General features: G+C 43.9%; 68 protein-coding genes and 1 tRNA gene (2 of these 69 cut by a window edge). 10 read left to right on the plus strand and 59 right to left on the minus strand.

Annotated features, from left to right (window positions below):
- The 44 genes from MHN81_RS10700 to MHN81_RS10915 form a co-directional block, all read right to left on the minus strand.
- Positions 1-1728: the start of a hypothetical protein gene (locus tag MHN81_RS10700; RefSeq protein ID WP_239425707.1), read on the minus strand. The gene continues 1800 nt to the left of window position 1, outside the view; only the first 1728 of its 3528 coding nucleotides appear in the window; its start codon is at positions 1726-1728; its stop codon lies off the left edge, out of view.
- A gap of 277 nt (positions 1729-2005) precedes the next feature.
- Positions 2006-2263, minus strand: coding sequence for a phage tail assembly protein (locus tag MHN81_RS10705; protein ID WP_023397065.1), 258 nt, complete (start codon positions 2261-2263; stop codon positions 2006-2008).
- Positions 2264-2266: 3 nt separating this feature from the next.
- Positions 2267-2782 carry a phage major tail tube protein gene (locus MHN81_RS10710; protein WP_023397066.1) on the minus strand — a complete coding sequence of 172 codons (516 nt, stop codon included), beginning with the start codon at positions 2780-2782 and terminating at the stop codon, positions 2267-2269.
- Positions 2782-3945, minus strand: coding sequence for a phage tail sheath subtilisin-like domain-containing protein (locus MHN81_RS10715; RefSeq protein WP_023397067.1), 1164 nt, complete (start codon positions 3943-3945; stop codon positions 2782-2784). The genes MHN81_RS10710 and MHN81_RS10715 overlap by 1 nt, the downstream gene beginning before the upstream one ends.
- 165 nt (positions 3946-4110) lie before the next feature.
- Positions 4111-4446, minus strand: a complete 336-nt coding sequence (locus MHN81_RS10720; RefSeq protein ID WP_023397068.1) for a GPW/gp25 family protein — start codon at positions 4444-4446, stop codon at positions 4111-4113.
- 3 nt (positions 4447-4449) lie between these two features.
- Complete coding sequence (locus tag MHN81_RS10725) at positions 4450-4749, minus strand: PAAR domain-containing protein (RefSeq protein WP_023397069.1); 300 nt, start codon at positions 4747-4749, stop codon at positions 4450-4452.
- Positions 4750-4752: 3 nt separating this feature from the next.
- Positions 4753-5565, minus strand: coding sequence for a phage baseplate assembly protein V (locus MHN81_RS10730; protein WP_023397070.1), 813 nt, complete (start codon positions 5563-5565; stop codon positions 4753-4755).
- 8 nt (positions 5566-5573) lie between these two features.
- Entirely contained in the window at positions 5574-6146 is a 573-nt protein-coding gene (locus MHN81_RS10735; RefSeq protein ID WP_239425708.1) for a hypothetical protein, read from the minus strand.
- An 88-nt stretch (positions 6147-6234) separates the two neighbouring features.
- Positions 6235-6516: a hypothetical protein gene (locus tag MHN81_RS10740; RefSeq protein WP_023397072.1), complete on the minus strand. Its 282-nt coding sequence runs from the start codon at positions 6514-6516 to the stop codon at positions 6235-6237.
- 23 nt (positions 6517-6539) lie between these two features.
- Positions 6540-7325 carry a hypothetical protein gene (locus MHN81_RS10745; RefSeq protein WP_239425709.1) on the minus strand — a complete coding sequence of 262 codons (786 nt, stop codon included), beginning with the start codon at positions 7323-7325 and terminating at the stop codon, positions 6540-6542.
- A 16-nt stretch (positions 7326-7341) separates the two neighbouring features.
- On the minus strand, positions 7342-7545 hold the full coding sequence (locus tag MHN81_RS10750) for a hypothetical protein (protein WP_023397074.1): 204 nt from the start codon (positions 7543-7545) through the stop codon (positions 7342-7344).
- Positions 7546-8382 (minus strand): hypothetical protein, encoded by an 837-nt coding sequence (locus MHN81_RS10755; protein WP_023397075.1) that lies wholly within the window; start codon positions 8380-8382, stop codon positions 7546-7548.
- A gap of 17 nt (positions 8383-8399) precedes the next feature.
- Positions 8400-8966 (minus strand): phage tail protein, encoded by a 567-nt coding sequence (locus MHN81_RS10760; protein ID WP_239425710.1) that lies wholly within the window; start codon positions 8964-8966, stop codon positions 8400-8402.
- Positions 8966-10180 carry a phage tail protein I gene (locus MHN81_RS10765; protein WP_239425711.1) on the minus strand — a complete coding sequence of 405 codons (1215 nt, stop codon included), beginning with the start codon at positions 10178-10180 and terminating at the stop codon, positions 8966-8968. Before MHN81_RS10765 ends, MHN81_RS10760 begins: the two co-directional genes overlap by 1 nt.
- Positions 10173-11072 carry a baseplate J/gp47 family protein gene (locus MHN81_RS10770; protein ID WP_239425712.1) on the minus strand — a complete coding sequence of 300 codons (900 nt, stop codon included), beginning with the start codon at positions 11070-11072 and terminating at the stop codon, positions 10173-10175. Before MHN81_RS10770 ends, MHN81_RS10765 begins: the two co-directional genes overlap by 8 nt.
- Positions 11073-11941: 869 nt before the next feature.
- Positions 11942-12379, minus strand: a complete 438-nt coding sequence (locus MHN81_RS10775) for a hypothetical protein (protein WP_239425713.1) — start codon at positions 12377-12379, stop codon at positions 11942-11944.
- Between the two features lie 9 nt (positions 12380-12388).
- Complete coding sequence (locus MHN81_RS10780) at positions 12389-13870, minus strand: hypothetical protein (protein WP_239425714.1); 1482 nt, start codon at positions 13868-13870, stop codon at positions 12389-12391.
- Positions 13871-13879: 9 nt separating this feature from the next.
- Entirely contained in the window at positions 13880-14098 is a 219-nt protein-coding gene (locus tag MHN81_RS10785) for a hypothetical protein (protein WP_023397081.1), read from the minus strand.
- Positions 14099-14106: 8 nt separating this feature from the next.
- Positions 14107-15297 (minus strand): hypothetical protein, encoded by a 1191-nt coding sequence (locus MHN81_RS10790; protein ID WP_239425715.1) that lies wholly within the window; start codon positions 15295-15297, stop codon positions 14107-14109.
- Positions 15297-17261, minus strand: a complete 1965-nt coding sequence (locus tag MHN81_RS10795; protein ID WP_023397083.1) for a DUF4815 domain-containing protein — start codon at positions 17259-17261, stop codon at positions 15297-15299. The genes MHN81_RS10790 and MHN81_RS10795 overlap by 1 nt, the downstream gene beginning before the upstream one ends.
- An 8-nt stretch (positions 17262-17269) precedes the next feature.
- Positions 17270-17749 (minus strand): hypothetical protein, encoded by a 480-nt coding sequence (locus tag MHN81_RS10800; RefSeq protein WP_023397084.1) that lies wholly within the window; start codon positions 17747-17749, stop codon positions 17270-17272.
- A gap of 162 nt (positions 17750-17911) precedes the next feature.
- Positions 17912-18766: a phage tail protein gene (locus MHN81_RS10805; RefSeq protein ID WP_239425716.1), complete on the minus strand. Its 855-nt coding sequence runs from the start codon at positions 18764-18766 to the stop codon at positions 17912-17914.
- Positions 18751-19590, minus strand: a complete 840-nt coding sequence (locus MHN81_RS10810; protein ID WP_023397086.1) for a baseplate J/gp47 family protein — start codon at positions 19588-19590, stop codon at positions 18751-18753. Before MHN81_RS10810 ends, MHN81_RS10805 begins: the two co-directional genes overlap by 16 nt.
- Before the next feature lie 27 nt (positions 19591-19617).
- Complete coding sequence (locus MHN81_RS10815) at positions 19618-19974, minus strand: hypothetical protein (RefSeq protein ID WP_023397087.1); 357 nt, start codon at positions 19972-19974, stop codon at positions 19618-19620.
- A 7-nt stretch (positions 19975-19981) separates the two neighbouring features.
- The gene (locus MHN81_RS10820; RefSeq protein WP_023397088.1) at positions 19982-20770 is read right to left on the minus strand and encodes a hypothetical protein; all 789 of its coding nucleotides are present in this window, start codon (positions 20768-20770) and stop codon (positions 19982-19984) included.
- A 55-nt stretch (positions 20771-20825) separates the two neighbouring features.
- Entirely contained in the window at positions 20826-21746 is a 921-nt protein-coding gene (locus MHN81_RS10825) for a hypothetical protein (RefSeq protein WP_239425717.1), read from the minus strand.
- Between the two features lie 4 nt (positions 21747-21750).
- A complete protein-coding gene (locus tag MHN81_RS10830) occupies positions 21751-22305 on the minus strand; it encodes a phage tail protein (protein WP_023397090.1) in 555 nt (184 codons plus the stop codon).
- Positions 22306-22319: 14 nt separating this feature from the next.
- On the minus strand, positions 22320-23210 hold the full coding sequence (locus MHN81_RS10835) for a phage tail protein I (protein ID WP_239425718.1): 891 nt from the start codon (positions 23208-23210) through the stop codon (positions 22320-22322).
- The gene (locus MHN81_RS10840) at positions 23203-24234 is read right to left on the minus strand and encodes a baseplate J/gp47 family protein (protein ID WP_239425719.1); all 1032 of its coding nucleotides are present in this window, start codon (positions 24232-24234) and stop codon (positions 23203-23205) included. The genes MHN81_RS10835 and MHN81_RS10840 overlap by 8 nt, the downstream gene beginning before the upstream one ends.
- Before the next feature lie 73 nt (positions 24235-24307).
- A complete protein-coding gene (locus MHN81_RS10845; protein WP_239425720.1) occupies positions 24308-24610 on the minus strand; it encodes a hypothetical protein in 303 nt (100 codons plus the stop codon).
- Between the two features lie 2 nt (positions 24611-24612).
- A complete protein-coding gene (locus tag MHN81_RS10850) occupies positions 24613-25509 on the minus strand; it encodes a hypothetical protein (protein ID WP_239425721.1) in 897 nt (298 codons plus the stop codon).
- Positions 25510-25590: 81 nt separating this feature from the next.
- Positions 25591-25974, minus strand: a complete 384-nt coding sequence (locus MHN81_RS10855) for a hypothetical protein (RefSeq protein ID WP_023397095.1) — start codon at positions 25972-25974, stop codon at positions 25591-25593.
- Positions 25975-25986: 12 nt separating this feature from the next.
- The gene (locus MHN81_RS10860) at positions 25987-26601 is read right to left on the minus strand and encodes a hypothetical protein (protein WP_023397096.1); all 615 of its coding nucleotides are present in this window, start codon (positions 26599-26601) and stop codon (positions 25987-25989) included.
- 115 nt (positions 26602-26716) lie between these two features.
- Complete coding sequence (locus MHN81_RS10865) at positions 26717-27178, minus strand: hypothetical protein (protein ID WP_239425722.1); 462 nt, start codon at positions 27176-27178, stop codon at positions 26717-26719.
- 17 nt (positions 27179-27195) lie between these two features.
- Positions 27196-27978, minus strand: a complete 783-nt coding sequence (locus tag MHN81_RS10870; protein WP_023397098.1) for a hypothetical protein — start codon at positions 27976-27978, stop codon at positions 27196-27198.
- A gap of 63 nt (positions 27979-28041) precedes the next feature.
- On the minus strand, positions 28042-28311 hold the full coding sequence (locus MHN81_RS10875; RefSeq protein ID WP_023397099.1) for a hypothetical protein: 270 nt from the start codon (positions 28309-28311) through the stop codon (positions 28042-28044).
- A gap of 9 nt (positions 28312-28320) precedes the next feature.
- Positions 28321-28875 carry a phage tail protein gene (locus tag MHN81_RS10880; RefSeq protein ID WP_023397100.1) on the minus strand — a complete coding sequence of 185 codons (555 nt, stop codon included), beginning with the start codon at positions 28873-28875 and terminating at the stop codon, positions 28321-28323.
- 25 nt (positions 28876-28900) lie between these two features.
- Positions 28901-29911: a phage tail protein I gene (locus MHN81_RS10885; RefSeq protein ID WP_239425723.1), complete on the minus strand. Its 1011-nt coding sequence runs from the start codon at positions 29909-29911 to the stop codon at positions 28901-28903.
- A gap of 2 nt (positions 29912-29913) precedes the next feature.
- A complete protein-coding gene (locus MHN81_RS10890) occupies positions 29914-30750 on the minus strand; it encodes a baseplate J/gp47 family protein (protein WP_239425724.1) in 837 nt (278 codons plus the stop codon).
- 118 nt (positions 30751-30868) lie between these two features.
- Positions 30869-31117 (minus strand): hypothetical protein, encoded by a 249-nt coding sequence (locus MHN81_RS10895; RefSeq protein WP_023397103.1) that lies wholly within the window; start codon positions 31115-31117, stop codon positions 30869-30871.
- Positions 31114-31512: a 3TM-type holin gene (locus MHN81_RS10900; RefSeq protein WP_023397104.1), complete on the minus strand. Its 399-nt coding sequence runs from the start codon at positions 31510-31512 to the stop codon at positions 31114-31116. The genes MHN81_RS10895 and MHN81_RS10900 overlap by 4 nt, the downstream gene beginning before the upstream one ends.
- Positions 31509-31928 carry a glycoside hydrolase family protein gene (locus tag MHN81_RS10905; RefSeq protein WP_023397105.1) on the minus strand — a complete coding sequence of 140 codons (420 nt, stop codon included), beginning with the start codon at positions 31926-31928 and terminating at the stop codon, positions 31509-31511. Before MHN81_RS10905 ends, MHN81_RS10900 begins: the two co-directional genes overlap by 4 nt.
- A 15-nt stretch (positions 31929-31943) precedes the next feature.
- On the minus strand, positions 31944-32303 hold the full coding sequence (locus MHN81_RS10910) for a hypothetical protein (RefSeq protein ID WP_211009787.1): 360 nt from the start codon (positions 32301-32303) through the stop codon (positions 31944-31946).
- Positions 32278-32553 (minus strand): helix-turn-helix transcriptional regulator, encoded by a 276-nt coding sequence (locus tag MHN81_RS10915; RefSeq protein WP_023397107.1) that lies wholly within the window; start codon positions 32551-32553, stop codon positions 32278-32280. The genes MHN81_RS10910 and MHN81_RS10915 overlap by 26 nt, the downstream gene beginning before the upstream one ends.
- Before the next feature lie 585 nt (positions 32554-33138).
- Here MHN81_RS10915 and ettA point away from each other — a divergent pair.
- From ettA to MHN81_RS10940, 5 genes are all read left to right on the plus strand, one after another.
- Positions 33139-34803: an energy-dependent translational throttle protein EttA gene (gene ettA / locus MHN81_RS10920; protein WP_023397108.1), complete on the plus strand. Its 1665-nt coding sequence runs from the start codon at positions 33139-33141 to the stop codon at positions 34801-34803.
- 111 nt (positions 34804-34914) lie between these two features.
- A complete protein-coding gene (locus tag MHN81_RS10925) occupies positions 34915-35277 on the plus strand; it encodes a PilZ domain-containing protein (RefSeq protein WP_023397109.1) in 363 nt (120 codons plus the stop codon).
- Positions 35278-35300: 23 nt separating this feature from the next.
- On the plus strand, positions 35301-35705 hold the full coding sequence (locus MHN81_RS10930) for a DUF350 domain-containing protein (protein WP_239425725.1): 405 nt from the start codon (positions 35301-35303) through the stop codon (positions 35703-35705).
- Positions 35706-35714: 9 nt separating this feature from the next.
- Positions 35715-36308: a DUF1190 domain-containing protein gene (locus tag MHN81_RS10935; protein WP_239425726.1), complete on the plus strand. Its 594-nt coding sequence runs from the start codon at positions 35715-35717 to the stop codon at positions 36306-36308.
- 37 nt (positions 36309-36345) lie between these two features.
- Positions 36346-37515 (plus strand): glutathionylspermidine synthase family protein, encoded by a 1170-nt coding sequence (locus tag MHN81_RS10940; protein ID WP_239425747.1) that lies wholly within the window; start codon positions 36346-36348, stop codon positions 37513-37515.
- Between the two features lie 50 nt (positions 37516-37565).
- On the opposite strand, the gene MHN81_RS10945 is transcribed toward MHN81_RS10940, so the two are convergent.
- On the minus strand, positions 37566-38399 hold the full coding sequence (locus MHN81_RS10945) for a protein-glutamate O-methyltransferase CheR (RefSeq protein WP_023397113.1): 834 nt from the start codon (positions 38397-38399) through the stop codon (positions 37566-37568).
- Between the two features lie 16 nt (positions 38400-38415).
- Positions 38416-39348: a chemotaxis protein CheV gene (locus MHN81_RS10950; protein WP_023397114.1), complete on the minus strand. Its 933-nt coding sequence runs from the start codon at positions 39346-39348 to the stop codon at positions 38416-38418.
- Between the two features lie 140 nt (positions 39349-39488).
- Here MHN81_RS10950 and flgA point away from each other — a divergent pair, with 140 nt between their 5' ends.
- From flgA to flgN, 3 genes are all read left to right on the plus strand, one after another.
- A complete protein-coding gene (gene flgA / locus MHN81_RS10955) occupies positions 39489-40196 on the plus strand; it encodes a flagellar basal body P-ring formation chaperone FlgA (RefSeq protein ID WP_023397115.1) in 708 nt (235 codons plus the stop codon).
- A 72-nt stretch (positions 40197-40268) separates the two neighbouring features.
- Positions 40269-40592, plus strand: a complete 324-nt coding sequence (flgM, locus tag MHN81_RS10960) for a flagellar biosynthesis anti-sigma factor FlgM (RefSeq protein ID WP_023397116.1) — start codon at positions 40269-40271, stop codon at positions 40590-40592.
- A complete protein-coding gene (gene flgN / locus MHN81_RS10965; RefSeq protein ID WP_023397117.1) occupies positions 40585-41013 on the plus strand; it encodes a flagellar export chaperone FlgN in 429 nt (142 codons plus the stop codon). The genes flgM and flgN overlap by 8 nt, the downstream gene beginning before the upstream one ends.
- A 58-nt stretch (positions 41014-41071) precedes the next feature.
- On the opposite strand, the gene MHN81_RS10970 is transcribed toward flgN, so the two are convergent.
- Entirely contained in the window at positions 41072-41542 is a 471-nt protein-coding gene (locus MHN81_RS10970; RefSeq protein WP_023397118.1) for an LPP20 family lipoprotein, read from the minus strand.
- Between the two features lie 131 nt (positions 41543-41673).
- Between MHN81_RS10970 and MHN81_RS10975 the strand changes: the two genes are divergently transcribed.
- Positions 41674-42864, plus strand: coding sequence for a flagellar assembly protein T N-terminal domain-containing protein (locus MHN81_RS10975; RefSeq protein WP_023397119.1), 1191 nt, complete (start codon positions 41674-41676; stop codon positions 42862-42864).
- 41 nt (positions 42865-42905) lie between these two features.
- On the opposite strand, the gene MHN81_RS10980 is transcribed toward MHN81_RS10975, so the two are convergent.
- The 10 genes from MHN81_RS10980 to MHN81_RS11025 all read right to left on the minus strand — a co-directional run bounded on the left by MHN81_RS10980 (position 42906) and on the right by MHN81_RS11025 (position 51912).
- Positions 42906-42980, minus strand: a tRNA-Arg gene (locus MHN81_RS10980).
- A 190-nt stretch (positions 42981-43170) separates the two neighbouring features.
- Entirely contained in the window at positions 43171-43812 is a 642-nt protein-coding gene (locus tag MHN81_RS10985; protein WP_036974836.1) for a FlgO family outer membrane protein, read from the minus strand.
- 5 nt (positions 43813-43817) lie between these two features.
- A complete protein-coding gene (locus MHN81_RS10990) occupies positions 43818-44474 on the minus strand; it encodes a FlgO family outer membrane protein (RefSeq protein WP_239425727.1) in 657 nt (218 codons plus the stop codon).
- Between the two features lie 11 nt (positions 44475-44485).
- Positions 44486-45076, minus strand: a complete 591-nt coding sequence (locus MHN81_RS10995) for a FlgO family outer membrane protein (protein WP_023397122.1) — start codon at positions 45074-45076, stop codon at positions 44486-44488.
- 122 nt (positions 45077-45198) lie between these two features.
- Positions 45199-48087 carry a hypothetical protein gene (locus MHN81_RS11000; protein ID WP_155250697.1) on the minus strand — a complete coding sequence of 963 codons (2889 nt, stop codon included), beginning with the start codon at positions 48085-48087 and terminating at the stop codon, positions 45199-45201.
- Positions 48088-48119: 32 nt separating this feature from the next.
- Positions 48120-48926 carry a molecular chaperone gene (locus tag MHN81_RS11005; RefSeq protein ID WP_023397124.1) on the minus strand — a complete coding sequence of 269 codons (807 nt, stop codon included), beginning with the start codon at positions 48924-48926 and terminating at the stop codon, positions 48120-48122.
- Between the two features lie 4 nt (positions 48927-48930).
- Entirely contained in the window at positions 48931-49356 is a 426-nt protein-coding gene (locus tag MHN81_RS11010; RefSeq protein WP_239425728.1) for a DUF4402 domain-containing protein, read from the minus strand.
- Between the two features lie 84 nt (positions 49357-49440).
- Positions 49441-50037, minus strand: coding sequence for a DUF4402 domain-containing protein (locus MHN81_RS11015; protein WP_023397126.1), 597 nt, complete (start codon positions 50035-50037; stop codon positions 49441-49443).
- Between the two features lie 143 nt (positions 50038-50180).
- Complete coding sequence (locus tag MHN81_RS11020) at positions 50181-50825, minus strand: hypothetical protein (RefSeq protein WP_023397127.1); 645 nt, start codon at positions 50823-50825, stop codon at positions 50181-50183.
- 235 nt (positions 50826-51060) lie between these two features.
- Complete coding sequence (locus tag MHN81_RS11025) at positions 51061-51912, minus strand: thymidylate synthase (RefSeq protein ID WP_023397128.1); 852 nt, start codon at positions 51910-51912, stop codon at positions 51061-51063.
- Between the two features lie 200 nt (positions 51913-52112).
- Here MHN81_RS11025 and MHN81_RS11030 point away from each other — a divergent pair, with 200 nt between their 5' ends.
- Positions 52113-52307, plus strand: coding sequence for a hypothetical protein (locus MHN81_RS11030; RefSeq protein ID WP_023397129.1), 195 nt, complete (start codon positions 52113-52115; stop codon positions 52305-52307).
- A 59-nt stretch (positions 52308-52366) separates the two neighbouring features.
- Here the strand turns inward: MHN81_RS11030 and MHN81_RS11035 are convergent, their stop codons facing one another.
- Both MHN81_RS11035 and MHN81_RS11040 read right to left on the minus strand, forming a co-directional pair.
- The gene (locus MHN81_RS11035) at positions 52367-55519 is read right to left on the minus strand and encodes an efflux RND transporter permease subunit (RefSeq protein WP_239425729.1); all 3153 of its coding nucleotides are present in this window, start codon (positions 55517-55519) and stop codon (positions 52367-52369) included.
- A 12-nt stretch (positions 55520-55531) separates the two neighbouring features.
- On the minus strand, positions 55532-56361 hold the final stretch of the coding sequence (locus tag MHN81_RS11040) for an efflux RND transporter periplasmic adaptor subunit (protein ID WP_239425730.1). Its footprint extends 898 nt past the window's final position; only the last 830 of its 1728 coding nucleotides appear in the window; the start codon falls outside the window, past its right edge; its stop codon occupies positions 55532-55534.

The raw sequence follows: 56361 nt of genomic DNA on the forward strand, positions 1-56361 counted from the left end.
GCCTTTTAAATCCAGCTGTTGCAGTGCCGGTAGCGCGGCCGTAAGTGTTTCCGAGGCTTCACCTAATCCTGCTGCTTTTAAAAGCCCAGGCGCCGCCGACATCAAGCTTGATACATCACCACCAGCAATCCCCTTTAAATCTAGCTGTTGCAGCGCTGGCAGAGCAGCCCCAAGTGTTTCAGAGGCCTCATTTAAGCCAACCGACGCAAGCAAATCAGGCGCCGCCGACATCAAGCTTGATACATCACCGCTGGCAATACCTTTTAAGTCAAGCTGCTGTAGCGCTGGCAATGCAGCCCCAAGTGTTTCAGAGGCCTCATTTAATCCAACCGACGCCAATAAATCAGGCGCCGCCGACATTAAACTCGAAATGTCTCCACCTGCAATGCCTTTTAGATCTAGCTGCTGTAATGCAGGCATGGCTGCACTTAAAGTATTGGAAACCTGTTCAAACCCTGCTGATTTAAGTAGTTCAGGCGCGATACTAACAACCTGACTTAAATCACCGTCAATCACACTTGCAAGATCTAGCTGTGACAACGCGGGAATATGCTGAGCCAATGATTGTTGAACAGCAGATAAATCTATTGCTTTGAGAAGTTCAGGCGCCGCACTTTGCAAACTACTTAAATCACCTTGCATTACTGCCGCAATGTCCACTTGTTCTAGGGCAGGTAATGCTTGCTCTATAGCTTGTGCAGCACTGGACATGTCTAGCGCTTTGAATACTTCTGGCGTTGCATCAACTATGCTCGAGAGATCGCCATTGAGAAGCTCTTTAACATTAAGCGCTTCAACGACCGGCAGTGCGCCTTCCAGTGTTTTTGCAGCCTCAGACAAATCAAAAGCATTTAACAACTCAGGCGCTGCGCTGGCTAAGCTTGTAATATCTCCCTCAAAAACATCTTTGAAGTTAACCGATGATATTGCAGGCAGTGATTGCTTAACCACGTCACTGGCTTTATCAAAACCAAATGTTTCAAGTACCTGTGGCGCACTTTGGATCAACGCCTGAAGATCTTCGTTGAAAGTATCACTACGAGTACCTTGTGCAATTCCCTGCGTAGCACTGATGATATCGCCGCTCATTTGTGCAATACCAAGCGCATCAACCATGACAGGCGCCGCTTGACGCAATGTATCGAGTTGTAACTCTAACGTGTTTTGAGCATCAGTACTTTTAACTTGCGCACTCGCCGTTGCTAAAGACTCGCTCAACGCATTGATGGGTAAACCATCGTAAAGCTGTGGCAGTGCCACCTGTAACTGCGCCAACTCATTGCTTGCAGCCGTTTGTAATTGCTGAAAATCTAGCGCCGACACTTGCTGTGCAAGCGATTTAATTGCACCGCTTAAGCCAGTCCCATCACCAATTTTTGCATCAACTTGTGCTTTTAAAGTTTCAGCTTGTTGCTCACTTTGAGCCGCTTGGAGCATTTGAGCACTGTGTGCTACCGCTCGATTAGATTTGGACTGCACAGTAGAAAACTGAGTTAAATGGCTTGAAATAATTTTGCTGGAATTGCCCAGCAATTCATTGACATTCACATTTGCTAACTGCCCTATCACAGCTTGTAATGAGCTGGTATCGAGCGGCTTTTTAGCTTTCACCAAGTTAGCAAGCATACTGCCTAATTGAACATTCGGATCAACCTGATCCTGCTTAGGTAGGCGGTACTTTACTTTGTTCTTTGAACGGCCTTTGGCAGACAATTCTTGATGTTTCATAATAATACCTAGGAAGAGAGATAAGCGGGAATGTATTGATTGCACATTGCAACGAACGGCAACGCGCCAAGGTTGATAGCTCAAGACCCTAAAACTGCGCTTAAGTCCTTGAGCTATCAAACTTGCGCTGGTGAAAAAAAGGCGGGTTACCCCGCCTCTGTTGCTTCTTTATAATCAACCGCTGCTTCAAACCACTCAATAAGTTCGTCTTCGGTCAGCGCGTTGAGTTCTTGCAAGCCCCACCCTGTGTACTTAGCCAGGGCAATCACCATTGCTTTTAGACGCTTGGGCGGGATACGAGAAAAGCCTGGAGTGCCTCACGCAACTTAACAAAGTCGCTCCAGTCTAACTCTTCGATAATATCGGGAGACACTTCACACAAATGTGAGAAGTAACGGATTTCGCTCTCAGATTCGCTAATATCCGCTTTATCAACCATTAACCGATCGCGCACTTTAGGTCGTCTCATTTTTAGTTCTGCATACTCATGCCCATCGACCGTAATAGGGAAAGTCAGTTTAATGATTTCAGTCATAGATTAAGCTCCGATTGTCTTGCGTAGGTTCGCCATGTGGTCAACACCCGCGATTTCGCGGATATCGTTGTACAGGTCGATGTTATAGATAACTTCGTTGTTCACTTCTAGCTTGTACTTTTGAACAGCGTATTGCAGTGTCATTTTCGCTTCTTCGCCATCTTTCCAGCTGCCCATGTCTACTTCTTTAAAGAAGCCATGTAATGTGACAACAACAGGCTCAGGTGCAGCACCTTGCTTCTGGATTGCGCCACGTGCAGTTAAGTTGATTGTTCTGCCAGTACCGCCCCAATCACCTAGCAGCTTAAGTACATCTGCGTTGTACTCAAGTAAGGTGATTGAACCTTCAAGCTTTTCAAGTTGACCAACATCTAGCTCAATTGGAGCTTGGAAACCAGAAGTTACTTCGCGAGTTTTCACTGTTACTTTCGGTAGTGAGATCTCATCTGCAATGCCAAGGTAACCCTTACCATCTACAAACAGCTTTGATTTTTTTAGGATTTTAGGAGACATTGCCATTATACGATTTCCTCTAAGTAGTTGTTAGTTAGAATGCTCTTGAACGTGATGTGCTCAGCAGGCGTCGGTGGTGTGAAGTCGAAGCTGAAGTACACTTTACCTGCTTGGATATTTTCAGGTGTGTTAAGGTCTTCATCAGCCCAGATTTGGCCACCTAAAATAGCACCTTGTGCTTTTAAGCTATCAAGGTAAGCCTGTACGCTTTCAGTCACGTCTTTGATGTAAGTTGATGTGATGTTGCGGTCAACTGCCCACATATGCGCACGAAGTAGAGAATCGTTGATCATATCCGCAGTACGAACTACCGAAAGGAATGCCCACTTAGGGTCTGTCGCACAAGTACGGTTACCCCATAGCTTGAAGCCATTTTGACGGATGATTGTAGACACTTCTTTTTCATTCAGTAAGTTTGCACGCGCATTCTTATCACCTAGCTGGAAGTCAACTGGACGAGCGGTACCAACAATGCCATTCATAGCAGTGTTACTTGGGCTCCACCAGAAACCACGGTCATTGTCTGACTTAGCAATCATACCCGCGACACGTGCACTAGCAGGCTCATTTACAACTGCACCTTCTTTGAATACTTTCACCTGTGGGTCAACCACATATACACGACGAGATGAACAATCACCACGATATGCAATCGCGTCTGCATCATTTGTGTTTGGACCGTCAGCAATGATCACAGCGCGAAGACGCTCTGCAATACCAACAAGCTCAGCAACAACTGGGTTAGCTGCGCCAGACGGGCGTTGGTGAGTGAATCCTGGAGCTACAAGGATACGAGGTGTTACGCCTAATACTGACTCAGCGCCTAAGAATGCATACGCACCTTCATAGCTACCGTCAGCAGCAACACCACCTTGAATGTTGGTCATCACAGCACTCTCATCAGCACCGTCGACACGCACAACAACCACAACTGCGCCCGCTTGGTCAAATACACCATCAATCGCAGCAGGAAGAGTACCTTGCTCACCTAACAACGCAGCTTCCGCACGTTTACCAGCAATTAAAACCGGTGTGTTAAGAGGAAACTTTTCAGCATCTGCTTGTGGAGCAGTACCAATCAGACCGATTACTGAGCTTTTTACTGTTTTAATTGGGCGCGTACCAGACTGCGCCTCGATGACTTCTACACCGTGTAGAAATTGCGACATAGATATCTCCTTTAAAGGTATGTCAATTAGCTAATAAAAAAGCCATGCAAACTGACTTGAAGGTTCAAGCAGATTGACATGGCTTAAGTTGATTAGTTATCTGTACGAATAAGTACAGAAGGAAGTTAATAATGAGAAGTTGACTGATATATCAACCAAGATAAATTAGAGTAAGATCCCTTCAATAGTGACCGGCTCGTTGTTAATGAGGTAAAGACCTTCAATAGTAATATCGACTTTACCTTCCCCCGCAGGGTGAACGGCCACTCCTTCAAGGCGAAAGCGCGGCTCCCACCTATCTAACGCGTTGGCAATTGACATCGTAATGTCGCCAACAAGATTATGAGAAAATGGCCTATCGACGAGTTCAAATAACCCGCAGCCATAATCACGGCGCATAACGCGGCTACCAAGTGGCGTTGTGACAATATCGCGAATACTCTGTTTTAAGTGTTCAACGCCACCTAATGGCTTTCCCGTTTTTGCGTTCATTCCTATCATGGTTTATCCCCCTATGGTAAAACTGCCAACACCAACGGCGATTTTGCCACCACAGTTGGTAGGATCACCAAGTCTGGCAACCGGTTTTCCTGCTATTGTAAAAGTGGATGCGCCCGCAGCAACGACCATTCCAGAATGTTTAACTTTAGGGTCAGCGATAAGTACGTGGTCGCTAATACTGTCACCGACTCTTAAAGCGGCAATTCCACCAACTGTAAACGAAGTTTGAGACGCAGAAATAGTGCCCGGGGCAAATCCCACGTGGACATCTGTGATCGCACCATCTACTGAAATAGCTGGCATCGGTTACTCCTGTGCACTAATATTTGCGCCGTTAAGTTTTAAAGTTGCTGATGCGAGTACTTCAACATTACTGCCCGTTGAAGTGACAGATACCGAATCACCTGTCAGACTTAAAGCGCCCGATGCAGTGATATCAATATTTGCGCCACCGCTTACGGAAACATTGTCCCCAACAGTAACATCCGCCGTTCCAGTCACATCGACCTGAGCAGCACCACCAATTTCTACCGTCGCGTTATTACCAATTACGACATTTGCGTCGTTGCCAACTGTGACATTGGTATCGTTATGACATTCCACATTAATATCCCCACCACAATAAATGTTTATCTTGGCGAGAGGATCTGCCTGCGGAATAAAAATATCGTATGCATGGTTTTCTCGGTCGTACTGAACAATCGCACCATCTTGATAGTGCGTGCGTTGAACATGTTCACGGGCTTGTGGCGCAATGGCCGGCAAAGCTTGAACGAGAGCGCCACCCGCACTGGTCGCATCGACAACATGGTTCATTTTGTAGTGAGGCTGTTCATGAGCATTCGCGTATAAACTACCAAGCACTATACCTTGTGCCATATCGCCACTTGGAGCCAATACCAATACTTGCTCACCCACTTCAGGGGCTTGCCAAGTCATATCTTGCGCAGCTTGATGAGTGAGCCAGGGCAATTTGGCCGTGAGCCACTCTCCAATACGCACCTTGACCCGAGCCAATTCATAATCAACCTCTTCAACCGTACCGATTGAAATTAACTTGGCAAAGCGATGCTGCATGTCAGATGCAGCCAACTCAGACTGCTGTTGATTAGCTAACATAAATGCTCCTAAGTGGTCGTAGGTACTTTGTTTATCAGTTTGTACTCACCGCCTTTAGGGCCCAGGTACACTTCCGTGATCTCAGGACCAGCAGGCTCATCAGGGAATTCAACTTGATAATAAAAGTCCCAAAAAAGCTGCGCTTTTGCCAAAGTTGAATTAACTTGGTAACTAAAGCTCATATCACTTTTTTGCGCGATAAAATGTTGCCAATGGATGGGCATTTCGTCCGCCATCACAAGTGCCTCACTGTGGGTTATCAGCTGGTCAAGTCGTTGCAACAGCGTCGCGTTGTCGGCGTCTTCCAACTCTATGTCTAGCTGCAACTGCAGCACTCTTCTGTCGAGTGAATTTGGACTGAGGTTTTTGTTATACGACGGTCCATAAGTGACACCTTTGTCGGCGCCTTTTGCCTGCAGTTCACTGGCTTGACGTTCGCCGAGCAGCTTGACTGTCAGTTGGGCTTGCTGCGTCAGATCTGGGTAGGGCTGTGTGGCTTTTAATAGCCCCACTTGTGCCACCCCTTGAAGTCCAGATGATAAGCGTTCAAGCACCTTATTGATTAAGGTACATCTTTGCATGAGGTTTATTACTCTTTGAAGTTAATACTGGTGATGGATGTGACTCGAAGGAAAAGGCGAGTCGAGATGGACGAAATGCCCAAATACGTTAAGCTGGAAATGGAAAGCGCGCTTTAATATTTGCCACACACGCAAACCAAGCTTGCTTACTTTCTTCCGTTTGATCATATTGCCACTCCATATACAGAGGATCTGACTCAGCGGTATACGCAATACGTCGAGCTTCTAACGCCTCGTCACGGGAGTAGATAAAAGTTAACTCACCAATTGGAATATCAATTTCATTTTGCTCAAGAAAATGGGCAATTTGCGCAGCACTCAAAACCTCTCCTATGGAAGCTATGAGCGCATCATTATGTTTTATTTGCATCGTGTTTCATCCCCAAAGCCATATTATTGTTGAGTACTAAGTTGCGCTGTGGCAACGGACACATCAGAAGGCTTGGCAAACTCTGGGTAAACGCCCCAACCTGCTTTGTCAAAATCAACAAAGCCGCTAACTGTGCCAAATAAACAAATTAACGCCTCGCCCTCTTCGAGCGTCGACGCGGATAGCCCAAGCTTAGTGTGCGGCCCGTAAAAAGACTTGGCCGGGCTGTCTGCTTTTTGATGATAACCAAGCAATTGCCATCCATTACTATAGTCTTTCACCGCTTGCATTGATCCCTCAACACTGCCTGACAGCAATTTGAAATAACAGCCTGTAGACAGCGCGCCTTGCTGGGAACCTGTCCAATAGTTGTTATCTATGCGCGCCGGATGAGCGGCAGTATTTCGTTTCCACTTTAAACGTAAGATATGAAATGGTGTGTTGACATAACCGTTGTACACATTGGAGCGAAAGTCTTGTGCAACGCCTCTACCAGTATGATCTGTGTCGTTGGCAGCTGCTGCATAGATAGTTGCTTCTTTGATCACCTCAAATCGCTCAAGTCCAATGGTCGTAAAGCCTTTAATCGCCGTGCCATTGTCATTGGGTTCCATCTTTTGATTTTTACTCAATAAGACATGGGACAGTTCAGCACGCGCCCCCACCATATAGTTATCAAACTTGTTTTCAGCATTCGTTAGCGCATCATTTATTGCACCAATTTGATTATTGACTGTGTCACATAATGCATTGGCTCTAGCAGCTACGTTAGTAAGACGCTCAGTGATTGATAGGTTATCATTTGACATACTTATTGCCCTCAACCTATTTTAGCAATGGCGATTGAATTTGACTTCTGGCAAATTCGCGCTGTTTTTTGATTTCTTCAGGCATGGCAATACCAGTCTCAGACTCTCTGATCACATACCAATCTGTATCTTTCAAAAAAGCTCTTAAGTCGACGTCAATATCAAATTGACTACGCACTCCACCAAGCTCATCTTCTTGATTAATAATTTGCTCTAACATTTATTGCTCCCTCTCAAAAACTGGTCTTTCGAAATAACCCCAACGTCCCTCTGGCACTTTCCCTAACACGACACCAGGCAGTGCTATTAAGCAACTGGCGCCTTTACTTAGATAAAAGTGAGGACCAAAGTTGTAATATGCTCCACCAGATAAAACTGAGCCCGTATACATTCTCTCGTGCCATGTATTGTCGTTTGGCAACCTTGTACTGTCATCGCTCTGAGGGTATCCCATATGAACCTCTCCCTGCTCGACTTTTACCCAAGCCCCAAATGTAAATATGCCACTTTGTGGCAAAGCGCCTTGATAGATCGAATATGCGTTATTGATATGTGTTGGATAATCTGCAACATCCTTCGCTGTCAATCTGATAATTGCAAAATCTGGCTGGTTGTGCTTCGGGATAGTGTGATGAACTTCCGACCACATTTTTTGGATTTCCGGGTTCTTTTGGTCTGGCTCTACACCATGCTGAGTGTATGCAACAATTTCACAGTCATATTGTCCTGCTCTGTTACCAAACCCATTTGGTGTGCCTTTAGTTCCGGGCGTTAACACGCCATTGATTTTTAACTCTTGGTTTTTCGTCACTCTAAAAAAAGGGATCTCTGAACGAAAACCATTGTCTACAAGTGTATCAATTTTTGCTTTTGACTCAGCTACTGCTGCGTTTGTGAGCGCCGTCAACTCTGCCGTTTTAGCTGCCATTTTTTGCTTTTCAGCAGTCAAAGTGGAATTGATTACTGATAACTGCTCATCAACAGTATTACAAAGTTCGTTCGCTCTTGTCGCGACATTCGCTAAACTTTCAGTGATGGTAGTATGTTCGTTTGACATATATTTTCCTAATTAATCTATTGAAGCTTTTCCAGTGCAGCCAAGCGTAACTCTTGTTTTAACTGTCGATGCATGGTATCCAATTGCACCAAGGTTAAATCCGCTAATTCGTTATCAATCAACATGTTGAGATTATCGATACCAGGCTTTATCTCAACGCTGTCCGACGGCAATTGCGCAAGGCTCAGCGTCACGCTCTGGAGAATCTTTACATCCGGTGTGCGATAGCCAAGTGTTCGATTTGGTTCGGAGTACACACCTAAAAGGATCAGGTTGTTATCACTACCAGCAGGTTCATCAATTTGAATATAAACGCCTACTTCGCGAATCGCATACTCAGGCGCTGATGTCGTTTTGTCGAACAACGCGACAACGGTGACCTGGTGGTTTTCACCCACCTCATAGTTGTCTTCACGTATCTGTTGTAACTCTCGAAGGTTTTGCAAACTCGTTTGGGTTTGCGAAGGTGTATAGCTTGCATCGCCAAAAGCCATGTGACTTATTTGTGCTTTTTTTCCATTGGCTTTAGCAGCCAACAAAGCATCTAACCCCACCTGGGTAAACTGCAGCGTTAATGCCGACATTAAGCGGCTCCTTGTAAGTTAAAATGTTGATAAATAATCTGCCAAGTTGCACTCACTGCAAACTCATTCCCAGTGCCACGACTTGGCAGAACTCCCTGACCTTTTGGGGCGTTATGTATTGATAGATAGCTTGCAGACAGTCCACAAGCACCGTAACTATCGGCAAGTTTTGCAGGTTTTAAGCCACTACCAGCCATCGTAAAATGCTGTGTTTTCCTACTCATCGTTGCACCGGATAACCGCGTAATACCCTTATTTGATGGTGGTTTAATACCCACGCCAGCTATTGAAAAATGCGATGATTGATGTGCTTTCGCCGTCCCTACACAGCCTAAATTCATTTCGATTTTAGATGGCTTTACTCCCAGCCCCACAGGCGCATCAAAGCGCTGGACAATAGCGGGCGCTTTAACACCAGCAGCGCCAATTCGCTCTTCAAATGCCAAACCTAACTGCACATCGACATGTATCGACCCGCGTTTTACAGACTCGATTATACGGCGTACCCGCTTTAACATTTGAGGGGTCAGCATTCCTTGCTGCTGCTCGTCCAAATTACTGTTGATCAGCGCCCATACTTGCACTGTGCCGCGAGGTAACTCTTCTGAGTTATCTCCTTGCCACCATTCTTTGATTTCTGTTTTAATATTTAAGCTATCAAGTGCTTTTTGCAGTGCATAAGGTGTACCTTTAACCTGATGTACTGAAAATGCGTCCTCGATAACCTGGCGTTTTACCGCCTCACTCCAAGCTTCATCCCATTCATCCACGGAAACAGACCAAGCTAACCACGGCAGTAAAGCCTCTGGACATAAAAACGGGTTCCACAAACTGGCCATTAGCAAGCGACTATCATTTAGCACGCAGGCAGATTTCACTTGCGCACGCTTTACAGAGTCTGATGCTTCTTCGCGCCACTGGGCTATGTCTAGTTGAATTGCAAACTCTCGAAGCTGAGCTTGATTGCAAAATTCAGGATGGTCCAATAAAACCAAGAGTTGCAATGTTGTGCATTGCATTAATCGCTCTCGATCTGCCAACACATCACTTGGTTGTTGTTGACACAACTTGGCCAGCCAGACTAACTGTGCATCGCTTCTCGTAGAGAGTTGTAATAACGATAAAAGTAAATTGCGCACCACTTGACCAGACGAATACTGGGCACCAAGTGCATGTAATAGTTCACTCGCATTACGTGGCAGCAACTTATTCATAGAGGTTTTCCATATTGACAGTGATCGACTCACAAAATGGTGCCTCAGTCGCTAAGGTCACAATATCCTCAACCGGGCTAAGTAACCTGACATCCTCCACTCCTGATTGGTGCAGTGCAGCGTATATCCCGGCGCGCGTGACTTTTTTTCCTAAGTATTGCCGGGAGTGACAATACGCTTCTACGGCCTGTTTGGCGGTTGCCAGCAAGGTTTGCCCCGATGGCCCATGCAAAATAGATAGCTCAGCATTAACCGTAAAAGACTTTATTTTTGCGCTGTGCACAGTCACACGATCTCCCAAAGGACGCACTTTGGATGCGGCCTCATTCACAGAAGATTGCGCGCTTCCTTGCGCCGCAAAATAATGTTCAACCTTGCTAATTAAGTCACTCTCAGGCAAACCATTGTTTGCGTGACTTAAAATCGTCAGTTCAATGTCACAAGGCGCAGGGCTTTGCACTGCCACATCCTTGATAAGCGCATCACAAGACATGGTGTGATAGATATAAGACTCACGGCTTCCCGCAGTATTAAGTCCATCAAATGCCAATTGAATACGCTGTCTAAATGCTGTGTCTGATTCATCGGGGGAAGATTTTCGTGCAAGGTTATACCTCGCCGCGATCGCATCTAAGTCATGACCTTGCGCAGATGCCAACATATTTCCTTTCACGGCATCATTGAGCACCTGCTTTTGCAATAACTGTTGGTACGCAAGCGTTTGCAGTAATATCGCAACGGGCTCACTTTCTAGTGACAACGCAGATTCAAACTGTGGGTTTTGCAGTAAAAACTGCGCTTTGAGTTGTTCATACTCTTGTTCATAATCAAGAGTTTTGATGATATCTGGCACAGGGACTTTTGACAGGTCCAGTTTAGTAAAACCACTCATAAGATTCCTGTATAAAATAAAAAACCCGCACTCAACTAAGCACGGGCTTTGATTCATGGGATAACTGTGTAAGCTCTTTCAAGCTTATGGTTATTCTAATGATTTTAGCGATTTGAAACAGGTCAATTGTGACCGCCTTAAAACAGTCAAACAAATACCCTTAAACAAAAAAACGCCAATCACTTTCTGTCGAAACATAAGTCATGTGGCGTTGATATTGTTGGGTACATTTTGTCTGCTCAAAACTTCAATTTGTGTTTGAAGTTGTTTTCAAGCATAGGTGTATTTTACTGATTTTAAGGAACTAAAACAGGTCATTTATGACCGCCCTAAAACAGTTTTACCTGTCCCTTAAAGCAAAAAACGCCAGTCACTTTTTATCGAGATAAAAGTAATATGGCGTTGATGTTGTTAGGCTTATTCTGTCTGCTTAAAAGCTTCATTCTTTGTTTGAAGCTTTTCTCAAGCATAGGTGTATTTTACTGATTTTAAGGAAATAAAACAGGTCATTTATGACCGCCTTAAAACAGCTTTACGTGTCCCTTAAAACAAAAAACGCCAAATACTTTTTATCGAGGTAAAAGCAATATGGCGTTGATGTTGTTGGGCTTATTATATCAGCTTAAAAGCGTCACTCTTTGTTTGAAGCTTTTCTCAAGCATAGGTGTATTTTACTGATTTTAAGGTTCTAAAACAGGTCATTCCTGCCCTAATCGCAATAATATTAAAAAACCTTAAAACTCAATAAAAGAAAACCCGCTCGACACAGCTAAGCGGGTTTCGGTTGTGGAATAACAAGTCTGTTGCTTTCGCAAGCATTCATGATACTAACCCGTTTATTGGGAATAAAACGGGTCATTTTGTCGAAATTATAATGAAATATTTACATCAAATGTAAACTCTTCCAACTCTTCGTATGTTGAGATCTGCGCAAGAGTTTCCTCTGCTTCATCACTCGCTTGGCGAAGCTGCTCGCGCTGTGCTAGCAATTCAGCCAAATGTGCTTTGCACAAGCCTATCTCAGCTTGATCACCAGCCAACTCAGCACTTAGCACATGCTCCTGGGCTTTTTGTACTCGCCACTGTTCATTGCTTAGCTTATCAAATACCGCTTCTTTTATTGATTTAAGCTTTTCCGATTTTTCATCGCTCAAGCGCGTTTCAGCCAATAGAATTTGTTGTGCTTCATAAGCTTGCTTGTAGTCAGCAATAGACGTGTCATTCCAAGCAACCCCTGTTTGTGGATGAACTAACCAGTAGTTTCCATCAATTTTCATGCCTTTGTCGGCAAAATATTCACAGCTCATGTTTTCTCCTTAAAATGCGCGGCACGTTCTGCCAAGGCCATATTGGTTATAGGTGTAGTGTTCGTTAAGAATACCAGCACCTGAATAAGGGTTAATACAGCTAACTGCACCACCTAAGATACCGCTATCGTAACCGGCATGGTACGGCCTTGCCTGATAGGAATACATACCTAGTATTTCACCGGCCATACTCTCCAAAACAACCTTTACTTCAGCGCCAGAAGAATACGCACCACTAGAACTAGGCGTTCTATAATGACCTGTACTACAGCTAAAGAAATAATTTACAGGCTCCAATCGACGTTCGTGAGTAAAACGATAATGCGCACTATACTTGTGCTCGCCCATTTTTGTCACACCGTTATAACGCCCAAAAAAGCCATAGTAGCTAACACCGTGACTATTCATCACTGACTCATTTTGGTTATAGTTATGGAAACCATAAGTGTGCTGTATGTTGTGATAAATGAACTTAACAACGGTAAAGTCCCCTGCATCTACATAAGCTTGAAGTTCTTCAGCATTTGCAATCGCAGTATTAGTTACCACATTACCATCACGGTATTTTTCTACTAACACTGAAGTCCCTTCATCAACCATCACTAAGCAATGTTTGACATTGTCATACAACACACCCACTTGGTTATAACTGTGATTTGTTGAAGTACTAATGCCATATTGATCAGTTGCGTCTAGATTTTGCTTTGGCTTGGTAATAGAGGTAAAGCCCGATGACTTACAGAATACGCCACCATAGTTTGCCACTGCTGTCGTTTGAGAGTCTTGTGTGCTGTAGACGATTTCGTATTGAATATCAGCTGCGTTATTTTTACTCGCTAGTGGTAAATAAGCACTGGTGCCATAGTAATAAATCTTACTCGCCGGGTTTTGCTCAAACGCATTAGAGTATATAAAGCTGGTATGCGTCGTGGTTTTTTCAGCACCATTGGCATTAAGTCTTAGGTACTCCAATCGACACTGTTCAGTATTTGCGTTATGGGTAAAACCAGTCCTTACCAAATATGTATCGCCACTATTGTCATACACGGCAAATACACCTGTCGCTCTTCTGTGGGTGGCATTAGAACTCGGTGTATCAATCGGTGTCATTGGAAAAATTGGTCGAATTTGCAAAGCGTTATTAGTAGCTTGCAATGATTCGACGCGATTTAAGTTCGGTGCCATGGAGTCTAACAAATCTAGTTTGCTTGACTTAGTATCAAGCGTCGTGCTTGTTTGCGTAAGAGACTCCGTGGCCGTCTGCAAGGCAGCACCTGTAGACTGTGAAACTTGCTGTAGTGTTGATGTTGCATCATTAATATGTGATTCTGCAACGGCCACAACCGCTTGCTCAAGCTTTGCATTGTCGGTCAGTTTAGTAATAGCATTACTCACTAATGCTTGTTCTTCGGCTGTAAGCGGCTGATTGCCTTCCATATCGGCAACTAGCTTATCTACCATGACTTGCACGGCATTTTGAATACTCGCCATAATGTCCTCTTATATAGTTAATAGTGTTTCGCCGAGCAGCTGATTCAGCTTGACTCGTCTTAGTTTCTCGTTCAGCAGCGCATCTTGCTGCTGGTCAAGATTGGTTTGCATATAGAGCAATTGGTCAACATCAGTGATGGCCTGACGTATGCGCTCTACATCTTGCTGTAACAGATTGTCGGGATGAGGGAGAGGTAAGGAATAAGACAAGGTTTTGTCGTCTATCATATTCCCTCCTAAATTGAGAAGGTTCTAAGTGAGCGCACACGAGGTCTATCAATATGCGTACCTGAAAGTATGAGCTTAACCCTTGCTTGAGCGTCGCTGAGGTTAGAAAACTCATAATTACAGAGCAGCCAACCATCGCCTTGCGGTTGAGTGGTTTTGAGTGGAATACTCAGCCACTGCCCTTGCTGTTGAATCAAAACTTCGACCTTGGCTGTACCAGGTAACTGAGCTTCAAAGCTCACTTTCAAACTACCGCCCACTTGGCAAGGAATAGCGCGAGTCACATAGTCAGCTTCATTGCTTACTTTACCGAGTGCTGTTTGAACGCTATCAAACAAAACCGGAGTTTGCGTACTTGTCCCCGTCAATCTTGCACTTACCTGTAAAGGCTCTTTGACCTTATTTGCCAGTCTCAGTGCTTGCCATTCTTGTAGATTAAATTGGCCGATTTGTGCACCTTCAAATTCAAAATGTAACTGCGTTTCACTGCTCGGCCGCTCAATAACCGCCATGGCCAATATGTCACTATGTTCATCAAGCGTAATCTGACCCAAAGGTACACTTTGTTCCGTTTGCGTAAATCGAGCCGCTTTTAGTCGAAAAGTTAAGTCACGGTTTTGATGTGGTGTCCATGTTGATGCATTACTGGATGACAACAACACACCAACTTGATAGGGCTGTGAGGTTACCCAGCCGCTGTCGCTATCGAACTTGCCAAGCTCTGCAATCGCGACCTCATGGTCAGGATCATCGGTTAATACCACAATGGCGTACTCTTGCCCTGCATTTAGTGATACTGGGTCAAACTCAAATAGCGTTGGAGCACCATTGAGCTGGAACATGCTTCGCTCTAAAGACGCTTCGGCGAGCACTGTCTGATTGGGAATACCAACCTCAGTTTCGCGGATCTGAACACGAACGGGTTTATCCGCGCCCACTTTTTTAAACCATAACTCCACACCGGCGATAAAGCGGCTTTGTGGCAATGTAAAAGTCTGCGCTAACGGGTCAAAGCGTACGGTTGTAATGGTTGTGATACGTCGCGCTGTTTCACTGACTATCGTCCCACTACCTGTATAAGTTGCTTCTCCGAATGAACCTTTTTCACCGACGAAGCGCACTGTTTTACTACCAACAGGTATATTCTCTGGAATGTAAAAACGGCCGCTTAAGCGGCCGTTAGGATCTGCGTTAATCATTATATCTCCTCAGGTGTGACCGCTATGCCATCGAAAACTACACGTTGCAGCGCTTCTCCACCACCAAACCCTGATAATGAGAAGGTCACCCAACGTCTACGTAAAAACTCTGCACTGCGAGTTGTGCGGCTAACCACTTGAGTTTGGGTGTTTTGTGTTGTGCGTCTGGCCCACCCTCCACCTCGCGTAAACCGCCTTGTTATGGGGCTTGTCCAGTTGCGCTGTGTCTGAGTCCAGTGGTCTAAACTCGGTGTTAAGGTAATAGTTGCCGGAATGGGCTCAACCGCTTGATAAGGATTGATCTTCATACTGCCCGTTTGTTTTGGTTGCTCTAACACATCCTCTAGTTCAAAAGGCAAAGTGAGCAGGCCTTCATTTGGTACTGGTAACTCAGCGATATCCGCACTCAGTGGCAGAACCAATTCCCCATCCACAATAGCTGCGGTTTGCGCAATACCTGCATCACGCATGTCATCATCAATAAACGGGTCAACAAACACGCCATATTTACTGGCCGGATCCTGACTGTTTGCATCGTTGCGAAGCCTTTCAATAGCGAGCAACTGATACAAATCACCTATTTGATTTTGCATCTGCTCAAGTTGCGACATGGACACAGCCCTAACCGCTAGGTTTTCAATGTCTGGGGCTTGGTTGCTGAGCCAAGATTGGGTAACTTGTGCTAGCGCCAAATGATGGGCAGGCGCTTTAGGTGCGGTTGGAAATTGATGAGAAGCCTGTCCTTTAATGCGCTTAATTTGGCCGAGCCTGTCAAGCACAATAAGGTCGATTCGTGGCCGATACCACTGATAATCTATCGTCACCAAGGTGTTGTCTACTACGTTGCCGCCGTCAGCCAACTGCTTATTAAGGTTAAAGCCATACTCGTCATAATCGAGCGTCAACTGCTTTCGATATCGGTAAGTCACTTCATATTGGCTACCTCCAGCAGGTTCCTGACCACTGAGCTGCCAACTAATATGATTTCTTAGAAAGATGAAATCAGCGCCTTGAATATACGTTGTATCGCCTTGCGTAATGCTCAAAATTTCAAGTACAGACTCGTCAGGAAGCAAATCTTCGCCACCAGAAAGCTGGCCGCGTGTAAGCTGCGTTGCTTTCTCTACTGTTACATTGACTTCTTCTATTTGCCTAACTGGGAAAAAGTCCGTGTCGATGCGCATAACACCTTGATCGTTGGCTTGAAATGTTTTTGGCTCTTCCTTAACTGAGCCTATATCTGGGTCATAGTCAAATTGAGCAGTTCTTGCAGTGGCAAATGCCACCTCATAACCTTCGATATGTGCCTTGCCCTCTTCCAGACTAAACCCTTGCTGTTCAAGTTCAGCACCTCGATAGCTCAGTGACATCCCCTCAACAACATAGCTCCCCCCATTGGCTTCTCGGTCATACCGAGCTAGCGCTTGTGTTACTGCATCGAGCTGTGGCGGAGGCTGTTTAATTATGAGCGTACCTTGCTCAATTTTATGTACCGGATAAAACGCATCATCAGGACCGATAGCATCGCTGAGCAGGCCCCATTGACAGATCTGTTGCAGTCTTGCTGCGCCTGGCTCGTCGTAATTAATTGCGTCAACAGCGGGATCTCGTAAACTCGGATCGTGCTCCTCGGTGACCACATTGTGAGTAAGCCAAACGCCTATATCGACGCTGGCAGCCATATCAATTGGCACAACACTGCTTGGGACTGGGCGAACCTGCCCTGCTATATACACTTCTCCTTCAGTGATCAAAGCAGTTGCAAGCTTTGCGTCAATCACCACTTCGCCGCCTTTAACTAAGTCTCCGTCTTTGAGCAGGACATCAGCGACGCCTTTTAGCTGATGGCTAACTTGTGACTGCAAGTCATTCAGTTCACGGCTTTGCAAACCTTTACCAGCTCTAAACAGCAATCGTTCATAGCCGGAGTCTGCATGAAATTTTTCATAGTAATCTTCAAGCATAAACACCTCTAAAAACTGACAACAAATTCAAAGCTCTCTCTCACACCTTGCTCTCGTATTAACGGAGCACGATGTTCAAGCAGCAATAAAGTACCCGGTGAGGCCACTTGTTCTGGTGTCAAATACACCAATCCATCTGGTAAATCGGCATTTGCCTGCGTGCCAGACATAAGGCCCAACTCACGCACGGTTTCACCTGCACCATCGGTAAAATCAAATGAAAACTCACAGTACACGTGCTGAGTAGGTTGCGTTGAGAGAGAAAAGCGACCACCTTGGATAAGGATGTCACCTTGATCGTCGGGATAGCAATATCCAACCTTTTTGGCTTTTCGATAGCCTATTGGATCTGCTAATTCTGTAGCGTTGATGGGTTCTGCTGGTGGTGTTTGCCATTGCGATGCACCGCGCCCCCAAGCTAAATATATCGGAGTTTGTGCAATAGTTTGGGCGAATAATGTTCGCCCTGCACGAGTAAGAATAGCCAAAATATTTCCTTATTGGCCCTAGTTCAGTTATTCATCGCAGCTAACTCATTCGCCTTATATATCCATATATCAACCGTGCAATACTGTCCTTGCACACATTAAGTGACTAAGAATCAGTTACTGAAAACCGAGTTTAGGGTTAGTTTGAAGTGTTGAATAAAATTAGCGATGTCCTTGGTGCGCAATCACCACCTGAGGGGAACTAATCGCAGACCAAGTGCTCGCTTGCCAATGACCAAACCACTGCGCTTGGCCAAGTGAATACGTACGACTAGTTTTTCGACTATGTGTCGATGCCGCACTAAATTGACATGCTACAGGCTCACTGAGGCGCAAAAAGCCAAGCACCTGAGAAGTACAGCTCTGCCAAAAACTATCGTGTTTTCGATTTAAGCCACTGGCGGCTTCACCACTAAAACTAAATTGTTGAGGGTGAGTTCGCTGTGTACTAATGCGAAGCAACTTGCCATTTTTTAGACGATGTCTAAAACCGGAATGATCACTAAGTAGTGACCCAAATGGCTTGGCTGAGAGCGTCAAATCTCTTATATCGAGTTGATAGGTGATCCGAGTGAGTTCACTTCTCGCGGGCGCACTGAGCTCTGCCAGTTGTGCCATACGCTCGGCATCATTAATATTGGGTAATTGTTCTAGATGGCATTGATAACGGTAAAAATGACGATAAGAGCGAGACTCTTCAACGTCAGCAATTGAAAAGCCAAGCCAACCATAGGCCATTTCAAGGCTTTTTCGTGTACCGCGGATCCGTTGCCAGGCAAGTCCCTGTTGTAAAACTTGGTCAAGGTCATCGAGATAAGGAACCAAGGCTCCCAAGCCGTACTCCCAGATTAACCAAGGTAACAAGGATTGTTTGGGGTGGGATTTAAAGCCACGTAATAGCTGTATTCCCTCTCCCAGCACAGATTCAAGTTGTCCATGTTTGACAATGGCTTCTTGTAAGGTGCTGTGATTGTAGGGGAGCAATACGTCACTATCCGTATCTAGGTGATGAGACATAATTGAATTTGCCCTAATTGAGCGTATTGATTTGATGCGATATCAATCAAGGTATCAGGTGTGTGTATTTCAACATGCTTTACACCATCTACATGAAGCTGTGCACTAAGCCAACTAGGCGTCATTGCAACCCCTAGCGCCATCGTTTCTTGCCAGGCGGCGCGCAATTTATCCTCTAACTGGGTAAAGACCCAATTAGGCACATTGTGCTGAAGATAAATATCGGCTTTAACATCGATAGGCACTTCTTGTGCGAAGTTGACTTCTACCTGATCAGTTAACACTTTGACCTGATCACTTAGTACATAATCTCGCACTTGTTGTAGTAGTACATCGGCTTGTTCATTGTCTTGAAATAAAATCGATACGCGGACACGTCCGGAGGTTGGGCTATCCACTTCGACATCACGGATAGCATTGGGAGCAGCGGTGAGCGCTGCATTGCGGTAATGATCTTTGCTACCAGCGGTGCTGGAGGCCAGAGTTTTTTGCCGAATGCGAAGACGGTAATTACCGTCTTCTTCACCCTCGGCACGCCCTAAACCATAAAAGACACCAAGCTGATCTAAATCGCCGCCTTGTGCGGTCGCCAACAAATTAGCATACGCCGCTTCATTGATGCGCTGGCGCAGCAATAGTTCTCGGTAACTTTCCACTTGCAGACATACTGTCAAGGGATCGCTTTCAAGCTCTAATGCACCTGCGTACTGTGGCGCAATGGATTTAAATCTTTCTTTACGGGCTTGGTAAATGCTTTCATAGTCCAGTGGCTCAATGATATCTGGCGCTGGCAGCGCAGAAAAATCAAAGTACTGGGAGTTCATAGGTGTTCTCTGGGTGAGTTAGTGTTGTTACGCTTTGATAATATCTGCTACGCCTTGCGCGCGCGCTTCGATTTCACCTAATACGTTATTTACACCTTTGTGTTGATAGGGAAAAGTCAGTTGATTAGTCGCTTGTTTATCTAACAATGGGGCAAACATAGTCGCAGACTGCTGAGCCGCTGATTTCACTTCGTCAAGTGTTGCCGCTGCCGCTATCGCCTTTGTCAATTTAGCAAACTCAATGAGCAACACATGCGTGGTGTCAGAAGTTGTGCCAATTAAAGAGTCAGCGTCTGCAACCGCATAGTGAATGCGTGTACGTTGCTCAGCTTTAGCATGTGTTAAGTTAGTATCTATATAATCAAGAGGATTTATATCAGACATATCTCACCTATTCTGGAATTCTTGGGTAATTAACAGCACGGTCAATTGAGAAGTTACAATTGCCCCCAAATTGTAAAATGTTTTGAGGTTGTAAGCCTTCAGGCTCAGTCACGCCATCAGAAACCACATTAACTAATCTGACAAACAAACAGCTATAAGGGTGCAAACCTGAGATACTCATACATGGAATATCTTTTACAATAGAACCGTTCCACCAACCGCCAGTTAAAGAGCGATTTACGTCAACGCCTTGAGATGCAATATTGTCATTAATCTGCTCGCTCGTCGCACTATGATTTGTCAATATAAACTGCATGTAAGTACGACTCCAATCAGTTGTATATTGCACAGGTGACTCTGAATAACCTGGAGAGTAGGAGTATCCAGCGACCGTGTGCAACTTGGTCATGGCTTTCGCTGCTGGATAGGTATGATAGCCGGTCCAAGATCCTCCCTGTGGCACTAAAATCCAATTCGAACGGGTTTCATCATTCGGGTCAGCCGTTAAGCCGCTGCCCTCAATTAGGCTCGTTTTGGAATGTAACTTGCGGTCATAATAGTTAATACGCATATCTGCGTGACTTTGTGCCAAGTCTAAAATTGCTTGACTGATACGGTTATCACCAGCAGTAATTGCAGTGCTGACATCTGCTTGCGCTTTTGCCACTGCGGCATCAATTTCACCCGTTTTGTTTAAAACGGTATTTGTTAAGTCATTATTAGCAGTGATCAGATCACCATTCGTCGTATGTAGCTCTGTTATCAACTGCTCAAGCGTTTTAGCTTGTGTAGACATAAATATTGTCCTCAATATAGTTTTTGAAAAAAGACGGAATTAGAAAAGTAAAGTGTTAGGCTTCAGCACTTGCAGTTACGGGCGGTGCAATATGGTTCAGCCCCGCCGCCTTTGAAATTAGATAACTGCCAGCAGCTAGTTCAACGCCAGGGTTAGACAATTGCTCACAGTGCATATCAACGTTATTAAATACTGCAAGTACGGCACCGCCCACTGGAGGTGTATCCAAGCGGATATGGGGCATAGGTTCATAAACGACTTCGTCAGCAATATTTACAATCCGAGATGCGAAAGTTACATTGCTCATCGACAGCATGCCTACCTTGCTATATTTGGCATAGTTTGCCGCAACAAAATAAGGGAAAAACTGCCCTGTGGTATTGCGATAAAATACCACCACGGGAAAGCTCGCACTGTCACTAGATAATGAATAAGTTGCCTTACCCAAATTTTCGAACAAACGATTACCACTCATCAAGATGGTTTTTTGAAACTCACCAAATAGCTCTAGGGAGATAGATGCATTATCGCCTCGCGTATTAAATGCAATTGCGCCGGTAAAATGCATTTTTAAACCAATGGACTGCCAATCATCTTGTGTATAGGTAGAAAAAATAACCGAACAATCAGGTACCTCTACAGTCGCCGATAGGTGCTCTACATTGTTCGCAGCAAGTTTTATTCGAGCAAAACTGCCCGGTACTAGTTTTGCAACTGCTGCTTTCATCGTCTTTAAAGGTGTTTGCAAGCTAGTCCCATCATTGCTATCACTCCCTATGGATGGATCTGCATTGACATAAAAAGTCTGCTCAAGGGTGCTTTTTATTTCTGTACTCACTTTAGAAAACGCAGTGTCTACTTTACTATCCAATGTAAGTAAAAGCTGATTCACATCATCGGTTAGCTCATTGCACTTTAAACTTAAGCTGGCATTGCTATTGGCCAGTTCCGCAACGCTTTTTGATAAACTTGACATCAAACTACCCCTCTAACTTTAACAGGCGGTCATTGAAATGAATTTGTCTTAAATTTGATTGAATTTGCGCACTGATTGCTTTTGTCTGTGCGATAGTGAGCGCTGCAAATTCGTCGGCATAATACAAACTCAAATCACCCGTCACGTTGAAATCCAGACTTTCAGGCGGTACCGCAGTTAAAAGCAGATCAAAGCCCTGCACAATCTTTGCAATGGGCGTCTGATAAAAAAGCACATTTTCAGGGTGTGACCACACTGCAAATAAAGTGCGTTGACTTTCATCTGCATGATCGTTGAGATAAAAACCGACCTCTTTTACCGCATACTGTTTGTCATCAGTAAATGTTGCCGTAACATGAAACTGGCCATTGCCAACAACTTCGGCACCGGATACTGGCGCCGTATTTTTTTGACTCTTCAATGCAGTCTGATTTCTATCAGGTGTATAGCCTGAGTCCCCCACAGCAATATGACCAATTTGAATTTTGACCCCTTGCTCAAGGGCGCTGACCGCAGCATTTATCCCCTGTTGGGTCACAACAGGTGTATATACATTCATATTTGTACCTTAGATTAAAAGTTAAGCGTGATATTTTGAATTGAAACGGTATGGGCACCGCTTGATACAGAGTTGCTTGATGCGTAAAGAAACTTAGGCGCATCTCTCATTTGAGAGCAGGCCAGATTAGCAGTGTTCGCAGCAGACGATACCATCGAGAATGTGGCAAAATTGACCTTTGGATTATCTTGAAAACTCCCAGCCCCCAGTTGACTCGATACACTGGCTGCGAACATTTGAATATTGGCTAGTTCAAAATCCAAGCTGGGATCGTCACCCAGTGTGATCGTCTGCATATTGCTTGAATGTGCAGAAGCCACTGTGTTTAAAGCCACAGTGGAAAAATTAAATATCGGGTCATCGCGGTGCAAGGCAACGTGCAGTGATGGGCTCTGAGCACCACCAAATACGTGCATGTCGTTTTTCAAGTTAACGCCAATTGTAAAATCAATTTGCGTTCGCATCGGCTTAGTCGCAACCACAGACTGCCACATTTGTCCCTGTAATTTCGGGCTCAGGAAAGTGTTCCCATTGCTATCAAGGTTTTCGCTTGCTATTGCCAATAGCTTTGCACTATGTGGCACACCACCATATTGCCACCACTCTTGTAGCTCCACCTTCGCACTGAGTACTTTCAGCGCATTGTTAACTGCACTTGCTGTGCCTTTATATCTATGTCTTGGCACACTGTCGGCAATGACTTTACGCTTTACGTGCTCGGGCCAACCGCTATCCCACACATCGACACTCAATGCATCAGCAAGCCAGGGCAAAAACGTCGCAGGGCATCTCCACGGATCCCATAAATGATCAATTTTGACGGGGATCTGCAGCACTCGGTCACTGCAATGCTCCAAGGCCAACTCTAACTCTGTTGTATTCCCTTGCAGGGTAAAGTTAGACATACTCATCCCCTAGTTGAATCGAAGCCCGAGTACAGAATGCGGCTTGATGTGCCTGTACAACAATATCCCACTGTGGTGCACTAAGTTCTACGCGCTGAACCCCTTCACGATGAAGTACCGCAAACAGGCCCGAAAGCGATATATCATGACCAAGTTTATGGTGTTCATTGAGCCATGCGTTTAAGCTGTCCCTTGCTTCATCTACTAACGCAGCCCCATCCATACCTGGATAAATATGTATCACTGCATCAAGTTCAAACTCAACAATGTCTGCCGACTTAATATGTACTCTATCTGTCAACGGACGCACATTCTCTTTATTCAGTTGGGATTGCACTTGCTCAATGACCTGTGGCGTAGCATGGCCATTGCCTTGATCTGTAAGCAGGGTTACAACAACGTCACCAGGCACAGGTTCTGGAGGCTGAGCGCCAGATAGTACATCTGGTGTCAACCCAGCATCATCTGTACAGACCAGAAGTCGTGCGCTCGGTGGCAACAGATTTTGTACTTGTGCAGGTAAATCCACGTAGGCAAATTGCGGCGCATCAACATGTACATCTTTAACATGCTGCGACCCTTTAAGTGCATGAAAAGCGTAGGCACCGGCAGGCCCTGCTGTACTGAAACCTTCCAAAGCCAATGCAATACGCTCGCGATAACGCTCATCCTGCTCGTATACAGCTTCACGAGGAGGTACTTGGTCATTGTCAGCTGGTACCAACAACGCTCGCTCCACACCAAAACGATTACCTAAATAGTCAAGTTCACTGCTGGTGGCATGTGCCAGCAGCACCGCACTTGCGCTATCATTGATGCGCTGGCGCAGCAACAACTCGCGATAAGCAAATGACTCTATGAGTTTTACTACGGGATCGCTTACAAGGCTCAGCTCAGCATCGGGAAAGCGAGTTTGAAAATCATCTAAAATCTCAGCCCTAATCTTGTCAAAGCTTAGTGGTTCAATGAGGTTTGGCGCCGGCAAACGGCTGAGATCAATGGCGCTAAAGTTTGTCAATGACATACCTAAGCTCTTCAGTAGATTTAAGAAAAGCACCGGCGTTGATCACAGCAGGTGCTAAGAACTGGAAAACAATTTAAGATTTTGGATAGCTGGCCTTAATTGCAGCCCTTGCATCCAACCATGCTTGCTTAGCATCAATGGTTGCTTGTGCCGCGTCACCTAGCTCAGTAAGGTTAGCCATGTAATCGATAAATAAGTGATCGCATGTTTGCGCATACCCATCTCGGCGAAAAGCCAAAATCTCTTTTTCAGAAAAAATAAGCTGATAATCTCCTTCAGCCACACCTGCACTTTTAGCTATTTTTTGCGCGCTTTCTTGCGTAGTCAGGCCACCAGCTACAATGCGTCCTGTGGAAATTTGCTTTAAAATTGCCATGTTTATGCTCCTGTGCTTGCAGCTCTGTCAGTGTGAGTGTATGGGAAGCCAACACTGTCGGCCCAAACCATATTGTCGCCGTGATTACCAGTACCAACATACGGCAAGCACATTGCAACTTTTATTTTACCCAAGCCACTAAATAAAGGTTGATGGCAACCACCCCAGCCCGATCTGATCGCATGCTTGTATTGCCAACCTTTTCCTAAATCAGACTTATTGCATTCAATGGGAGCTGAACGATTTGACGATGGATAGAACTTGATTGTATCTGAGCATTCAAGCACATTGATCCAGCAACTCGCTTGAGTTATAAACTCACCTCGCCCCCAACCAAAATGGGTATCACAGCCCTGAGATAAGACAAATAAGCTGCCATTATTTACGTCACTATTGCGTCCTTTGGTAATTTCAATATCAAAGAGTAAAACACGGTAATTAGAACCATAAAAAGCTTCTCCGCCATGGTTTTTGTAACCAATGCCTCGGTTCTGAAAATCTTCATTTGGTGTCAAACCATATTCGTCTAGTTTGTCCAAACTTACGCGAGTGACCGTGCCAGTACCTTCTGTGCCATCATGCAAAAATGCCGTCCAAGGCGCTTTATGTGCAACCAAAACATCCGTTGGTGTATTGTTAGCTTCACAAATAGAATTGAAATATTTAGAGTCAACCAATGTATTTGGTGCCAGCGGTAAGGATTTTTGAAAATCGCGGATTTTCGCATCAACCGCCTGTTCCTTAGCTGTTAAACGGCTTTCCACTGCCGCATTTTTTTGATCAATCTCCTGCGCCTTTTGCGCAACCCGATTGTCAATATCTTCAATTTTAGTATCAACCACATCGCTGAGCTTCTCTGCTGCTTCAACAACGCGGGTAATGTCTTGCTCTAAAGACATAGTTTTAACCTCCGTTTAGAAATAAAAAAACCCACCGAGTTGGTGGGCTGATTGATAATGTAGTTTTGGTTAATGAGAAAACTAACTCTGATTATTTTGTTTATTTATTAGTTGGCTCACACCATTGGCTCGCTGGACTACTTCATCGATAACAGACAAAGGTAGCTTAGCTTGGTAAGGGAACACCACTTCAGCTGATGCAACTTTATTCTCAACCGCGCCTATAGCATTTTTTAAAGATTCGGTAGATGCACGCATTTCAGCCAAAGAATTAGCCTCGCTAAGCTTGTTGACAAAGCCACTGAGTTCCGTCAGTAACAAATGAGCTAAGTCACTCGCCGTTCCGACTAGAGAATCAGTGTCCGCCACGTAATAGTTGATCTCGTTTCTTAGTGTCATTTTTGCATTTTTCTGTTGCGCTATTTGTTGCTCTTCAGCAGAACCAAGTTTGATATTATTTTCCATTTTTATTGCTCCTTATATCTGCTGCTGTGGGTCATTAATAATTTCGATATCGCCGTGTTTCAATAGGCGACCATTTCCCACTCTCATTGTATCGACACTCAAAGTAAGAAAGTGGCACTTTGTAAAGGTTAGGCGACAATAAATATGGTCATCAGTACCAACATAAATGGTTGGCAAATGTGTGCCGGTTGCCTGCGGAAGGTAAACCCCTTGCACATCAGGAAAGCTATATCCTACAAATGTTGCATCTACCGCTTCAGCTTGGTGGTAAGCATGACCAATCACTCGAATGTGAAACATTTCATTATGCTGTTTAACGTTGAGAGGAAGCTTAAAATGAATCGTGGCAGGACCATTACCCGGCGTAAAATAATTAGCAACGCCAATAGCTCTTGTTCCTACTCCACCATTACCGATAATACCCAAATTATCCAAAGCTGCGTCAATCCTACCCACATGGTGAGCTACGGTACTATCTAATTCAGATTCTTTTTGCGCAACTCGAGTATTCATCTCAGTTACTTTGTTATTAACCGTACTGTTAATATCTTCAATTTTTGTATCCACGATACCAGTTAGCTGCTCTGCTGCACTGACTACATTTGCAATGTCCTGCTCTAAAGACATAATTTACCTCCAAATTAAAATAAAAAAGCCCACCAAGTGGTGGGCTTTGCATTTAGTTTCAAAAATGAATATTTAAAATCAATCCAGTGTGCTCAATACCCGATTGATACTGCGCTTACTGCGCCTTGATGACAGCATCGACGCCGTTTGCACGGGCGATAATGTCAGCCATTACGTCGTTTTGACCTTTGGTTTGATAAGGAAAACTTAGTTCGCCACTGGTTACTTTTGTTTCTACATCACCAATCGCTGTTTTTAATGACACAGTAGATGCGCGCATTTCAGCAAGTGTTTGCGCTGCACTTAATTTATTTACGAAACCACTCAGCTCATTGAGTAGTAGATGCACTGTGTCCGATGTTGTACCAAGCAGTGATTCAGAATCCGCAACTTGTTCCTCAAGTGCTGAGCGAACAATTTCACGACTTTGTTGCAAAGCCTCTTCTACCGTCAACTCAACAGAAAATGTACTCTGTTCGCCGAAGTTATCCGCTACTAGCTGTGCAATCGCATGTTGTGGCATACTGGCATCGAAAAACTGCTCAGCCAATTGGCCATCTACAAATAGTTTTGCCATTTCAATCTCTCCTAGTTTTAAACCGTATCGTAGGCATGCTCAGCAGCATCACCCAGATAAGCAAATTGTCCCCATGCACGATCTAGTGGCACATGACCTGTTACCACGGCTGGCAATGCAACTTGGATCACTCCTTTGGCCTCTGGCGGTAAGTTGGCGCCACGCACATACGGGTGACAGTGGGTGTAAAAGTTTCTGCCGCCATGAGCATACGTTGTTCCGCATACTTTAGCCGCTTCACCTGCTTTTAAACCACCACACCAATGTGCGTCCGGCACAACGCCACTTATATGTTTCACTATCGCACCAACTGTCATTTCAGTTGGCAATCTCAAGTACTGATACATTAGGTATGCATACTCGCCAATACGATCTCCACCACGATTTGGGGCGTACTCAAGCTCCCAAATATTGAAGCTTTGCGCAAAATATTTACGATCTGAACCAATTGCCTGTAAAAACTCTCTTGCAAGTGCACTACGTTGTTCTGGCTCTACGCCCGTCTCTACTTTTTCCAGTAAAGTCGCTTTTGTCACGTAACCACCATGCCAATGAAGCGGGAAAGTTCCAGCAGCATTTGCTTTAAGCGCTTGGTTTTTAGTAATTCGGAAGTGCGACTGACGCTCTTCATACGAATTTAGCAAAGCATCTGCTCTTGCTAAATGCGCATCCACTTGCGTTTTGGTACTGGCAACCGTTGAGCTCAGTGTTTGCTTTATTTCCGTGATTTGATTATCAACCGTTGCCGTTAAACCTTCGGTGGCTTCAACAACGCGAGTGATATCTTGTTCTAAAGACATTGAATCTCTCCATAAATGCAAAAAGCCCACTCAAAGCGGGCTTTTTAAAAAATCTGTTTCAAATTATTTTCCATGAAGTTTTGGATAACGAGCCTGAACAGACTTTCTGGCATGAAGCCAAGCTTGTTTCGCGTCAAATGCTTGTTGACTGTGTTCGCCATGCTCTGCCTGCGCGGCTAAATACTTAAATGCCAGTCCGTCGCTTTGCTGTTGATAGCCTAAAATACGAGCCGCCTGACACTGTGCTTGCTGTTGTAAAACTTTGGCTTCTTGCATCAGCTTAAGCGCTTCTTCAGCTAAAGTTTGTGCACGCTGGTTATCTACTTTTTTCATGAAATTTCCTTACAAAATACCTTTGTCAATTAATGCAAACTTTTGTTTTAAATGACGATACATATTCATGATCTGTGAACGAGCCATTTTGGCAAGCTCAGGGGCGATTAGGATATTAAAGTCTACGCCCTTATCAATAATGGTAATAGCATCGCCAGGCACGCCAGTTAGGGTCAGATCAAACGCCAGAAGTAAATCTATATCGTTAGACTTGTACGCTATCGGATCCGCAGCTGAGTAAACTGCAAATAAAACATGGCGAATTTGGCCGTTAACTTCTTCTTCCGTGTAAAAGCCAACTTCATTTACAAAGAAGCCATCACCCGCCACTTTAGAGTCATCTCGTACCGTCAGATGCAGCTGCTTTTGTGCTTCATCATACTCAGCACAGTCAATATCTAATCGATATTGCTCCGCTTTTAGGCTTGTCGTGTTTTCATCCACTTGATGTACACCTGAGCCTATACCTATTTTAGTGATTTTCGCCTTAAAGCCTTTTTGCTGTGCTCTGAACACAGCAGCCAGCCCCGCTGACGTGATCACCGGTTGTAAAATCGTGCTCACTATTGCACTCCTTGTTTATCAATATTTAAGATGCAGACACTGCATTGAAATACAAACGACAAACTGTCGTTTGCTTTGCACTTTTTGTCATGGCTCCCGCTGCGCGGCAGCTAAATTCAATAAAGCGCGAAGGCATGGTTTGGTCACTGCGAATATAAGTTCTAACAACTTGACCTGAGCCTGTCGAAAGCGATGCGCAAAAGCCAAGCCTAGTGCTCGCTTTGAGTTTTCGCTCATTAGAGGTATTCACGCGCTGGCGACTGACTAAAGGTACCTGCTTTCTAATAACAAGGGCACATCCGGGTTGAGCAGTTGAGGTGATCTTACGCTCAGAAGAAGATGCAGCATAATAGCGAGAAGAGGCTGTGCGATGCCCAGAAATAGCACCAGCGAGTGAAAGTGTATTGCTACCCGCACGCGTTTTTGTGTGCGGCATAACTTTGGCATAAAGTCGACTCGACGCAAAGCCGTGGCTACTGCTAGCTGCGGCTATTTGCGACGACATTTTCATACCAACTAAAAAGTCAAAATGCGCCCTTTGGGGCTTAGTTTGATTGGTCACACGGTTAATCGCATCATATAACTTTTGGTCTAAAACCACCGTGCGACTGGTATAGGGCACGTCATTTGCCCATGCGATAAAAATAAAAGTGTGTGGCTCTCCGCTGTGATGAGGAGCAAGATATACATCATCAATATCTTCGAACCACTCAAAGAATTCAATCTCTAGTCCAAGCGACTCAAGTGCGCGCTTTACCGCCCCCACTGTGCCTTTGTGTTTGTGCACACTAACTGAATTAACAATCATTGCACGCTTTGTTTCAACAGGCCAATCTTCTTTCCATTCATCGACTGATAGTGCCCAAGCCAACCAGGGTAAAAGCGCCTCAGGGCAGGTCATGGGGTCCCATTGAGAGCCAATATAATCAGGGATCACGGTACGTGTGTCGAACTGCTCTCTGGTATGTGATAAATGTTGTTCTAATTGATATTCTAAATCTGTGCTATTGCGAGGCAGTAGTGATTTATCGCTCATATTTAGGCCTCGTCAGGAAATTGCAAGTTAATGTCTAGGTTGTACGCTTGGTTTACCGACGGCTGCAAGTCCTCTGTTGGGGTGAGCAATTTAACTTTTCTCACACCCGGCTGATGAAGCGCATCAATGATCCCTGAATGTGGAATTTCCGTGCCCAGTTTACAATTCATCGCCATAAATGCATCGAGCGCTTGTAGTATTGTAAGTTCAACTTGCTGCTTGTTCGCACCTATATTTAGGTATATTTGAGCACTGAGCGCGGCTTTTGTTGGCATTACCCACTGCGTCACCACTTTATCTGTAATGGGTCGAATATCTTCATCATTTAAACGCGCATCAATATCTGCTTTTATGGCATTGGCCTGCGTTTCTGTCATTGTATTTATCAAAGCGTAGATGTTCACATACCCAGGTTGCTCAGAGTCAACATAAACGTCTTTCACCTGATCATTGGCTGATAAGGTATGATATTCATATGCACCTCTGGTTCCCGCCATACTGTAGCTTTCTAGTGACAAAGGAATGCGCTGTCGGTATCGCTCGTCGGCTTCGTCCGCATCTCTCCCTACACCAAACAAAGCACCGAGGTGATCCAAGTCATCACCTTGAGAAAATGCCAACATCACGGATTTAGCAGCATCATTGATCCTTTGACGAAGTAAAAGCTCTCGATAAGAGGCAACCTCAATTAATTTGATTGCTGGATCAGAGGCCAACAAAGCATGATCCGGCAACTTTTCGAGCAACGCTTGCTCCATTTGCTTATAAATCTCATCATAACTAAGCGCTTCAATAACCTGAGGTGGTGGCAGTTTAGCTAATTCGATGGCTGTACTCACAATTCGTCTCCTGATAATACGTTTGCACACGAACGCACATGCAATCTCATAGCTTGTGCACATGATTTAAGTGATTAATTACAAAGAATGGATTTTTAAACAGTGGCCTGTATAGGCACTAGGGGTTATTACGATTTGCACTCAACAAGGCATCGAGCTTTTTGTCGATAGAGTCGAGGCGCTTCTCGATCCGTTTTTGATCTTCCTTTCGGATCTGTTTCAAGTGCGCTAGCTCTTGGGAATTAGAAGTAATTCTTTTATCTAAGTCACTTAGGTATAAGATACTTGATACAACCAAGGCAATCGTCGTAAGAATGTGGGCCAAACTCAATTCCTTTTTCATTTGCCAGTTTTCAGGTTGTCTCACTTTGTTACTCCTTTCAACTTTTCAATGGTTCTGAGCCCAGCCAGACCTAACATGCCCAAAGTAAGCTCAAGCATCACCTCGAGTGGCAACACTGGCACACCATGCTCTGGAAATAGCCATTGCAAAATTGGATTGATCACAAAAGCAAATAAAAACCCAAGCCCACATACCCACATTAAAAAAGGCCTTGCACCAGCGACAAAACGACTGCGGTGACTTGCCTGAACTGAGTTAATTTGCGCCTGTATTTCACTTTGCTTATTGAGCAACCTAGCCTTAATGACATGCTGCTCCAGCAACTCCTCTTCACTGGTGTACAGGTCGTCTATAATCTCACCAACCACTTGCAATGGTTCCTTTACACTGCCCGAAAACAAATTGGTTAACCAGTTCATGATTGCCACTCCCCGCTCAACATCTGCTGTGCTAATTCTTGCGCTCGAGTAGGTACTTGATTTGCCCAGCGGCTATCAAGCATTTCTACCGCGGCATCTTCAAACTCTCCTTGTTGCACATGAGCAAGCATTTTTTTGAATCCCATCAACCCTTGTAAGCCAATATTTAAGGCCATATTTGTCAGCACTGCGATCCTCGCTTCATTGCAATGCGAAACGTCAATACGACGCTTTACACCTGCCAGTGCATTTTGAATATCTTGCGCGAGTAAATACTCCGCCTCATCTTTATCCACTCCTTTATTGTCTAAATTTCTGCCATAACCTATCGTCAGTTTTCCTCCCGTACAGTAATACGGAAAGCGTCGATAGCCCTCATGTTTCTTGATTTGCTCAACCGTATTCATGATCGACATATGATTTCCTACTATTTAGTAGCTCAACTCCAGCATGAGCGTTCTTTCAGCCTTGGTTAGCCAAAACTCTGCCGAGCGCTTTGTATCAAAGCCAAGCATTTTTGCAGCCTGGCTCAGTTCAACATCCAGCAAATACTTTGCACGTATTGCTCGGATACATTCTGGCCGCAGTTTACTGATCAACTGCCCCAGTAATTCAATTTCTTCCGGTACATTCATCATGTCGCTGGAGAAGTAATTGGTATGTCCGCCCCCTGTTTGCTCGGTGACGGCTTGGCGGCTAAAGCCCTTACCCAGCTCTCGCTGACGCCAATATTTACCCCAACGTCTTAAGGCTGTGCGAATTTGTTTAATGGTTATTTGTGTCGCAATCATTGAGCTTTCCTATTACTTCTAATATATCGAGTGAATAAACATCTTCTACTAGACCAATCACATCATTCCATTTCGGACTGTACTCTTTATTTTCCCAGCGCCTGAGTGTGCGCTCTTCAATCCCATAATTGGCTGCAGACTCAGCTTGAGTGAAGCCGCGCATGCGTCTAGCAAAACGGAGGATCTCCGCGCCCAGCGGAGTTCGCTTATTTTTAAAAATTCTGTTTGATGAGTAACTTGACTGTGTCATTGCGATCCTTACCGATTGGTCAGTTAAGCTTCTTGGTGATGTGAAATGTGTTCAGCAAATGGTGAATTATCAGAGCCAAAAGCTGTGAGGTTTATAGAGACTGCTCGTTTTGCAGGGTTTGCTAATCAGTCTGTATTTATCGGCTTCCTTACAAGGAGGCGTTTGTGCCCATATATAATTATGAACAATTATTGAGGTGCTCTGAGCAACATAGAAGTTAACGGCTTTTCTTCATAGCTTTGCTGAGCATAGGTAAATAATACCTTTTTTTAGGAATTGAAACAGGTCAAAAATGCCCTAACAATAAAGACTTAAAAAAAACACACTCGTTTTCCATTTATTGGCCCACCGTTTTTGTTTCATTTTATTTTCAAATGTAAACAAGTAAAATTAAGCTCTTTTGAGCAATAAAAATGGATAATTGACAGCCGCTACTTAGTACACCCTGTGGTGCGACAGACCTTGTTTCGTGTCAAAAAGTACTCAAGACAGACTAACTTGCAGCCCTAATCGTCTGACTTGCATTGAATGCACCGTAAGTTGTAACTACAATAGCGGAAATAAAAAATAAGTCGGAACAGATTCATGGCTCAATATATTTATACAATGTCGCGGGTGAGCAAAGTTGTGCCACCTAAGCGTACTATCCTAAAAGACATTTCTTTGTGCTTTTTCCCTGGCGCGAAAATTGGTGTACTTGGTCTAAATGGCGCAGGTAAATCTACCCTACTACGCATCATGGCAGGTGTAGACACTGAGTTTGAAGGGGAAGCTCGTCCACAACCCGGTACGAAAATTGGTTACCTACCACAAGAACCTGTATTAGACGAAAGCAAAACCGTGCGCGAAACCATCGAAGAAGCGGTAAGTGAAGTTAAAAATGCTCTTACGCGCCTAGATGAAGTTTATGCTGAGTATGCAATGGACGGAGCTGACTTCGACGCGCTGGCAAAAGAACAAGGCGAACTAGAAGCTATCATTCAAGCTCATGATGGTCATAACTTAGACAATGCATTGGAACGCGCAGCTGATGCTTTGCGACTGCCTGAGTGGGATGCAAAAATTGAAAACTTGTCTGGTGGTGAACGACGCCGTGTTGCAATTTGTCGTCTGCTACTTGAAAAGCCAGACATGCTACTTCTGGACGAACCGACTAACCACCTTGATGCCGAATCAGTCGCATGGCTTGAACGCTTCTTGCACGACTATGAAGGTACTGTTGTAGCAATTACCCACGACCGTTACTTCCTAGACAACGTTGCAGGTTGGATCTTAGAATTAGACCGCGGCCATGGTATCCCTTGGGAAGGGAACTATACTTCTTGGCTTGAGCAAAAAGATGCACGTCTTAAACAAGAAGAAAAATCTGAGAAAGCACGCCAAAAATCAATTGAGAAAGAGCTTGAGTGGGTTCGTTCAAATCCAAAAGGCCGTCAAGCGAAATCGAAAGCGCGTATGGCTCAGTTCACCGAACTTCAGCAGTCAGATTATCAAAAACGTAACGAGACCAATGAACTCTTCATTCCACCAGGTCCGCGTTTAGGTGATCAAGTTATTGAAGTGAATAACCTGAAAAAAGGCTTTGGCGACCGCGTTCTAATTGACGACCTTAGCTTCTCTATGCCTAAAGGTGCTATCGTCGGTATTATCGGTGCCAACGGAGCGGGTAAATCAACGCTATTTAGAATGCTAAGCGGTGAAGAGCAACCAGACAGTGGTGAAATCAAATTGGGCGACACGGTCGAGCTTGCAACTGTAGAGCAGTTCCGTGATAACATGGACGACGGCAACACGGTTTTCCAAGAGATCTCTAACGGCCAAGATATTCTTAAAATTGGCAACTTTGAAATCCCAAGCCGTGCCTATGTTGGTCGATTCAACTTTAAAGGAAACGATCAGCAAAAGTTCGTAAAAGAACTCTCTGGTGGTGAGCGCAACCGTCTTCACCTTGCTAAACTGCTAAAAGCAGGTGGCAACGTGATCCTGCTGGATGAGCCGACCAACGACCTTGACGTTGAAACACTGCGAGCACTGGAAAACGCAATTTTGGAATTCCCAGGCTGTGTCATGTGTATTTCGCACGACCGTTGGTTCCTTGACCGTATAGCAACGCATATTCTTGATTACCGTGACGAAGGTCAAATTAACTTCTTCGATGGTAACTATACTGAATACGAAGAGTGGTTAAAGAAAACTTTTGGTGCTGAAGCGGCAGAACCTAAACGTATCAAATACAAAAAGATCGGTTAATTTGAACCACTTTTGATTTACAAGCCCTGACCTTTTTCAGGGCTTTTTTATATCTGGTTAGTCCGCCAAAATATGACTAAACTTGAATTAACAGTATGACGAGATCAACTTATGACAGAACGCAGAAAATTTTCCCGGATTTTATTTTCTAACGCAGCCACGCTGATGACAACCACTGGTGATTATCAGTGTGAGATTATTGATTTGTCATTAAATGGTGCCCTTATCACGCTCCCTATTGGACTCACTCCACTAAAAGGACAACCGGCAAGTTTAAAATTTATGCTGCCAGGCAGTGAAATTGAAATAAACATGGAAGTCGAAATTCGCCATATCGAGGAAGCTCATTTAGGGTTACACTGTGCACAAATTGACATAGACAGTGTTACCCATCTGAAACGTTTGATAGAATTAAACATCGGTGATGACGATATTCTTCACCGTGAATTGGAGCACTTACTACTTCACGAATAAGAACATAAAAGGTATATAACCTCATGATTTTGGAGTCTTTACAGGGATTCATTCCATTTATTTTGTATTTTTTGATCGGCTACTTGCTGATCCTTACTTTTTTATATGTTTATACCAGAATAACACCACACTGTGAGTGGAAACTGGTAAAGGAAGACAATCCTGCAGCGGCTGCAGCATTTGGCGGCACCTTGATTGGTTTCACTCTGCCAATTGCCAGCGCCGCCGTCAACGCAGTGTCATTAGTCGATTTTGCAATTTGGGGCATTATTGCGGGTGTAATGCAGCTAGTAACTTTCTTTCTAGTACGTCTATATATGCCTAAATTATCCGAGAAAATTGAAAATAACCATATAAGTGCTGGATTGTTTCTCGGTGGAGCTTCACTGGCAACGGGTATTCTTAATGCAGCCTGTATGACCTACTAAGGAGTAAGTATGAAACGCAGCAAGCAAATCAAACTTACTCTAATGATGGGCACCACAGCTGGTTTAGCTGGCTGCTCAGACTCTGAAGAATCTGCACTGCTCTTTAAAGATGTGGATGAATGCACATCATTTGGCGTTGAGACAGAGTCGTGTTTATATCATTACCAACAAGCCAAAGACCAACATTTATCTGAAGCTCCGCGATATGCTACTGAGCAGCTCTGTGAAAGTGACTTTGGATATGAGCGCTGTGAAAATAATGGCGGGTTATGGCGTCCGGTTATGGCAGGCTTTATGGTTGCATTACTTGCAGAAGCTGTAGACGAAGGCCTAGATGCGATGAAAAAGCGCAAAAAAAGAAAAGCAGCCTTTTTAAGCGGAAAATACTATTCAGGTGCCAAGCCTCTTTATCGCAGTAAAGACGACTTCTTTCAATATCGTAATGCTCAAAATAGCGTCGTTTCCAGCGTCAACTCTGCCGGTACAACCACAGTAAAAAGCACGTCGATTAACTATCAAGCTAAACCAAGTAAAACCGTAACACGAACAAAAAGTCGCGGTGGATTTGGCCGCAGTGCCAGTTCGAGGAGCTGGGGGGGATAACCTCTCCCTCCTCACACTAAACCAACTCCTACATATTATGCTAAGAATACCGATCCAGCCTCGAGCTGACTGGCAACAGCAAGCCAATGCATTGGGCTTTAAATTTCATACCATGCATGGCCAACCCTATTGGGATGAAAGTGCCTACTACCAATTTACGCTGACACAAATAGAACAAGATATTGAAGCACCCACACAGGAGCTTCATGAGATGTTGCTCTTTTTAGTTGATAAAATATGTGATGACGATGAGTTAATGCGCCGCTTTGCTATCCCTGAAAAGTTCTGGTCAACGGTCAGGCGCTCATGGCTGCGCAAAGATCCACATCTCTATGGTCGTTTTGATTTCTGCTACGACGGTACTTCCCATGCTAAGCTCTTAGAAGCCAATTATGATACGCCGACATCATTGTTTGAGACAGCTTATTGGCAATGGATGTGGTTAGAGCAGCAAGTATCAGCAGGAAGCCTGCCGAGAAACAGTGATCAATATAATAGTATTCAGGAGCAGCTGATTTCTCGATTTCGTCATATACACAAGTTCAATCGAAATCATGCCCTACACTTTAGTTGCTGTAAAGATACAGAAGAAGACAAAGGTACCGTGGACTACCTCAGAAGTTGTGCTCTTGAAGCAGGCATCCCTTGTAGATTTACCTACATTGAAGATATTGGGCTCAGCACTGAAAACCATTTTACGGATCTGGCTGATAATACTATTAATTGGTGTTTTAAGTTATACCCGTGGGAATTTATGTTTAATGACGAGTATGCGGATCCGTTGCAAACTCTGTCCACTCAATGGTTAGAGCCTGCATGGAAATCTATACTATCCAACAAAGCCATTTTACCTTTACTTTGGCAATACTTTCCAAACCACCCCAATTTACTACCTGCTTATTTTGGTGATCAAAAACACAAACTAGACGCACAAAAAGGCAGTGTTAAGAAACCAATTTTCTCTCGTGAGGGCGCAAATATCGAAATATTGAAAGAGGGGAAAGTAATAGCGCATTCGCCTGGCACTTATGGAGATGAAGGGTACATATATCAGGAGTTTAAAGCACTTCCCAATTTTGCAGGTGAACATATCGTGGTCGGCAGTTGGGTGATAGGCGACCAACCAGCAGGGATTGGGCTTAGAGCTGATACGAGTTTAATCACACAAGATTTGAGCCGTTTCGTACCGCACGTAATTTTGGGTTGATAACACTGTTCAAAGTGACAAAAAAGCAGTCTCTCGACTGCTTTTTTTGATTAGGATTTCTTCTGGTAAATTATCCCAGGATTACAACGTAACATTTCAAAGTCATTACTTAATCCCGCCATGGACTCCGATGCTCCCAAGAACAAATAACCATTTGGATTCAGTGCCTGAGCAAACTGAGAAATGATTTTCGCTTTGACTTCTGGAGAAAAATAAATCAATACGTTACGACAGAAGATAACATCAAACTTACCCAATAACGCGTAGGAATCAAGCAGGTTTAAATGACGGAAATTGACCATTTTACGAATTGGGTCAACAACACGCGCCATTCCATTACCACTGTCCATGAAAAACTTTTTACGTCTCTCAGGAGATAACCCTCGCGCCAGTGCTAAGGCGTCATACTCGGCATTTTTACACATATCCAACATGGTGTTAGAAATATCTGTACCCACCACTTGGGCGCCCATTTTTAGCGCGCCAGGGTTTTGCGATTGATACTCACTTGTTGACATCGCAATCGAGTAAGGCTCTTGGCCTGAAGAGCTCGCCGCTGACCAAATCTTGACAGGTCTACGTAAATCCTTAAATTCAGGATAAATCTTCTTTTTAAGCAGTTCAAACGGGTATTGATCTCGAAACCACAAAGTCTCATTCGTCGTCATCGCATCGACCACTGCAGCTCTAAGCTGTCTTTCGTGTGGGCTGAGCGTTTTTGTCACCAATGACGATAATGAATCGACATTAAACCGGGACATTAAAGGCGCAAGGCGGCTTTTGACCAAATAAAGCTTATTATCGCCAAGTACTATGCCACACTGCTGCTCTAAAAAGGTGCGAAACTGATCGTACTCGCTTTGCTCTAAATGTTTATTTTCCAAGGTTTACCACCACTTATTAATCACAATGAACCCATTTTTTCACAGCCGAAGCCAGCTCATCCGGGTTAAATTTGGCAATAAAGTCATCTGCACCCACTTTTTCAATCATTGCCTGATTGAATACCCCACTGAGTGAAGTATGTAAGATGACATGTAAAGGCGCTAGCTTAGGATCTGCCTTAATTTCAGCCGTTAAGGTATAACCATCCATTTCTGGCATCTCTACATCAGAAATTAATAACCCAACACGCTCTGTGATATCGTTTTGGCAATCTACTTCTGCAATTTCTTTGAGTCTGATCAGCGCTTCTTTACCATTTTTCGCTAGTTCAGTTTGCACGCCCAAAGGTTCAAGTGCTCTTTTTACTTGGTTTCGTGCAACGGCAGAGTCATCTGCAATAAATACAATACGCTCACCGAGATCTTTTTGCATCTCACCGTCTGCGACAATATCTTGACTAACTTCCGTATTTATTGGGCAGATCTCGTTCAATATTTTTTCAACGTCAAGGATCTCAACCAGCTCTTCCTCGATTTCTGTCACCGCTGTCACGTAAGAATATCGACCAGCTCCTGATGGCGGAGGCATGATACGTTCCCAATTCATATTCACGATGCGCTCAACTGCACCAACCAAAAAGCCCTGCACAGAGCGATTGTATTCGGCAATGATCACAAAACAATTTTTAATATCTTCAATTGGGGGCCCACCCACCGCAAGCGACATGTCAATTACGGAAATAGTTTGGCCACGAATATGTGCAACACCACGCACATACGAATTAGATTTTGGCATGGCGGTAAGAGGTGGGCACTGCAATACTTCTCTTACTTTAAAAACATTGATACCGAAGCGTTGGCGCCCCTTCAAACGAAAGAGTAATAGTTCAAGTCGGTTTTGACCCACCAACTGTGTTCGTTGGTTAACTGAGTCTAAAATACCTGCCATTTCATTCTCCTACTCAAAATACAGCTTATCGGAACAATGTTTGCTTGTCATATAGCATTCAAAGTTGCCCTTGAAGCGGTGAAGCAATTCACGCAAAATCTTTATACCTTGTTTCACCCCATAAGCATAGTCGAAACATCATGAGTTTGTTAAAAAATACAATTGCAGTTCAATTCTTTCTCATTTTGGCATATTTTTTAGCCAAGCAGCCTGTTTACGCTCACACCTATGAGCCAGTACAAATTCAGGAAGTCGCAATAAAGTATGTGGAAAAACATACCACTGAGGACCCAAAAGGGGAAGTCAATGTCTCTGCATTGCCGCTGGATTCACGGCTCCCTAATCGGCAATGTAAGTCGCCATTAAAAGTTTCTAGCAAAGCCTCACCTCCATTTAATCGTCAAGTTACCGTACAAGTTCGCTGCAACGACAAAAAGAACTGGGTACAGTTTGTGCATATAAAAATAGAAACTTTATACCCGGTCATAGTCAGTACTCAGCAGCTGGATAAAGGCACGGTTTTGCAAGCTGGCGACTTAAAAATGGCAATGCGACCAAAACACTTTGTTCGCGCTTCAAACATTGATAGCATTGATATGTTAGTTGGTAGTAAAACGAAACGTCGCATCCAAGCTGACAAAGCCATCAATTTACGTCATGTTTGTATGGTTTGTAAGGGAGACTCTGTCATAATAGTGGCTGGCAATGGGCACTTTGCTATCAAAACTCAGGGGATCGCCCTGCAAGATGGCAATCTCGGCGAGCAAATTCGTGTAAAAAATGTAAAATCAGGGAAAACCATCCGAGCACGCGTAAAAGATGTTGATTCCGTTGCGGTCAATATTTAAAATTTTTGCTAAAGTTAGTAGTGGAATGGTCGATAAAAAGACTGAAACAACTATTTTATATGGGTCAATGTCATGGTTAATAACATTAACGGTCAAAATCAGCCAAACAATGTTGCTAATAATATTAAGCAACAACGTGCTGAATTGCAAAGAAATGATGCAAGTAATACGGCAACAAAACCTGCTGCTCAACAAAAAGCGGCTTCAGACTCGGTTAGCTTGACGCCACAGGCACAGCAATTAAAAGGCTTGCAAGACAAAGCGCAGCAAACGCCGGCATTCGATAGTAAGAAAGTAGAAGAGCTTAAAAAAGCCATTGCAGAAGGTAAGTATCAGGTTGATGCTGAGAAACTTGCCAAAAATATAGCGGCATTTGAATTCGATTTATATGGATAAAGATATTGAGCTGTGTATACAGCAACTTACGGCACAAATTACATCACTAGAAGCTTTGACCCAGCTTCTAGACGATGAACTTAACGCGCTTAGCTCTAGAAATGGCGATGGCCTAAAAGACATCGCGCGGCAAAAAATTACCTTCTTAAATACAATACAGAAGACTGATAAAAGTTTATCAACTTACCCTAAAGAGTTGTTTCAAGACCCAGATGTGGCGCCCTTAACGGAGCAAATAAATTTATTGCTACTTAAATGCAAAAATCAAAACGAAGTGAATGCAAAAGCAGCTCATTTGGCGCACATGACAGTACGTGAATTGAAAGAGATTTTGATCGGTAGGCCAATGTCGACCACCTACACAGAAGAAGGAAATGTGGTTGAAAACGTAGGCGAAATCGTCAAAAACCTCAAAGCCTAAGTTAATCTTAGCGGCAAAAAAAGCACTGTACCGACAGTGCTTTTTTAGTTAGACATGACTAGTAATAGGTGACTCGTTGAATTTTCTTCGGTTTTACCTGACCAATATAAAGGTCATATACGGTTTTCATATCAAGCTCCAACTCTGTGGTATAAATATCACCGACCGCATATGATTTGAGCACTCGGGCACCTCGGATCACCCCTTGAACTTGGCTACGCAAGCCGTCATTTTGCGCAACTACACCCCTTACGGTCGTCGTGGCGTTGAGCTGGTGGCCATAGACTTGCTCAGCTAGCTCTCGATACGCTTCCAATTTAGACACTTTAATTGCCATAAGCATTTTTTCACTATCGGTCGCTCCAGGCTGTGCATCCAATGGCGCGTACCCTATCGCTTTTAAAACCGGGTAGCTGTCTGGTTGAACGTAACTATATTCTACATGTTTGTCGATAATTGAACTGCAGCCAGCAAGACCTACCACTACACCTATGGCTAAAATTTTGCTAATTTTAAATAACTTTCGCATATGTTACCGACTCCTAATCACGCCAAATTGCCTTTGTGTTTATACAGCATGCACAAATTGCGCCAATGCTATTGGCATAGGATTTGCTGAACTATGAAATAGAAGTCAAATTTTTGATATGGTATTAAACGATGAAAAAAGTGAGTAGTACAGCTCTTGTAGCCTGTTTACTAAGCTTTGGTGCTCAAGCAGAATGGTTTGAAGTAACAGGGTATGCAAATGCATACACAACTGACAGAGCGGCGGCAAGGCAAGAAGCAGTCCAAGATGCCATAACACAAGCGCTGATTTTTTCTGGTGCAACCGTATCAAGTATTCAAACGCTCGCAGATGGCGTGCTTGCACAAGATCACATCAAAATAAAAAGCCATGGCGAAATCCAAGAGATCAATCTAGTCTCAGAAAACACACAAGATGGTGTTATGAGTGTGACTCTTCACTTAGATATTTTCCCTAAACAACAGCAGTGCCCCGAAGAGTCGTTTAATAAACAGATCACGATAACACAAAGTCAACTGATGCAACCTCATCAAGCCAGGCTAGGTCAAATTTTTGACATACATAAATCAACCAGCGAGCGCATGTATCAGACATTGATGCAGCGCAATATGTCGGTCAAGCCTATTCCATTTATAGATAAAAGCATTAATGTACGCGCGTTCTTTTCACAAAACTTTGATTACGACGCCCAGCTTATTGAGAGCCTAACAGCCTCAAGCAATAGCCAATATGTATTGCTCAGCCAAATAACCGACCTCGCCAGTACACAGCAATTAAATAGTGACTATGCTTTTTGGCAAGATGACGAATACGTGAGAAGTTTCAAAATAGACTTTGCCGCTTTCGACGCAATCAGCAAAGATAAAGTGTGGCAACAACACTATAGCGTTACAGGCGTGTGGCCCTATGAAAAAACCAAGATCATTGACGTATATAGCGACACCTTTTGGCATACTGACTATGGCAAACGCATTCAAGGTGTTTTTAATAGCCTTGCACAAGATCTAAACCAAGCATTTTCATGTTTGCCAACAAAAGGTAGGATCCTTCATAAAGACCAAGATCAGGTTGTAATTAACTTAGGCAGTGCCCATGGATTGCAAGAAGGGCAGATTTTGAGTATTGCACATCGCAGTGACGTAGCAGGTGAGAGAAACCAGTTTTTTACTCGTAGTATTCAAACAATCAATCGGGTCAAGGTGACACAAGTTAACGCTCAAAATGCCATCGCGAAAAATATAAACAGCAGACCGATGAATAATATTCAAATAAACGATATTGTCGAGCTTATCATCGCCCCCAGCGAAGACTTTGCGCTTTAACGCGGCTTCTCTAGTGCCTGTTAAATTCACATTGTAGCGGCTGGCGTCCCCGGTAGGAATCGAACCTACATCAAAGCCTTAGGAGGGCCCCGTTTTATCCATTAAACTACGGGGACACGCCATCACATCAAAGATTAAACCCTTGATTGTGCGGTTACATTTATAACAGCGCTAAACCCTAAATGACAAGTATATTTTAAAAATAGTACGCAAAAACAGAAACCTAAATGCGCAACTAAGATATGGAGTTATAAATGAGCTAGTTGTGGTGCAATGGCTTGACTACATATAACAGTCAAGCCTAGCTTATCGATAAGTGACTGTCGCACTGGGGTGAAGTATAAAATAGGGAATAATGACATTACTGCTTGCCACGACCAAACGACTATCAAAATCCAACAGTCGAGAGTTGACCTCAACTCCCCTATCGCGATAGATCATAGTTCCGGTTAGAACATGACTTGGCACAGGGTTTTGTGGGAGTTTTTTGGCGTCTCGAGACAAAATAAAGTCACCATTTCTAGTTACTGCTATACCGCGGTGAGATTTAAAGTCGAGCGCGGGGTAACCCAATTTTTGAAATTGGTGGATCATCGACTCAGCCAACTGATTTCCCAGCTGATTGCTGTTTCGTAAACTTTTGTCAAAACTCACAAAACTCGTAATTGCAACAGCATTGGGAGAAACCCCCGACATGGAATCTGTTAACTCCAATGCTATTTGTCCAGCATAATTGGCCAGCTGCTTATTATGGGAGTAGCTAACAAACCCCGGGTCGGTGTACTCGACCTCTGGGGACATATTTAGCTCATTGGCTAACTGAGCAAGCTGCAACGATTGCTGTGCTTGTTTCGATTGCTGTCCTTTGGGCACTATTTGCGAATGCTGACTGCTCTCACAGCCAAACAGCGCTACTAGGCAGCTAACTAATGCTATGCTGTGTTTCATTGCCATTACCTGCTTGCTCTTTCCAAACGAATGCCATCGTGGCCAATGCCATCACGTAACGCGTTAACAACCGACTGAGGTAAAAACCCTTGTGCAGTACCTACCACGGCTTTGCTTTTTACGCCGACAATTCGAGCATTGACTAGCACGCCACCTTGATGATTTGCCAAAGTACCCGCCAACACGTAATTAAAAGTATGCTCATCTGATAACTCTAAAAAGTCGCGGCTAAATATGAAGTCCCCTTGCTTAGTAACCCGCATAAAGTCGGTCGTTTTAAAGTCAACAACAGGTACGCCAAAGTTGTGTAACTCGTGAACGAAGCTCTCTGACAACTGGTTACCTAGCAACGAGCCATAGTTATAGTCTTCATCTAAAAAGACAAAGGTCGCTACCGCGATTGGCGTTCGGTCGTTTACATAGCGTAAGTTACCAATCATGTCTTGCATCAAATTTTGTACATAGTGGGTCACATTTCGACTTGCCATTTGCTGAGACACGGTCATGCCATGCATTCCACCAGGGTGTACCTGAAACTGGCTTTCAGAGCTAGCAAAAGCATTTTTATCTACCGCCATTGCATTACTGTTATGACGCTCACTGTCGGTACTCGAGCAGCCGAATAACACAGGCAATAAAAGTGATAATGCATACTTTTTCATATCTTTCTCCGTTAATATTGACCGCGATGAAGTAACCCATCTCGCATTTGTACTTGCTCTGTTCCCCACAAGGTCTCTTTTGGCAAGCTAATCGAAGCGGCTGACATTGTCTTGCTATTGACCATATCAATCAGCCTCGCATGTATGGTGTAAGAATTAATACTCTCACTCACACTGCCTGTCAAAATAAGGTCAAATTTGTGACGTTCTTTGAGTTTTTCTATATCTCGGCTCAAAACGCTATCGGCACTGTCTGATAGGTTGATCGCTTTTTGCATCCGAAATTCAACAACCTGTAAGCCCATTTGCGTTAAATACGTAATGAAACTCTCTTGCACTTGATTACTCAAACCAGCGCCTTGATTATTTAACGTATCGGCACCTAGCCCATTATCTTTAAAAAAGCTGGTGACAGCGACTGAAACGCCTGGCTTTAGTGGCTTGCTATATTGACTTAACTGAGTCGCTAACTCTCCAACATAGCTGTGAACGCTGCGCATAGGTGGCGCCGGCTTTGGGTTTTGTTTTGCACTTGAGCCAACCCAAGCGCTTGTGCTACATCCTGCAAGCAAGCTTACAAACACCAAGATTAGAAATCGCATAATGACATACCTCTGGTTTATTGACGTACATAATGCAAAAATCGAACCAAAGCAGGGCTTATACGATATAAAAGTTGCTCAAAGTATTATATCGTCGTGTCTTGTATGAAGTTGATTAAAACTTATTGCGAAACGGAAATTCGTTCAACCTTACACGCTATGTGATTTTGCTTAAGCTTAAGGCAAGCTCTTGCCGCCTGCGGTGACTGTTTAGCAAACGTGTAACCAAGTAAGTATTTTTTTCGCTTTTTGTCATGTACGTAAAAAGGCTTTGTCGGAAATAAATGCCTCGACCGTTTAGACTCTATCGCTACGTAGGCCTTTAATATTGTCAAAGAATCGAACTCCCCTCCCTTGGCAATATAACCTGTATAATGGGGTAATTGTGTCACTAACAAATCAACTTCAAGTAACACGTCACCACGATTTGAAAGCGCCACTTCTACCGTATTTTGCTGCCTAAAGTTGTCCGTAGAACGTTTTTTGACTCTCGCTTCATATTTACCCGGGCGGATACTACTGAAGACGTAGTAACCATCGTAGGCAGATTTAACCGTCGCGACCACCTTTTGATTGCGATCAACCAACTCAATATCAGCATACGCCAAAGGTTGCTCTTGCCCGGTTAGATCTTTTTCATACGCCACACCTTCGAGCTCGCCAGCATGCACCACCGGATACTCCAAATAAGCGAGAAACCCTTTGCGAGGCGTGATAGAACGGCCATCATGTGCAGCAATAAAAAATGGATCTGGCAGTGACTCTTCATCCATCACAATGTCTGTTTGTCTATTGAGCGGCATGTTTCCTAGTAAGGCAACCCCTTTAGTATCTGTAAACGCTTGGGAAAAACCTTGTACTGATCGAATCTTCACGCCCTCCAGCAGCCTATCATTGCCATCAAATATCGCATTGTTGTTGTGATCTAAAAAGACTTTGACTAATACCGAGCCTGTACTGGCAAGACGCCTGTCCGTGATAAAAAACTCATTGCTATAACTTTGATAACCTAAGCTAAACTGTCCAGTCAGCCCGACTTGCCAATCATCGTTTTGTAGATAGCTAAATCGTCCAGTTAGTCTAAACCTGTCGTGTTGCCAATTCACCCCAGCACCGATTTCATAATCTTCATTAAGCAACGATTTAGTGTAGTCAAACTCGACATCAAACTGGCTGTCTAGAATACGGCTCAACTGTATTTGATAGTCAGATAACTGCTTTTGTGGATGCAGCTGATAACCCAATCCAATCCGGCCATAGGTGCCTTTGACTCGTCCTTGCCAACGAGTAACCCCCTTTACTATATGATCTGATGCCGGATCGGGTTGATGGTAATCGAGCTGATTACTGAAAGTGCCATATTGCGTTGCCATAGAGAGTAAATTGGACCCCAAGAAGTCGCTTCCAGTTTGTTCACGACGCCAGTTAAGCGTGTTTTGATAATTCAACCGCAGATGATTGTGTCTGTATAGCGTGCCAGCAGCCCGAACGGCAAACTCTTGTGTATGTTGCTGCGATGCTTGTCCCGGCTCAGTACGCATTTTGTGATCGGTTAGTACAAAACTAAATGCATGCTGATTTACCTGCGTACGACCTTGGAACTGATAATAACGTGCGCCCTGTTCATCACGGCTTAAATCCACGTTTAAAATGCCTTTACTCCAAACGTCATAACTTGCCCCCATATTGAGCTGATAAGCATTTTTTTGCCCCTCTAAGCCATAGCGCATGCCGCCATATACAGAGAGGTCATCACTGAGACCATAGTCATATCTACTGACTAGATTCCAGCCCAGAATATCAGGCATGCCTACGTTGTCACCCAATAGCGTTTTTCCAGTTTCAACAATCGATGTATCATAATACCCTTCACCTTCAGCAATATTGGTCCCTGCAACAAAGTAGGAGCGACTCTCTTGTAATACTTGGCCTTGCGGCCCATACATCACAAGTTCAAATTCATTGCTACCAAAATAGAGTTCTATAGAATCAAAATCATATAAACCAGATTGCACGTTTAGCCTTTGATCTATCATCAACCCGTTTTGATAAAGCTCCACATCCCAACCAACCTGTATCACACCACTGATCCTCACAGATTGCGTGTCAATTTGCCTGTATAGAGGCCTGTCACTCACACGGATCCCTCGAGTATATGAAGTGCGATAGTTACCTCCTATACGCGTACCAAGTACATCTCCAACCTCAACTTGAGTTGCCATAATGGGACCAAAATCAATCCCTCTTTCATTTTCTCTGCTTGCGCTTATACGACTTTCACTTAAAAGATCGCCTGAACGACCACTTAAAAAGTAGCTGGTGTTCCAAAATGCGATATCTTGACTACCAAGCAAAGATAGAGAAGCGACATTGTCTTTCAAATTCATTGTGTTAAATGAACCTTGAATATCAAGTAAAGGCGGGCTCCACGCTTGATAGGGAGTTGCTTTCCAAGGCAGAACTGGTGATTGTTGAGCTGTTCCTGGACTGAACTGACGGTTTTGTCTCTCGATACGCCGCTCAATGGGTAGCTTTTGTTCGCCCCTCACTTGCAACTTTAAATCTTGATAATTGAACTTAAACTGCAACCCAAACCAGTTCGACACTCTGCGAGCATCAAAATAGACTTCACCGTCAACCAGGGCGAAATCGCTTGGGTCAAAGTGCTCTATTTGGCCCGATACAAAGGCTTCTCTGAGTACTAAATCAAGTGAAAAGCGCTGTGCTTGGTCAATAAACCATCCGCTGTATTGAGCGCCACTTTGATCATATGAAATTGCAAAATCTAAAGCTGAGAACAAGCTTTGTAACTCTAGTTGAACCCCGGTTTCACTCTTCCTTGCAAATACCTCGGAGAGATAATAACCATCTATATAGAGTGAAAAAAACAACACTTCATCGGTTTGAATACGGTGTTCGCCATAGCTCAGCACGGAGTGTGTTTGTCTCTGTGTGCTCTCTATATTGGCATGACTGAAATAAGGGATCGCTGCACTAAAGCATACTAGCACAGCAATAAAACACTTGGAGATCACAGCTGGGGTTAATTCGCTATATCAAAAGTGCGTTGTGAGAATATCAGGTTTCGATACTCTTCTTGACCCGTATAGGTGACGCGCAATTGTCCGCCGCCCTTTAACACCTTACCTGCCAAAATGTTTAATTCGACGCTTGCGTTAGTGACCTCAGGGTATATTGCGTAATTGTTTGCTGTTGCCACAACTTGCCACTCCTTCGCACCTTTAGGCTGCCAATGAGCTTGCAATTTTCCAAGCGCACTGGCGCTACCACTTCTTTGCAAGTCTATTGCAATCACGGTGTTGCCATTTAAATCAGTGGATAGCTTTGTCGCCATAATACGCACTTCAGGCGCAACAACGTCTTTTCGATAAATGACAGGAATGCTGTAACTCAATATCATATTTAGGCTAATGCCGATTGCTTCAGAGTTATCTAGTTGCTCTGTCGGTAAGGCTTGAAATAATAAATGAGAGCGATACTCACCGGCGCTCATTCCTTGTTTTCGGCGCAACGCCAACTTAACAGCCTGTCTTTCACCGGGTGCCAAATGTACTTGCCTTGGTGTCATTCTCATCAAGTGGCTCAATTTCCACGGGCCGACCTGTTCAGATTGAAGGTCTTGATATCCCCCAAAGGGTAAAGCGCGCTTCTCCTTCCATCCCAAGCGATACGTTTTCGCTTCACTGCCATTGTTAATTAGGAATACTTTGGCTGTGCGTTGACGTTCATCAAACACTACGCGCGTTGGCGAAATCATCAAAGAGGCATACACTGCCTGAGTAAAAAAAGAAAGGGCCACAAAGCCGATACATACCAATTGCTTTTTCATAAAACTAATAACTTACTTCTATATTTGCCCATACACGGTAAGTACCGTCTGGATACTGGGTAGATTGAGCTCCAATCTCAATGGTTCCCCCCACCTTCAATAAAGCGTTGCCTTGTGCGTCACTAAATAGTCTATCTACATGTTCTAGCTGCACCAAGTTTATTCCCTGTACGTATAAATTGCTGTGGGAAAGCATAGGCGTGATAATACTTGTTGAAACAGTGACACTATGTAAAGCAGGTAACGAAGAAAGAAGCAATTCTGCCGCTTGCCCTCCAGATACCAAATGCACAGGGCCGCTGGTTACATTATGTCCACTCGCGCCGATTTGAACACGGCCAACTTGGGTGTGATCAGCAATAACGATTGTGCCAAAATCCAACGGTGTGATCACCTCAGTTCGGCTGCTAACAGAGTTACTTATTAACAATAAGAACCCGAACAATACAGCGCGAAGGCTACCTTTTGCATGCTGTTTTTTACAAACTGTGCGCAACGACAAAGCTAATAGCCTTTAGTAACTCACTTCCAGTGTGAAAGTGCCAATATAATCCCCATCTAGGTAATTAGCAGAGTTACCCGTCGTTGTTGATAAGGTTGCGCCAATATTAAAAACAGCCTCACCATTTTCGTTTACTTGAATTTGCTTACCAACAACAGGAGTCGAGTTCGACGCCCCCGTTTCGATGTAATATGTAAATGAACCAAGCTTAAATCCAGCAGCGCCACTGCCACTACCTGCAGCCAATGAAACATCGGTCTCAACAGGATCGGTAATAGACAAAGTCGCAAAAGGCACAACACCGGAAATTTGGAATTGAGCCGGGCTACCAGCTGAAATAATGGCAATCTCAGCATTACTCACATTAGTGGAAGCAACTGTCGGCGTTTGTGTCGTATCAGCAGGGATCGTCAATGAGGCAGTATCGGTACCTGTATTATCAGCCACAGCTCGAATTGTACCAAAGTCTAAGTCATTGTTTTTGACCAGTTGAAACGCATTTTTAACTTTCACTTTGGCATCAAATGTCGCTTTTTGCGCACTGAAAGAAGCAAATGGTAATACAGCTATCGCTGTCATTAAACCTAGCTGTTTTAAGTTATTTTTCATACTTTTATCCTATACAAATCACAACATAAATAAAGCGTGATTAAAATTAGTTATCTCGCGATGGCTTATTCTGAGTGATAGCTCTAAAACAAGCTTACACGTACTGCCCGATAGGTATAAAATCAGTCCCTATATTTATACATTTATATATAATTTTTAAGTTCAGAGCAATGTCTAGTGACCCTAGATATCGCTTTACAAAATACGCTTGCCTCTTGTCGAGAACTAAAGCCGTATGCAGTGACAAAAAATAATTTCCTGTCTTGGTGAGGCTCAATAATATGAGCATTGACACCATTAAATACGAGTGGATAGCTTTGCCTGATTATATTGATCCGTGCCTGGACCTGCTGTGCTTGTGACAATGCTGCATCTCGCTTTAAATGAATTCCTACCACGAAATCAGGGATCTGCAACCTTTTCTCGGTTTGATCCGTCACACTCACCAGAGGTACATCGTGCGTTTCGGCAAACGACTCTTTTGTCGAGTCAGACTTAACCGCGTGTTTAACCACCGGTTGAGTGGGCTGCAAGTAACTATGTACATCAGGAACTTCTGCCTGTGTAGAGAGCAATTTAAGTAACTGGGTCAAGTCACCTTCCATTTTTGCCAAACGCTCAATACTGGCCTTATTTTCTTCATACGAGGAAACCAAAGCTTTATGGGCGTGTATCGCTTCTTGCTGAGCCACTTTTTCTTCAAATGTCTGGGTTGAATTTGCACAGCCGATTAAGCACAGTGAGATTAACACTGTAAGTGAAGTTGATAACCAAAGCTTGGTAGGCATACAGCACATTCCACCTTAACAAATTTATAGACGCGATTTACTACTTAGCTAAGGCGTTAGACTGACTAAAAAAGACTGGTTTGTCCAATAAATCGGATAAAAACCTTAGTTTTTGAGCAAAAAAAGAACAAAAAGCCTGATTTCAATTAAAATTGGAGCAATACAAAAGAATGACATGCAAAAAAGGGACAAATAGGGCCTGATAAAATTTATCTAGCCCTAACCTGCTCAGAGTTTAAACTGAAAATGGATATTGAATGGCATCATGATGCTGATAGTTAGTCACTTCGAAGTCATCCAAAGTTACCCAAGTCTCTAAATCTTCAAAGCTCTTGATATCAGGATTGATATGCAATTGCGGTGAAGCAAATGGTGTTCGTTTTAATTGTACATCGCGCATTAACTCAAGTTGATCTTCATAAATATGCGCATTCACAATCTTATGAAATGCCTTACCAGCTTCAAGGCCTGTTATCTGAGCAACCAGTTTAAGCAAGGTAAATACTTGGATCGCATTAAAATTGCCGCCTAGTGGTACATCTTGGCTACGCTGGTAGCTATTCAAATACAATACGCCATCTAATATGGAAAATTGATGCTGAAACATACAAGGGCGTAAACAGCCTAAATGGAATGAGCCTGGATGATAAAAAGTGATAATTTCACCTCTATTATCTATTCCTTTAGACAAATCGTCTATCACTTGTTTGATTAGATCGACACTCCCACCATCTGGCTTTGGGAAGTTTCTGGCAACAGCACCATAAACAAACCCCATGTCATCTTCCCCTTTACGGTTCGGATTATTGAGCCAGTCTTGGTTTTCGTTTGCGTTGGCATTCCATGTGTTGCAGCCAATTTCTCGAAATTGTGCCGCACTGTCATAACCTCGTAGGTAACCCAGTAACTCTGCAATTGCGGCCTTCCAAAAACTTTTCCTAGTCGTATCTAGCGGAAACTCATTTTTATCGACGTGATAGGTCAAATCAGCATTAATCACCGTCAGGCATCTTTTACCTGTTCTTTTATTTTCAACCCACTTGCCCTCATCGACAATGCGCTGACATAAGTCTAAATATTGCTTCATTAACGTAACCCTATCACTCTACTAAAATCAACTGTGTCATATCATACACTGCCAGTTGACGCTAAACCATCATTGCTGGCGTGATAAATACAACGAGTGCCTCAAGACCCTCACACGTACACTGAAAATAATGGCAGTTCATTTGTGTACTTTTTCTTGCTAGCTTAGATTTGCTTTAATCAATATATATAAGGAAAATTATGAAGCTTACAATCAAGAAAACCCCCCTAAAAAAACTATCTAGTGATAAAGCACTACAACCAAAAGTTACAAACTTTGTTGCTGGTGGTGAACCTGACTTGTGTCCTACAGTAGGTCAAGGAACATGTATCAATGCGGTACACAACAGTGGCTGCTTCACGGCAAGGGAGCAAGATTGCCCTGTCGCGTCGTAACGACGTCAAAAAAGAAGCAAGGTTCATTTGAACATTGCTTCTTTAAGTTAAACACCCAATTAGCCGTTATTAATAGCAATACTTTGATTAAACTTTACAATATCTTGGCGCTTCAAAAGGCTATAAAAGGCGGGCAGGACAATAAGCGTAAGTACAACAGCGCTTGTCATACCGCCTACTAAAGGCGCGGCAATACGGCTCATCACTTCAGAACCCGTTCCAGTTCCATATAATATTGGTAGTAACCCAACAATAATGGTTGTAACCGTCATCATAACAGGCCTAACTCTCAACCCGGCCCCATAAATTAGCGCATTCATATAGTCTGTATCTGAAATAACGGTGGCGTTATTTTGCGCGTTTTCTTTGAGATCTTTGAGTGCTTGGTTGAGATAGACCAACATGATCACGCCTATCTCTACTGCAACGCCGGCAAGCGCAATGAAGCCAACCCCCACAGCCACCGAGAAATTAAACCCTTCCCAATACATTAACCATATTCCACCAATCATGGCCATAGGCAGGGTTATCAGTATCAACATCACCTCTCTTAGTGCTTTAAAATTCAAATAAAGTAAAATCACAATGATTGCGAGCGTGAGAGGCAATACATATGAAAGCTTTGCTTTTGCTCTTTCCATATACTCATATTGACCAGCCCAAATAATCGAATAACCAGCAGGTAGATCAAGTTCTGTCGATAAATAAGCCTTTGCATTTCGTACATAAGTGCCGACATCAATTCCGTCAATATCGATATATGTCCACCCATTCAAACGCGCATTTTCACTTTTTATACTCGCAGGTCCGGTATCAATATAAACCTCAGCGACGTCACCTAACGTAATGTGTTTTCCTGATGGCGTGATCACAGGCAACATGGCGAGCTTTTCCGGTGAGTCGCGGTAATGTTGTGGATAGCGAATATTAATAGGGTAACGCTCCTGCCCCTCGATAGTTTGTGTCACAACAGCGCCTCCAATCGCAGTCGATACCACTTGCTGAACATCGGCAATATTTAATCCAAAACGACTGGCCTGCACTCGGGAAATATCCACCTTAATATATCGGCCACCAGCAACTCGCTCAGAGTACACCGACGCGGTTCCGGCAACTGCGGGTAAAATACGTTCAATTTGCTGACCAATATCTTGAATGACCGCAAGATCTGGACCTGCGACTTTGATACCAACAGGGGTTTTAATCCCAGTTGCCAACATATCTATCCGCGTTTTAATTGGCATTACCCACGCATTCGTCAGCCCAGGGAATTTAACGAGGCTATCTAGTTCAGCTTGCAAGCTCTCTGTGGTCACACCTTCGCGCCATTGCGATTTAGGCTTCAATTGAATAAAGGTTTCAATCATAGTGAGCGGTGCCGGATCTGTTGCAGTTTCTGCACGCCCTACTTTACCAAAAACATTCTCTACCTCAGGTACTGTGCGGATCAATTTGTCAGTTTGCTGCAATAACTCACGCGCTTTGCCAATCGATATTCCCGGGTAGGTCGTGGGCATGTACATTAAGTCGCCTTCATCTAGTGGTGGCATAAACTCGCTGCCGATTTTACTCACCGGATAAAAGCCCACAACAGATACCACAACCGCTAATAGAATGGTGCTTTTAGGAAATCGCATCACCTGCTTTAGTACGGGCATATACAGGGCTATTAACATGCGATTTATAGGATTCTTCTTTTCTGAAAGTACCTTACCGCGAATGAAGTACCCCATGAGCACAGGCACCAAGGTAATTGCTAACCCAGCCGATGCAGCCATAGCATACGTTTTTGTATAGGCAAGCGGTTCAAACATTCGCCCTTCCTGAGCTTCCAATATAAATACAGGTAAAAATGAAACGGTAATTATCAACAAACTAAAAAACAATGCTGGGCCCACTTCTGATGCTGACTTGGTAACTATTTCCCAGCGGTTTTCATCTGTCAGTGGCGTTTTTTCCATATGTTTATGCATATTTTCTATCATCACAATCGCTCCGTCAGTCATGGCGCCGATCGCTATAGCAATACCTCCCAATGACATGATATTGGCGTTTATTCCCTGAAGGTGCATGATGATAAAAGAAGCCAGTATTCCGAGTGGCAATGAGATCACCGCCACAATAGACGACCTTAGGTGGAATAAAAAAACCACGCAGATCACAGCCACGACAATTAACTCTTCCGTCAATTTTTGCCATAAGTTATCAACTGCCGCCTCAATTAGCTGAGAGCGATCGTAAACAGGCACTATTTTTATACCCTTTGGTAAAGACTGCTTCAACGACTGTAGTTTTTCTTTAACCCCCTCGATGGTCGCTTGTGCATTTTCTCCTGAACGCATCACTACAATTCCACCAACGACTTCGCCTTCACCGTTAAGCTCTGCAACACCTCGGCGCATTTGCGGCCCCAAACGCACTTGTGCGACTTGCCCAATTGTCAGTGGAGTACCTTTAATGCTGACACCCAACGGGATTTGCTCAATATCCCTGATCGAACCTATATACCCGGTAGCAGTCACCATATACTCAGCTTCCGCCATTTCGATTACCGAAGCCCCCGTTTCTTGGTTACCCTGTTTGAGTGCTATTTCAATTAAGCTCAAAGGGATGTCATATGCTCTCAGTTTGTTTGGGTCTATTTCTACTTGATACTGCCTTACCATCCCACCTACGGTGGCGACTTCAGACACCCCTGATACCGTCTGCAGTTCATACTTTAAAAACCAATCCTGGATACTGCGCAGTTGGCTAAGGTCGTGCTTTCCTGAACTATCAGTCAGCGCATACATATAGATCCAACCAACCCCAGTAGCATCGGGGCCAAGCTGTGGTTTTGCTGAGTCAGGTAAACTGGCAGCGGCTTGATTCAAGTATTCAAGAACTCGGCTTCGCGCCCAGTAAAGGTCGGTGTCGTCGTCAAAAATAATATAGACATAAGAATCGCCAAAAAAGGAAAAGCCACGCACAGTTTTAGCGCCGGGAACCGACAACATCGCTGTACTGAGCGGAAAGGTTACCTGATCTTGCACCACCTTCGGTGCCTGACCTGGATAACTGGTTTTGATAATCACCTGCACATCAGATAAGTCAGGGATCGCATCGACAGGCGTATGTTTTAGCGAATAGATCCCGCCAAACGTCAACACTAGTGTCATCAGCACCACCAACAAGCGATTGTTTACAGACCATTTGATAATTGATTCAATCACGCTCGGCTCCTATCAATGATGTGCATGACTATCATGCACTTGCTCATCGTCTGCTACCTGTATGGCGACAATGACTAGGTCATCTTTGACTTCAAAGGTAAATAAGATTTCATCACCTACATTGAATTCTTTGAACTCAAGCGTATCAGCCACCACAAAATCCATTGTCGCCGCAGGTCTATTCCATTTATCGATGGCTTCTCGACTGATATTCAAAATGCGTCCTTTCTGATCCACATGATTAATAACCCCCTTTACTGTTGCCGTCGGGGTCTTAGCTTGTGCCATTATATGAATACCTGTTAATTCATACCCGCCGTTATCTTGTTCCGTGACTTCAAAATGCAATAACTGACCAGACTGTAAAGTTTCTATCTCAACGGCTTTGGCAACGTTAAAATTCATGGTCATGGTAGGCCAGTCCCACACCTCAACGGGTTCATGGGTAATATTGACTTTACGATGCGACACCATCACGCTATTTACTTCACCTTGCATCCAAACCGATTTGGGGCGCTCCTCAAACTGCATTCTTTTGAAATCAGATGTTTTACTTGATTCTGAGTCAATCAAAAACTGTGCGGAGGTAACCACCTCTTCACCTTCTGCCAATCCTGACACTACCTCAATAGCAGTATCATTAATTCTGCCAATTTCTATTTCAATGGATTTAAACTGACCGTCGCCTAGCGCCAGTACAACTCGATTTTGGGCGCCTGTTCGGATCACTGCACTGGCCGGAACCGTTAAAACCCCATGTGTTGGGTCAGCTTCAATATCAACGCGCGCAAACATATTTGGTTTGAGTATTAAACCTGGATTATCAAATTTGAGTCTAACTC

Origin of the sequence: Pseudoalteromonas sp. Of7M-16, from assembly GCF_022347805.1 — a bacterium.
Classification (GTDB): Bacteria; Pseudomonadota; Gammaproteobacteria; order Enterobacterales; family Alteromonadaceae; genus Pseudoalteromonas; species Pseudoalteromonas luteoviolacea_F.

What these genes read in the sequence shown, in the direction of transcription:
- MHN81_RS10995 (WP_023397122.1), bottom strand. Translation starts at nt 45,076, where the DNA reads ATGCGATTTCTAATCTTGGTGTTTGTAAGCTTGCTTGCAGGATGTAGC.
- MHN81_RS10755 (WP_023397075.1), bottom strand. Translation starts at nt 8,382, where the DNA reads ATGTCAAACGAACATACTACCATCACTGAAAGTTTAGCGAATGTCGCG.
- MHN81_RS10805 (WP_239425716.1), bottom strand. Translation starts at nt 18,766, where the DNA reads ATGTCTCATCACCTAGATACGGATAGTGACGTATTGCTCCCCTACAAT.
- MHN81_RS10875 (WP_023397099.1), bottom strand. Translation starts at nt 28,311, where the DNA reads ATGAAAAAAGTAGATAACCAGCGTGCACAAACTTTAGCTGAAGAAGCG.
- MHN81_RS10845 (WP_239425720.1), bottom strand. Translation starts at nt 24,610, where the DNA reads ATGGCAATTTTAAAGCAAATTTCCACAGGACGCATTGTAGCTGGTGGC.
- MHN81_RS10925 (WP_023397109.1), top strand. Translation starts at nt 34,915, where the DNA reads ATGACAGAACGCAGAAAATTTTCCCGGATTTTATTTTCTAACGCAGCC.
- MHN81_RS10830 (WP_023397090.1), bottom strand. Translation starts at nt 22,305, where the DNA reads ATGAATGTATATACACCTGTTGTGACCCAACAGGGGATAAATGCTGCG.
- MHN81_RS10860 (WP_023397096.1), bottom strand. Translation starts at nt 26,601, where the DNA reads ATGTCTTTAGAGCAGGACATTGCAAATGTAGTCAGTGCAGCAGAGCAG.
- MHN81_RS10970 (WP_023397118.1), bottom strand. Translation starts at nt 41,542, where the DNA reads ATGCGAAAGTTATTTAAAATTAGCAAAATTTTAGCCATAGGTGTAGTG.
- MHN81_RS10735 (WP_239425708.1), bottom strand. Translation starts at nt 6,146, where the DNA reads ATGCAAAGATGTACCTTAATCAATAAGGTGCTTGAACGCTTATCATCT.
- MHN81_RS10930 (WP_239425725.1), top strand. Translation starts at nt 35,301, where the DNA reads ATGATTTTGGAGTCTTTACAGGGATTCATTCCATTTATTTTGTATTTT.
- MHN81_RS10810 (WP_023397086.1), bottom strand. Translation starts at nt 19,590, where the DNA reads ATGAACTCCCAGTACTTTGATTTTTCTGCGCTGCCAGCGCCAGATATC.
- MHN81_RS11030 (WP_023397129.1), top strand. Translation starts at nt 52,113, where the DNA reads ATGAAGCTTACAATCAAGAAAACCCCCCTAAAAAAACTATCTAGTGAT.
- MHN81_RS10725 (WP_023397069.1), bottom strand. Translation starts at nt 4,749, where the DNA reads ATGCCAGCTATTTCAGTAGATGGTGCGATCACAGATGTCCACGTGGGA.
- flgN (WP_023397117.1), top strand. Translation starts at nt 40,585, where the DNA reads ATGGATAAAGATATTGAGCTGTGTATACAGCAACTTACGGCACAAATT.
- MHN81_RS10745 (WP_239425709.1), bottom strand. Translation starts at nt 7,325, where the DNA reads ATGTCAAATGATAACCTATCAATCACTGAGCGTCTTACTAACGTAGCT.
- MHN81_RS10905 (WP_023397105.1), bottom strand. Translation starts at nt 31,928, where the DNA reads ATGTCGATCATGAATACGGTTGAGCAAATCAAGAAACATGAGGGCTAT.
- MHN81_RS10850 (WP_239425721.1), bottom strand. Translation starts at nt 25,509, where the DNA reads ATGTCTTTAGAGCAAGACATTACCCGCGTTGTTGAAGCAGCAGAGAAG.
- MHN81_RS10750 (WP_023397074.1), bottom strand. Translation starts at nt 7,545, where the DNA reads ATGTTAGAGCAAATTATTAATCAAGAAGATGAGCTTGGTGGAGTGCGT.
- MHN81_RS10990 (WP_239425727.1), bottom strand. Translation starts at nt 44,474, where the DNA reads ATGAAAAAGTATGCATTATCACTTTTATTGCCTGTGTTATTCGGCTGC.
- MHN81_RS10770 (WP_239425712.1), bottom strand. Translation starts at nt 11,072, where the DNA reads ATGAGTGGTTTTACTAAACTGGACCTGTCAAAAGTCCCTGTGCCAGAT.
- MHN81_RS10865 (WP_239425722.1), bottom strand. Translation starts at nt 27,178, where the DNA reads ATGGCAAAACTATTTGTAGATGGCCAATTGGCTGAGCAGTTTTTCGAT.
- MHN81_RS10775 (WP_239425713.1), bottom strand. Translation starts at nt 12,379, where the DNA reads ATGAGCTGTGAATATTTTGCCGACAAAGGCATGAAAATTGATGGAAAC.
- MHN81_RS10790 (WP_239425715.1), bottom strand. Translation starts at nt 15,297, where the DNA reads ATGATTAACGCAGATCCTAACGGCCGCTTAAGCGGCCGTTTTTACATT.
- MHN81_RS10795 (WP_023397083.1), bottom strand. Translation starts at nt 17,261, where the DNA reads ATGCTTGAAGATTACTATGAAAAATTTCATGCAGACTCCGGCTATGAA.
- MHN81_RS10820 (WP_023397088.1), bottom strand. Translation starts at nt 20,770, where the DNA reads ATGTCTACACAAGCTAAAACGCTTGAGCAGTTGATAACAGAGCTACAT.
- MHN81_RS10940 (WP_239425747.1), top strand. Translation starts at nt 36,346, where the DNA reads ATGCTAAGAATACCGATCCAGCCTCGAGCTGACTGGCAACAGCAAGCC.
- MHN81_RS10760 (WP_239425710.1), bottom strand. Translation starts at nt 8,966, where the DNA reads ATGTCGGCATTAACGCTGCAGTTTACCCAGGTGGGGTTAGATGCTTTG.
- MHN81_RS10985 (WP_036974836.1), bottom strand. Translation starts at nt 43,812, where the DNA reads ATGAAACACAGCATAGCATTAGTTAGCTGCCTAGTAGCGCTGTTTGGC.
- MHN81_RS10855 (WP_023397095.1), bottom strand. Translation starts at nt 25,974, where the DNA reads ATGGAAAATAATATCAAACTTGGTTCTGCTGAAGAGCAACAAATAGCG.
- MHN81_RS10765 (WP_239425711.1), bottom strand. Translation starts at nt 10,180, where the DNA reads ATGAATAAGTTGCTGCCACGTAATGCGAGTGAACTATTACATGCACTT.
- MHN81_RS10885 (WP_239425723.1), bottom strand. Translation starts at nt 29,911, where the DNA reads ATGAGCGATAAATCACTACTGCCTCGCAATAGCACAGATTTAGAATAT.
- MHN81_RS10900 (WP_023397104.1), bottom strand. Translation starts at nt 31,512, where the DNA reads ATGAACTGGTTAACCAATTTGTTTTCGGGCAGTGTAAAGGAACCATTG.
- MHN81_RS10785 (WP_023397081.1), bottom strand. Translation starts at nt 14,098, where the DNA reads ATGATAGACGACAAAACCTTGTCTTATTCCTTACCTCTCCCTCATCCC.
- MHN81_RS10720 (WP_023397068.1), bottom strand. Translation starts at nt 4,446, where the DNA reads ATGATAGGAATGAACGCAAAAACGGGAAAGCCATTAGGTGGCGTTGAA.
- MHN81_RS10825 (WP_239425717.1), bottom strand. Translation starts at nt 21,746, where the DNA reads ATGTCAAGTTTATCAAAAAGCGTTGCGGAACTGGCCAATAGCAATGCC.
- MHN81_RS10975 (WP_023397119.1), top strand. Translation starts at nt 41,674, where the DNA reads ATGAAAAAAGTGAGTAGTACAGCTCTTGTAGCCTGTTTACTAAGCTTT.
- MHN81_RS10740 (WP_023397072.1), bottom strand. Translation starts at nt 6,516, where the DNA reads ATGCAAATAAAACATAATGATGCGCTCATAGCTTCCATAGGAGAGGTT.
- MHN81_RS10950 (WP_023397114.1), bottom strand. Translation starts at nt 39,348, where the DNA reads ATGGCAGGTATTTTAGACTCAGTTAACCAACGAACACAGTTGGTGGGT.
- MHN81_RS10915 (WP_023397107.1), bottom strand. Translation starts at nt 32,553, where the DNA reads ATGACACAGTCAAGTTACTCATCAAACAGAATTTTTAAAAATAAGCGA.
- MHN81_RS11025 (WP_023397128.1), bottom strand. Translation starts at nt 51,912, where the DNA reads ATGAAGCAATATTTAGACTTATGTCAGCGCATTGTCGATGAGGGCAAG.
- MHN81_RS10835 (WP_239425718.1), bottom strand. Translation starts at nt 23,210, where the DNA reads ATGTCTAACTTTACCCTGCAAGGGAATACAACAGAGTTAGAGTTGGCC.
- MHN81_RS11020 (WP_023397127.1), bottom strand. Translation starts at nt 50,825, where the DNA reads ATGCCTACCAAGCTTTGGTTATCAACTTCACTTACAGTGTTAATCTCA.
- MHN81_RS10870 (WP_023397098.1), bottom strand. Translation starts at nt 27,978, where the DNA reads ATGTCTTTAGAACAAGATATCACTCGCGTTGTTGAAGCCACCGAAGGT.
- MHN81_RS10715 (WP_023397067.1), bottom strand. Translation starts at nt 3,945, where the DNA reads ATGTCGCAATTTCTACACGGTGTAGAAGTCATCGAGGCGCAGTCTGGT.
- MHN81_RS10910 (WP_211009787.1), bottom strand. Translation starts at nt 32,303, where the DNA reads ATGATTGCGACACAAATAACCATTAAACAAATTCGCACAGCCTTAAGA.
- MHN81_RS10730 (WP_023397070.1), bottom strand. Translation starts at nt 5,565, where the DNA reads ATGTTAGCTAATCAACAGCAGTCTGAGTTGGCTGCATCTGACATGCAG.
- MHN81_RS10705 (WP_023397065.1), bottom strand. Translation starts at nt 2,263, where the DNA reads ATGACTGAAATCATTAAACTGACTTTCCCTATTACGGTCGATGGGCAT.
- MHN81_RS11015 (WP_023397126.1), bottom strand. Translation starts at nt 50,037, where the DNA reads ATGAAAAATAACTTAAAACAGCTAGGTTTAATGACAGCGATAGCTGTA.
- MHN81_RS10935 (WP_239425726.1), top strand. Translation starts at nt 35,715, where the DNA reads ATGAAACGCAGCAAGCAAATCAAACTTACTCTAATGATGGGCACCACA.
- MHN81_RS11005 (WP_023397124.1), bottom strand. Translation starts at nt 48,926, where the DNA reads ATGAAAAAGCAATTGGTATGTATCGGCTTTGTGGCCCTTTCTTTTTTT.
- MHN81_RS10815 (WP_023397087.1), bottom strand. Translation starts at nt 19,974, where the DNA reads ATGTCTGATATAAATCCTCTTGATTATATAGATACTAACTTAACACAT.
- flgA (WP_023397115.1), top strand. Translation starts at nt 39,489, where the DNA reads ATGAGTTTGTTAAAAAATACAATTGCAGTTCAATTCTTTCTCATTTTG.
- ettA (WP_023397108.1), top strand. Translation starts at nt 33,139, where the DNA reads ATGGCTCAATATATTTATACAATGTCGCGGGTGAGCAAAGTTGTGCCA.
- MHN81_RS10710 (WP_023397066.1), bottom strand. Translation starts at nt 2,782, where the DNA reads ATGGCAATGTCTCCTAAAATCCTAAAAAAATCAAAGCTGTTTGTAGAT.
- MHN81_RS10840 (WP_239425719.1), bottom strand. Translation starts at nt 24,234, where the DNA reads ATGTCATTGACAAACTTTAGCGCCATTGATCTCAGCCGTTTGCCGGCG.
- flgM (WP_023397116.1), top strand. Translation starts at nt 40,269, where the DNA reads ATGGTTAATAACATTAACGGTCAAAATCAGCCAAACAATGTTGCTAAT.
- MHN81_RS10780 (WP_239425714.1), bottom strand. Translation starts at nt 13,870, where the DNA reads ATGGCGAGTATTCAAAATGCCGTGCAAGTCATGGTAGATAAGCTAGTT.